Source organism: Mesorhizobium sp. M0040 (assembly GCF_040323505.1).
GTDB lineage: Bacteria > Pseudomonadota > Alphaproteobacteria > Rhizobiales > Rhizobiaceae > Mesorhizobium.
Window position 1 is genome coordinate 1 of record NZ_JAMYVA010000042.1, and the last position, 48,982, is coordinate 48,982.

The following is a 48,982-nucleotide window of genomic DNA, read 5'->3' on the forward strand; positions in this document are numbered from 1 at the left end:
TCACAGCCATCATGCGAAAGCTCATCATCCTCGCAAACGCACTACTCAGGGACAATCGGACCTGGACACCATCTCTCCCTTGACCAACACGGATACTCTAGGCGGCTGATTTTGCGGCAAACCGACGAGGCCGCGGAGCCTATGCTCCGCGGCCTCGTGAGGCTGTGATCACCGGGCGCTTACTTGCCGCAGTGGTTGTCATTCACCGTCGGCGCCATCGTGCCCGGAGCCTTGCCGGTCGCATCGGGCATAGCCCCCTGCGGGCCCGGCGGGCAATTCCGGTCGGCATTCGAATTCGTCGTTGAGAAATCGCGAATGCTGTTGGTGATGGTCGAATCCGTGCCGGTGTCAGGGCCGCCATTATCCGGCACTACGACCGTCCGCCCGCTCCCGTCGGCAGCGGCTCCGGACGGGTCGCCGACGTTCTGGGCCATCGCTGACGTGGCCAGACCGATCGTAAGCGCCGAAGCTGCGAGAATTTTCGTGAGCATGATGCTTCTCCTTTTTACGAGGGTCGTCGCGTTGCGACTACGAAAACAACCGTTCGGGCGGGCGAAGGTTCCGACAAATTCCCCATGAAATTCAGCATGTTCTCAGGTGTTCAAAGCGGCCGCCATGCCATTCTCCGCGGGCATGCTTCTGTGGACTTTTCTAACGGCACAGCCCGGCATTTTGCTCGCCGCATGAGCGTACGTCTTACCGTTCCGCCGGAACAGGAATGCTTCTTGCGAGTTCATACCTTTGTACAATGCGACGCGCTGATGCGAATGGCGGCAGCGCAAACAAGGAGAGCAGACATCATGGGCCTTGGAACCATTCTCATCATAATCTTGGTCCTTGCCTTGCTTGGCGGCTTCAGCGGCTTGGGCGGCGGACCGTTCTATGGCACCGGCTATTACGGTGGTGGCGGCCTCGGCCTGGTGTTGCTTATCGTCATTATCCTGGTCCTGCTTGGGCGCATTTAATGCATGTCGCGCAAAAGTGTGCAGCGGTTTTGTGATAGACATGCATAAAACAGGTATCTAAAGCGCATCGCATGAGGCCAGTCGAACGCGACGCGCCTTAGTGTCACGCTCGCGACAAAAACGCCTGCCGCTTGGCAACAAGCGCCGGGCGTTTTGTCGTGAAGAGACAAGATTTCCAAGATCCTTGGCCAACCAGGATCCCTGGCTAAAAAGGGCCACCCGGTGCCGAACCTTTCGGCACCGAGGACACCACCATAGCAGCAGCTTAGTGTTGGCGATCGGCGGCCAGCGCTTCTTTCAGATCGGCGCTGAGCACACCCTCGTTGAACAGTGACATGATACGGGCGGCCAACCGCTCGCGGACAGGACTGTCGTCCGCAACACCCAACTCACGGCAGCAATCGTCGAGCGCTTTTTTCAGCACGCTCAGTTCGGCTGGAGTTGCTGCACCTTGCATCGACATGCCATCCTCCCTTGAAAAAGGGCGAAAGCGCGAAGCGTCTTTCAAGCGTCCACTCGCCATGTCTGTGTGGACGACTCCAATTCAATTAGCGCCGCTCTCGTCCAAACTCAATGTACGGAAATTACCAAACAGACAGTTTGGGAACGACTGCCTTGCACCTGCATTGTTGCTGCGATCCAACCCACCCCTCATTTGGATCACTGGGCGTAGCCCACGACGCCCGAATGGAGCCCGCCGCATCCCTCGCGACGGGCTCTTTCGCGCCGGACATTCCCAATTGTTGTTTTCGTACCAAGCGGTCTTTGGTACGTTTCCATCTCTAACTTTCAGTCGGATGTTTTCGTAGGCAAGCGGCAGGAGAAACTGCCGTGCATCGATTCATTTTTTATTTAGTAGGCCCCATACTTTTCAGTGCCTATATGAGCGTTATCGTTCGCAGGTGATACCGGGCGCGGACGGCTGGGAGATCAAAAAGCTCTTGCCCTGTTTTGGGCCAAGCTATGTCTGATCCAGCAATTTCCAACAAAAGCCTATACAAAAACAAACTGTTGGGCCGGATGAGCGCCGACGATTTCGCATTTCTCGAGCCGCACCTCGAGCGCTGTTCGCTGGAGTTGCGGCAATCGCTCGAGGTGTCCGGATCGCCGATCGAGGCCGTCTATTTCTTCGAGGACGGCATTGGTTCAGTGGTTGCGAAAATGCCGAACGGCAGCGATGCGGAAGTTGGCCTTGTCGGCTTGGAAGGTATGACCGGCTCGGCCCTGATAATGGACGACGACCGTACGGTCCATGATTGCTATGTGCAACTGGCCGGAGAAGCCGCCAGGATCGACGCCGAGCCGTTCAAGGTGGCGCTGACGCAAAGCCCGACGCTGCGGCTGTTCTTGCTGCGCTACGTGCAATATCTGCATGTCCAGACCGGCTATACCGCGCTGGTCAACGCGCGATCGAAACTTGAAGACCGGCTGGCGCGCTGGCTGCTCATGTGTGACGATCGGGTGGACGGCGGCCGGCTGACGATCACTCACGAATTCCTGTCGATCATGCTTGGCGTAAGACGTCCGGGTGTCACGGTCGCGCTGCAGCTGCTCGAGGGGCGAGGGCTCATCCGGTCCCGCCGCGGCGAAATTATCATTCGCGATCGCGATGGTCTCGTCGCACTGGCGGATGGCGGCTACGGCCTGGCCGAGGCCGAATATACCCGCCTGGTCGAGCATATCGGCGAGCGCTGACGGCGCTTTCCTGGCCGATTGCTGCCGCAGGTCGAGGCCCCTTGCGACACTACACGGCGGGTCGGAAAAATTTTCAAGGCTCCCGGACCGTCAGGGAACTTGTTTCCCGTCGGAGGGTTATGGGACGCCTCTACTTTGCGAGGCGGCACCAACCATTCGGGAGAGGATCATGGCGACCACGAAAAAGGCCGCGAAGGCGGCAAGCAAGGGCCTTGAGGATCTGTTCCTCGACGGGCTCAAAGACCTCTACTACGCCGAGAAGAAGATACTGAAAACACTGCCCAAAATGGCCAAGGGCGCGGAGTCGGAAGAAGTGACCGCCGCCTTCGAGAAACACCGCGTGGAAACCGAAGGACATGTCGACCGCCTCGAGGAGGTGTTCGAGAAATTCGGCAAGCCGGCCCGCGGCAAGACCTGCCCGGCGATCGACGGCATCATCGAAGAGGGCTCGGAAGTGCTCGAGGAGTATAACGGTGCTCCCGCGCTCGACGCCGGGCTTGTCGGTGCGGCGCAAGCCGTCGAGCATTACGAGATCGCTCGCTACGGCACTTTGATCGCGTGGGCGGAAGAACTCGGCAAGAGCGACGTTGTCGAGCTGCTCAGGGCAACTCTCAAGGAAGAGGTCGCGACCGACGAAGCGCTTTCCAAGCTCGGCGAAAGCGGTGTCAACGAACGCGCAATGCAAGAAGCCGCTTGATTTCAAAACCGCAACCGAGCCTCGGAAATGGTTGCCAAGGCTCGGTTGGCCGCGGTGAACTGGTGAATTCTGCATTGGTCTGTCATGAACGGTAGAGCGGGCAGCTAGAGCCTTGAAGCGGTGCATCGCTGCGGGCTTACTCGATCTGATCGAACGTGCATTGCCGGGGCTCTTTGTCCGGCCGCCAGCGCAACAGCTTGGTTCCGTGCCGGAACCGGTCGCCTGTCACATGGTCGAAACGAACCTCGACCACCAGTTCAGGCTTTATCGGCTCCCATTGTCCGCTGCGCTCCGTGCTCCAGCGGCTTGGCCCGCCCGGCGCCTTGCCGGTGAAACCCGGTTTGGCCCGCAGTTTTTCCAGCCGCCTGGTCAGCGCCGCCCTGTCGTCCTTGCCGATGGTCGAGGTGAATCCGACATGATCCAGCCTGCCTTCGTTATTGTAGAGGCCAAGCAGCAGAGATCCGACTTCGTTGCTGCCGGCGAGATAGCGAAAGCCGCCGACCACACAATCCGCAGTGCGCAGCCGCTTGACCTTGACCATGGCGCGCTCGCCGGGCCGGTATGGCCCGGCGATCAGTTTTGCAACGACACCGTCGGTCGAGCCATGGCCGGCGCCTTGCAGCCAGCGCTCGGCGGCAGCGGCGTCGTGCGTATATTTGGACAGGTGCAGTTCGGGCCGTGCCGCCGACGCGACAAAGGCCTCAATCGCCTGCCTCCTGGTGGTGAGAGGCTCTTCGATGATGATCCCGCCGCCGGGTTCGGCCAGCATGTCGAACAGGACCAGCATGGCAGGCGTCTCGAGGCTCAACTTGCGGATCCTGCTTTCGGCGGGATGAAGGCGCATTTGCAGCGCCTCGAACGAGGACGATCCGTCGATCTCGATGACGATTTCGCCGTCGGCAACAAACCGCCGCGACCTCACATCGCGCAGCACCGCGACCAGTTCGGGAAAATAGCGGCCAAGCGGCTTGCCCGATTTTGCACGCAGATCGACGGCATCGTCGCCCTTGAACACGAGGCAGCGAAACCCGTCCCATTTCGGTTCGTACTGCCAAAGCCCGTCGCCGCCAGGAATTGCGTCGGCGGCTTTGGCTTCCATCGGACGAAGGTCGAGCGGCAACGGAAATGCGGTCATGGCTGGTCCGCGCCGCCGCTGAGGCATTCGCTACCGTCGCCGGCCATTCCCCTGCGCCCCGCTTTCCCGCCTCGGCACCTTGCGGCCGGTTTGGTCGGGTGAAGGCGACCGCGGATCGACCTCGTCGGACCCACCGATCTCCTTGGTGATGCGATAGGCCAGATAAGCGACGGCTCCGGCAAGCAGCAAGCGGACCATGACTGCAAATCCTTCGTTGGTGTGAACCCACCAACCCGCAGGCCGAAGGTTTTGTTCCGCCGCTGCCCATCGCCGGGGTGAATCGTCGGCGGCGCAACCAAAATCCAAGCGCATCGTTTGTTGCTTATCGACGAAACGAATTTGCGATGAAGACGCTCTTGCCCTTGTTCGCTTTGACCCTGGCGCTATTCTTGGCCAGCAGCGCTTGGCCTGACGGGTGACCGCGATGCTCCTCGTTGTTCCGGTCTGGCAGGACATCGCGGCACGACTGCTTCTGACCGCGCTCGCCGGCCTGTTGATAGGCCTCAACCGCGAGGCGCGCGGGCACGCGGCGGGGCTACGCACCACCGTGCTGGTCGGATTGGCCGCCGCCATCACAATGATCCAGGCCAGTATTCTGCTCGAGACCGTTGGCAAGCACCCGGATTCGTTTGCATCGATGGACGTCTTGCGCTTTCCGCTGGGCGTGTTGACCGGCGTCGGCTTTATCGGCGGTGGCGCCATTCTTCGCCGCGGCAATCTTGTCAGCGGCGTCACCACGGCGGCCACGTTGTGGGTGATGACGGCGATCGGATTGGCTTTCGGTGGTGGCCAATACGGCTTGGGCGCGGCCGGCACGGCGCTGACGCTGGCCACCTTGCTGGTCCTGAAATGGGTGGACCTTCGAATGTCGCGCGAACACCATGCCCAGTTGGCACTGACGTGGAAGGCCGCGGCTCGACAGGAGCTCGATGCGCTCATCGGGCCGCTTGGCTACCAGGCACGCCTCGTCGCAATAGAGAGGCGCCCAGATCTCAAGGACCCTGTTTTCTCGTTCGAGATCAGTTGGAGGCGCCCGGACACTGGCGCACCGCCAATGGATCTGCTGGCATCGGTGGGCGAGCATTGCGAGATCCAGAAGTTTGATCTCCTCAGCGAACCTGCCCGCTAGCTGGCGGCTTGCAACGATCGCGGCCTGAATCAGGCCATAGCTTCTCCACACCCCTTTCGATACCTATCTGTCGAGGCAGGACTCAAGGAGCAAGCAAAAGACCGTGGCACAGCGATCGGGAAGTGCTGATCTTCCACTTCACGGCGGACGCGTGCCGAAATGGCTCGGCGACCGCATGGCGCGGCTGGGCGCGGTCATGTGCGAGGCGATCATCCACCATTACGGCCGCGATGAGTTGCTGCGCCGGCTGGCGCATCCGTTCTGGTTCCAGTCCTTTGGCGCCGTAATGGGGATGGACTGGCACTCTTCCGGCATCACCACCAGCGTCGTCGGTGCCTTGAAGCGCGGTCTGTCGCCGCTTTCCGGCGAACTCGGCATCCACGTTTGCGGCGGCCGCGGCGCGCATTCGCGCAAGACCCCGCACGAGCTTGCCCTGATCGGCGAGCGTGTCGGCCTTGACGGGCAAGGCCTCGCGACTGCCAGCCGGCTTGTCGCCAAGGTGGACAGCGCCGCGGTCCAGGACGGTTTCGATCTCTATCTGCACGGCTTTATCGTCACCGACGACGGCAAGTGGGTGGTGGTGCAGCAGGGCATGAACGGCGACAGCAAGGTGGCGCGCCGCTATCACTGGCTGTCCGAAGGCCTGAAGAGCTTTGTCGACCAGCCGCATGCTGCCATCGAGGGCGCCAACCAGGGCGAGATCGTCAACCTGACCGACCGCCGCGCTGAAGCGTCGCGCCAGGGACAACTGGACCTTCTGCACGACCTTGGACCGGATCGCATCGTGAGGGAGCTTGCCGCTTTGGAGCGGGGTTCGGCGCCAGCGCCGGAGCCGGCACAAAAGCTGCTGCCGCATCTGGTGATGCCGGCGCACCACGATGTGCGCGAAAGCGATGTCGTCATGCGCCGCCTGCACGGCAACATCGCGGCGGCGGCCGAGCGCGGCCCGACAGATTTCGCCGGGCTTCTCCTGGTGCCTAATGTCGGCGCGCGCACGGTGCGGGCGCTGGCGCTGGTCGCCGAAGTCGTGCATGGCGCGCCGTGCCGTTTTTCCGATCCAGGCCGTTTCTCGCTGGCGCATGGCGGTAAGGACAGGCACCCGTTCCCCGTGCCGCTGAAGGTCTATGACGAGACCATCGGCGTACTGAAGTCGGCTGTCCAGAAGGCCAGGCTCGGCCGTGACGAAGAGATCGGCGCCTTGCGGCGGCTGGACGACCAGTCGAGGCAGGTCGAGCGCTATGTCACCGGCCCAAGCCTGAAGGAAATCGTCGCCGGGGAGTTCGAGCAATCGCATCTGCTCGGCGGCCGCAGCGTCTTCGGTTGGGAGGTCGTACCCGAAACGGCCGCAGTCAAATCAACGAAGTGATCGGCTCGGATCAAGCCTCCAAGTCGATCAGGGCGACGCCGAGTTCGGGACGGTGCCTGCGGCGCAGATGGCCAGGCGTCTCCACCAATGTGACCTCGAGCGTCGGCCGCACGATGCCGTCCAGCAGATGACCGCCCCTCGTGGTGCCGTCACTCAATCCAAGGACTGCGTGGACGTGCAAGCTGGGCCTGCCGTCGTCGCCGATGGCAACATCGCCGATCGCGCTCAGCACTTCGCACTGTTCCCGGACGGGGATTTTCCGATAGGTCTTTTCCCCGGGGTCGAACCAGCCGACAGTCGCCGTTTCGAAAGCACCGAGCGCGGTCAGCGACGCACTGCCAACGCCGTGGTCGACCGCAAACGCGGTCAGCTGCGCAAACGCCTCGTCGCCGGGATCAAGCACAACGACGAACGTTCTCTGTCCGGCGCTTTCGGCAACAAGCTGTGATTTCATGATTTCGCTCCAGCCGTCAGGAATTCAAATCCACCACACCAGCAATGCCAGCAAGACGAGGCCCACTAGGCCGGCGATGAAAATGATCCGGCGCGCCCGCGTCCGCAGGATGATCTCGCCCTGCCGCGCCTGTTCCGCTGAAAAGACAGGACCATCCTTGTCCCGGTCGTTGCTCATCCATCGTCTCCTTTCGGGCAATTATTCAGCATTGAATAGATCTGGCGCCCGATAGAACACAATCTCGTTTGGCTGATGAGGTTCCACGATGGACCATCGACGGTTGGAACCGACTGGGACTCGGCCGTCTGCCGAGGCGGGACGGAGATCGACCACGAGATGAACCAGCCGGCTTGGGATCGGCTGGGGCGCCGTTTGCATTTATTCCTTCGGCGCTGTGGCGGGAGCGGTATAGCGGCGGCGCACCGCATTCAGGACGTGGTTGCGGCTCTCCTGCGCCGAAAGTGTCCCGTCTTTCTCCGCTTCGGCGGTTTCGCGCGCCAGTTCCTTGTCCCTGATCTGGTGGCGAAACCATTCGGAATAGTCGCCGGCGCGCAAATGATGTTCCCAGGTCCTGTCGTCGATGCCCTCGGCGATCTGGGCGAAAATCATCAGATTATGGGCGCGGAGGTTCATCGCATTGTCGGGGCCGCGGAAATAGAAGCTGCCCTTCTCGTCGAGCTGGCCCTCGGCATATTTGCGGCTGTGGCGCTTGAGCGACTGTCGCGGTTCGATCGGCTCGACCATGGCAGGTTTCTTGCGCGCCTGCGGCCGCCAGAACAGCACGCGCTGGTCTTTTGGAGAGTTCAGGTCCTTGTCCTTTGGCGGTTCGGTGCCGGTCTCGTGACAGAACGTCTTGATGACCTTTTTCGCCTTGGGGCCGAGTGCGATGACGGCGGTGACCAGCCGCAATGCCTCGGTTGAGATCGCGTCCGGATGAACCGTGATCAGGATCGTGCCCGGCAATTCCATGGCCAGCACCATTGGCGTGTCGTCGCGCCGCTTCGGCAAGAGGTGATGCGCCTCGTCGATGATCAGCCAGTGTGGTCGTGCCGTGCGGAAGCGAACACCGCCAAGGCCCGGCAGCAGGTCGGCAAAGAAGTCCGGCCGCTCGTTGACGCGCAGCGCCAGGCCATTGACGACCAGATTGTTGTCCGGCTTCTCCAGGAGATCGAGCAACTGCGTCTTCGTCGGCGCGTTCGAGCCGTCGCCCAGCCGGACGGCGCCTTCGAGGCCGTCATAGTCGCCTTCCGGATCGAAGATGCAGAACTGGAACTTTCTCTCGACGAAGCGCTCCGTCAGTGCGGTTGCCAGGGTCGATTTGCCGATGCCGGAGCTGCCGGCGATCAGCACCGTATCGGTTGGCGACAGATACACCTCCTTGCCATCCTCCGAGCCAAGCAGAATGCCGTCGCGGTTCGGCACAAGCTCGCGATCGCGCTCCACCACCTTGGCGATCAGTTCCTCGACGCCTTTTCCGCGGGCGCCGCGTGTCACGAGATCCGCCGTTTCCTTGACTGCCGGCAGTGCGTTGTCGACGGCGACGCTGAAGCCGCAGGCGCGCAGGAAGGCGTGGTCGTTTTCGGCGTCGCCGACACCGACGACGTTGTGCGGCGACAATCTGAGGTCCTGAAGCGCGGCTGTCAGCCCGGTCGCCTTGTTGATGCCGCTGGGCAGGATCATCACCGCGCCCTTGTTGAAGATGATTTCCAGCTCCAGCCCCAATTTCTTGATGACCTCGAGCGCGGTAGCCTGATGCGGTTCCCAGGTTGCGACGATCGAGCGCCCGACCGAAAGCGGTTTGACACCGCGTTTCCTGAGTTTGGCGATGAACTCGGGGGCGGGCGGCGGAGATATCGTCCGCTCCTCCTCGCTGGCCGGCGTGTAGATCAGCGCCCCGTTTTCCGCGACCACCTTGTCGAAGATCGCGACTTCGGGAAAGACGCGTTTCAGGTCGGGCAGCTCGCGCCCGGTGACGAGAATGAGTTTGCGGCCGCTCTTCTTGAAGCGTTCAAGCGCCGCAAGCGTCTTCTCGGCAACGACCCCTTCATGCGCCAGCGTGCCGTCATAATCAGTGGCCAGGGCAATGAAATACATGCCGTCAATAGCCGCCCACGATCGGCAATATCTCGCCGGTGATGTAGCTCGAGCAGTGCGGCGAGGCGAGGAACACGTAGGCCGGCGCGATCTCCTCCGGCTGGGCCGGCCGTTTCATCGGCGTGTCAGCGCCAAATTTCGAAACATCGCCGGCTTCCTTGTCCGAGGGGTTGAGCGGCGTCCAAACAGGGCCTGGCGCCACGGCGTTGACCCTTATGCCCTTCTCGACAAGGTTGCCCGAGAGCGCGCGGGTAAAGGCATGAATGCCGCCCTTGGTCATGGAGTAATCGACCAGTTGCTTCGAGCCCTCGATGCCGGTCACTGAACCGGTATTGATGATCGCCGAACCGGGTTTCATGTGCGGCACGGCCTCCTGCGCCATGTGGAAATAGCCGTAGAGGTTGGTCTTCAGCGTCGTGTCGAAATGCTCCTCGGTCAGCTCGCTGAAATCGCTGGAATGGATCTGGAAAGCGGCGTTGTTGACCAGCACGTCGATCCGCCCAAACTCCTGCACGATCTCAGCCACCGCGTTGTGGCAGTGGTTGCGTTCGCTGACGTCGGCCTTGATCAGCATGCAGCGCCGGCCTTCCGCTTCGACGGCCCTTTTGGTATCTTTGGCGTCCCTATCCTCCGAGAGATAGACGATCGCCACATCGGCGCCTTCACGTGCATAGAGCACGGCCACCGCACGGCCGATGCCTGAATCGCCGCCGGTAATGACGGCCACTTTGCCGTCGAGCTTTTTCGATCCGATATAAAATGGCGCATCGTAAAGCGGCGCCGGCTCGATCGCCCATTCATGGCCCGGCTTCGGCTGGTGCTGCTCGGGGAAGGGCGGCTCGGGATATTTGCGGGCGCCGGCCTGCATGGCGCCTTTTTGCTTGCCATTGGATTTGGACTTGTCCTTCTCGTCGATACGGCGCTGGATGTGCCGCTGCTTGGCGGCCTCGCCGGCGATTTCCGATTTCATCTGCATGGTCATCTCCCTGGCTTGAAACCCAACAACGCATGTCCGGCGAAAAGGTTTATGCGACCACGTCATTCCTTGAGCCCGGCGACACGCTCCAGCAGCGGCCGTTGCAGCAGCGGCAGATAGCCGACGGCGCTGAAGGCCGCGTTCCTGACGCCTTGCATGATGCCGTTGTCCGATTGGGCCAGCGAGAGGATGCGCTCGCTGAGCGTGATCCACCGTTGCCCCACCGGGTGGCGTTCGCTTGTGTAGCCGGCAAGCGTGCCGTCGACGAAACGCCTGGCGAATGACGCGGCGTCCTCGATGCCGAGATTCATGCCGCGAGCGCCCAGCGGCGAATGGACATGCGCGGCATCGCCTCCCAGGAAGGCGCATGCGGTTTGATAACGCGGTGCCTGTCGCACCGGAATATGGAAGCGGTCGGTCCGCAACAACCGCGTGATCCGGTAATTGCCGGGGATGCGGGCCAGCGCATCCTCGGTGTTGGAGACCGCGCGATAGCGCTTCTCGCCGATCGGGATGACGAAACCGACGTCGCCGTTCCTGTGAAGAAATGCGTGGGCGGCCATCGGCTCATAGGGCCAATCGTCGATGTCGGCGTCGGCAATGCTCCATTGCCGCCGATGCGTGTAGCCATCGAAGCCGATGCCCATGGCATCACGCACCGTGCTTTGCGCACCGTCGGCTCCGAAGACAAGGTCGAAACTTGCCTCGTCACGGCCGTCTGGCGCCTCGATCCGCACCTCGGCCCGGCCTTTGTGCTCGACCATGCCGACAAATGTGCTTCGCCATTCGACGTCGATGCCAAATCCCTTGAGCGTATCGGTCATCAGCGATTCGGTGTCGCGCTGCGGCAGCGACAGCAGAAAATTATGGCGGTGGGGCAGGATCGAGAAATCGATCTCGCCGAGCGCTCGTCCTTCGAAGTAGAAACGGGCTCGGCGAATTTTCAATCCTTCGGCGAGCAATCGGGCAGCGACTTTGGACGGTTCAAGGATGTCGAGGCTGTGCGAACTGATGCCGACCGCCTTGGCGAGCGGCGTCGGGCCTTCCTTGCGGTCGATGATGCGAGGTGCAATGCCGCGCCTTGCCAGTTCGACTGCCGCCGTCAGCCCGGTCGGGCCGGCGCCGACGATCAGGATGGAAGCGTCCCGCGAAGCCGTCATCGTCAGGCGTCAGCTTTTTGGCAGTGCGTAGGCAATGATGTCGTCGCCGATCCTGGTCTCCATGAAATGGTGGCCGCCGGGTGCAAGGGTCGCCAGCCAGGTCAGGACATAAAGCCATACACCGGCGGCATTGCCGGCAAGCAGCAGGCTGCCGGCGGCCAGCAGGGCGATCCCGGCGGGCAGATAGTACCAGGATCCGCCCAGCGCGATCAGCCAGGCACCGCCCCCTCCGATCAGCAGGCCGAGGATCGTCAGCAGCGCGCCGACGAACATCGTCCACCAGAAGGCAACGCCGGACCGGCGGCGAATGGGATGGGGGTGGGGGATGATCATGATGCTTATCCGGGTGAAACAGAACGTGACCTCATCCGAACGTATGGAGGGTTCGATGGTTTCCGGTCAGCCCGACCTGATGGGCCAGGGCGAGGTAACCATTCTGTGATCTCCGCTGCCCCAGCCGGAACTTACCCACGCAGACGCAGTTAGGGGTTTTGGGGGGTGAATACGGTTTGCTGGATGCGAAATCGGCGAGGGGATGCCGCAGGTCTTTTCAAGGAGCGCCAACGGCATTTCACGCTTCGCTCTGTGGGGCGCGTGTTTCATGGCGATCTTTGCGGCTCTCGGCGGCACCGCCGTCCTGCGTTCGGACTTCGTCACCGGCGTTGGCCGGCCGTTGGCGCAACCAGTGCCGTTCAGCCACAGGCACCATGTCGGCGAGCTTGGCCTCGATTGCCGTTATTGCCACAGCGGCGTCGAGACTTCGTCATCGGCGGGTCTGCCGGCGACCGAGGTGTGCATGACCTGCCATTCGCAGCTTTTCACCAACGCGAACATGCTGGCGCCGGTACGGGCAAGCCTTGCCTCCGGGCAGCCATTGCAGTGGCAGCGGGTGAACAGTGTCCCCGACTTCGTCTATTTCAATCATTCGATCCATATCGCTAAAGGCGTCGCCTGCGAGACGTGCCACGGCGAGGTCGACGACATGCCGCTGATGCGGCGGGCGCATGCGCTGTCGATGGAATGGTGTCTTGGATGTCATCGCGACCCCGACCCTAATTTGCGTCCGCCGCAGGACGTGTTCCTGATGCACTGGAAGCCGCCGGCCGATATCGCCGAAATCCGCCGATCGCTCATCAGCCTTCTCGATATCCACCCCGAGACCATGACCGACTGTTATGTCTGCCACCGCTGACAAACCGATCGCGGCTCCAGACATGGCCGGCCTGCGCCAACGGCTTTCGCCCGGCCCGGAGCTGTGGCGAAGCCTCGACGAGCTCGCCGATACGCCGGAATTCCGCCGCTGCGTCGATGCCGAATTTCCCTCGATCGCCGAGCGCATCCCGCGGCTCGACCGGCGCACGCTGCTGAAGCTGATGGGTGCATCGCTGTCGCTGGCGGGGCTTGCGGCGTGCAGCGAGGCCGAAGACATCCTGCCTTATATCCGCCAGCCGGAAAACATCGTTCCCGGCAAGCCGCTTTATTACGCGACCACGCTTTCGAGCGATGGCTACGGCATCGGTGCGGTGGTCGAAAGCCATGAGGGCCGGCCGACCAAGGTGGAAGGCAATCCCGACCATCCGGCCTCGCGCGGTGCGACGGACGCCATCATGCAGGCGGCGGTGCTGTCGCTTTTCGATCCCGATCGCTCGCGCATGCCGCTGAAACACGGCGAACCGGCGGCCTATGGCGACTTCCTTGCCGACATGGCCGAGCTCACCTCCCGGCTGGCCGGCTCAGGCGGTGCCGGCGCGGCGCTGCTGATCGAGGCGACGACCTCGCCCACCATGAAGGCGCAGCTCGAGGCGCTGCGCGCGCGCTACCCCAGGCTGAGGCTGTTCCAGCACGATCCCCTGGCAACGCCGTCCGGCGCCCAAGCCACGCAGACCCTTTTCGGCAGGGCGCTTGCACCGGTCTACCGGTTCGATCGGGCCGACGCGATTGTCAGTCTCGACGCGGATTTCCTGGGCGAGGGCCCCGGCCGTCTCGCTTACGCCCGTGACTTTGCCGCGCGGCGTCGCGTGCGCCGGGCAGACGATACGATGAGCCGGGTCTATGCGGTGGAATCGACGCCGACGATCACCGGCGCTGCCGCCGATCACCGCCGGCCGGTGCGGCCGAGCGAGGTCGAAGCCGTCGCCGCGGCGCTGAGCGCGGTGCTTGGCGGCGAAGCGGCGCCAAGCGCCTTGGCATTGGACCCGGCCTGGGTGGCTGCCGCCGCGGACGACCTGAAGGCGGCCGGCCGCGCGGCGCTGATCGTGCCGGGCGCCCATCAAACACCGTTCGTCCATACCGCCGCCCTTGCCATGAACGCGCGGCTTGGTGCGCTTGGCAACACCGTGGAACTGATCGAGCCGCCCGACGCGATGCCCATCCAGGGCGACCTCGCGCGTCTTTGCCAGGCGATCGCCGTGCGAGACATCGACACCGTTGTCATACTTGGCGCCAATCCTATCCACACCGCACCTGCGGGGCTTGGCGTCCGCGACGTGTTTTCGCGGTTGAAGCTTCTTGTCCACTGGGGACTCTACCGCGACGAAACCGCCTTCGTCGCACACTGGCACATCCCTGCCGCGCATGACCTCGAGAGCTGGAGTGACCTGCGCGCCCATGACGGAACCGCGTCGATCGTGCAACCGCTGATCAGGCCGCTTTACCAGGGGCGGGCGGTGCATGAAATCCTGGCCGTGCTTGGCGGTGAATTAGCTGTTTCTGCGCTGCCGCTCGTCCGCCGGACATGGGCACAAACGACTTTGGCGCAAGCACTGGACGATCCCGCGTGGCGAAAGGCGCTTCGCGACGGCTTTGTATCCGGCAGTGCCAGCACTCCAGTCAATGTTGCGATGCCGGCGGATTTGCGCGGCCTGAACCCGCGCGTCGAAGCGGCCAAAGGCGTCGAAATTCGTTTCGTCGCCGATCCCTGGCTGCGCGATGGACGCAATGCCAACTCGTCCTGGCTGCAGGAATTGCCGCGGCCACTGAGCAAGATCGTCTGGGGCAATGCAGCGCTGATGTCGCCGGCGACGGCGGGGCGGCTTCAGGTGGAAAACGCCCGGGTCGTCAATATCGCCTCGAACGGCACGGACATCGATGCGCCGGTCTGGATCATGCCTGGCCATCCCGACGAGACCGTGACACTTGCTCTGGGCTTCGGCCGGAAGCTCGGTTCGGTGGCAGCACTCGCCGACGGCCACGACGCGTACAGGCTGCGAAGCCTCGAGGCTCCCTGGATCGTCTATGGCGCCACGGTCGCGCCGCGGGACGGCAGTGCGCGGGTCATCACCACGCAACACCATCAGGCGATGGAGGGCAGGGCGATCGTTCGCCATGCCTCGCTCGAGGCCTTCCGCAAAAATCCACACTTCGTGCGCGACGGCGCCCCGCCCGCGCCAACCGGATCGCTCTATCCCGACTGGCAATACAGCCAGGAAGCCTGGGGCATGTCGATCGACCAGTCGGCATGCATCGGCTGCATGGCTTGCGTTTCTGCCTGCCAGGCGGAAAACAACATCGCCACCGTCGGGCCGGACGAGTCGGCACTCGGCCATGAGATGCATTGGCTGCGGATCGACCGCTACTACTCCGGCCCGCTCGACGATCCCGACGTCTTTTTCCAGCCGGTGCCTTGCATGCATTGCGAGAAGGCGCCGTGCGAGGTCGTCTGTCCGGTCAACGCCACCACCCACACCCATGACGGGCTGAACGCGCAGGTCTACAACCGCTGCATCGGCACGCGCTACTGCTCGCAGAACTGCCCCTACAAGGTGCGGCGCTTCAACTTCCTGGACTTCCAGGAATTCGACAAGGATGCGGCCGGACCGGAACAGGCCGCGCACAATCCAGACGTCAGCGTCCGTTCGCGCGGTGTGATGGAAAAATGCACCTACTGCGTCCAGCGCATTTCCGAAAAGCGCATCAAGGCTCAGATCGAAAACCGCCACATCGCCGACGGCGAAGTGGTGACCGCCTGTCAGCAGGCCTGCCCGACACAGGCGATCGTTTTCGGGGACCTCAACAGCAAGGGCGCCGCTGTCGTGCAGGAAAAAGCAGCGCCGCAACACTACGCCTTGCTCGAGGACCTCAACACGCGACCCCGCACCACCTATCTCGGCAAGATCAGGAATATCAACGGCCGTCTCTCGCCAGGCGGGAAAGCCGATGGCTGAGGCTATTGCTGGAAAACCGGGCGCACTGCCCGTTCTGCGCGGCCGGCACGACCTTCCGGAGATAAGCGGCCGTATCAGTGCGATCGTCCTCGACGGCAGGCTGCCGCGCTATTTCTGGACCGCGTTTTTCGCCTGCTTCGTCTTCGTCCTCATCTTTCTCTATTCGATTACCTATCTGATCTCGGTCGGCGTTGGCGCCTATGGCGTCAACATTCCGGTTGTCTGGGGCACGATGATTGGCAATTTCGTCTGGTGGATTGGCATCGGCCACGCCGGCACGCTGATCTCGGCGGTGCTTCTGCTTCTGCGCCAACCATGGCGCGCCTCGATCAACCGCTTTGCCGAGGCGATGACGCTGTTTGCCGTGGCGATGGCGGGGCTTTTCCCGATCCTGCATCTCGGCCGCCCGTGGTTCTTCTACTGGCTGCTGCCGCTGCCCAACACGCATATGCATTGGCCGCAATGGCGCAGCCCACTGGTCTGGGATTTCGCGGCGATCGCCACCTATGCCAGCGTTTCGCTGATGTTCTGGTATATGGGCCTGCTGCCCGATCTCGCCGTCCTGCGCGACCGGGCGAAATCGCGCCCGGCGCAGCTGTTCTATGGGATACTGGCGCTCGGCTGGCGCGGTTCGGCCTTTCATTGGGCGCGCTACCAGACCGTCTATTTCCTGATGGCGGCACTGGCCACGCCGCTGGTCGTCTCGGTGCATTCTATCGTCTCGCTCGACTTCACCTTCGCCATCACGCCGGGCTTCCATTCGACTATCTTTCCTCCCTATTTCGTTGCCGGCGCGCTGCTGTCCGGCTTCGCCATGGTGCTTACCATCGCCATCCCGCTGCGCTGGGCGTTTTCGGTCCAGGATCTGATCACGCTGCGGCACATGGACAATGCCGCCAAGCTGATGATCGCCGCCGGCATGATCGTCATCTACGGCTATGCCTCCGAGGCTTTCTTCGCTTGGTATTCGGGCGAAACCTATGAGCGCACGATGATGTGGCAGCGCGCCTTCGGACCCTATGCGCCGCTGTTCTGGACCATGCTCGCCTGCAACGGCGCTGTTTTGCAATTGCTCTGGTTCCGGCGGGTGCGCCTCAACATGGCGGTGCTGTTCGCCATTGCCCTGATCATCAATGTCGGCATGTGGATCGAGCGCTACGTCATCGTCGTCACCGGGCCAAGCCGCGATTACCTGCCGTCGTCCTGGGGCGAACAATCACTGAGATGGCTCGACTTCGGCATCCTGTTCGGCTCGATCGGCACCTTCTTCGCATTGGTCTTCCTGTTCATCCGCGTCCTGCCGGCCATCACCATTTTCGAGGTCGAGGAGCTGGCCGGGGAGAGGGGCGGCGCAAGATGAGCCTTTACGGCGTCATTGCGGCTTTCGCCGATCCCGAAGCGCTGACCGAGGCGGTCCGCACCATGCGGGCGCGCGGCTACCGGCGCATGGACGCGTTCTCGCCGTTCCATGTGCATGGGCTGGCCGACATGCTCGGCATGCGCAAGACGCGCTTGCCATGGGCCATCCTTGGCGGTGCCGTCGCCGGCGCGGTGTTTGTCTATGGCCTGATCCTCTATTCGGTCGAGATCGATTTTCCGCTCAATGTCGGCGGCCGGCCGCTGCATTCCTGGCCGGCCTTTCTCGTCATCGCCTTCGAGGCCGCGATACTTGGCGCTGCGCTGGCCGCATTCTTCGGCATGCTGGCCGCCAATCGCCTGCCCGAATATTATCACCCGGTCTTCAACGCCACGAGCTTCACCTATGCGCGCGGCGGCAAGTTCTATCTGCTCGTCGAGGCCGCCGATCCGAAGTTCCGCAAGGGCGTGACCAAGGGCCAGCTGACACGGCTCGGCGCCGAAACCGTCGAGGAGGTGGAGGCGTGAACATGCGCACAATCCTGCTGTCGGCAGCCTTGCTGGTCGCCGGCTGCCGGCAGGACATGGAGGACCAGCCGCGCTACGATCCGCTCGAAAGCAGCAACCAGTTCGCCGACGGCATGTCGGCGCGGGCGCCGGTCGAGGACACGGTCGCACGCGATGCCGATCTTTCGCCGGTACCCGACACGTTTCCCTATCCGGTCACGATGACGCTGCTGCGGCGAGGCCAGCAGCGCTTCGACATCTTCTGTTCGCCTTGCCACGGCCGCGCCGGCGACGGCCACGGCATGATCGTCGAGCGGGGCTTTCCGGCGCCGCCCACCTATCATCAGGACGCGTTGCGCAAGGCGAGCGACAGGCATTTCTACGACGTCATCAGCAACGGCTATGGCGCCATGTATTCCTACGCGGCGCGTGTCCCGCCTGCCGACCGCTGGGCGATCGTCGCCTATATCCGCGCCCTGCAATATTCGCGCGATGCACCAATTGCCGAGCTGCCGGAAAGCCTCCGCGCCGAGCTCAATGCGGAGCCGGATCGATGATGCGGGCGATGATGCAGCTTGCCGCCGAACGTTTGATTTTGCCGGCGCTTGCCGTGGCCGCCGTAGGACTTGTGCTTTGCGCCACGGGATTGGCCTTCGACTTCAGAGCCATGTTGGCCGGCTGGCTGCCTGCGGCGCTCTTCCTGCTCGGCCTACCGCTCGGCGGGCTGACCATCCTGATGGTGCATGGGCTGACCGGCGGCCGCTGGGGCGAAGCAATCCGCCAGCCGCTGCGCGCTCTCGTCGCGACGCTGCCGCTGGCTTTGTTTCTGCTGCTGCCGGTTCTGGTCAGGCTTGACCTGGTCTTTCCCTGGGCGAGTGCCGACCCGGCTGCATTGCCCGAGATGGTGCGCCAGAAATTCTTCTATCTGAACGTTCCGTTCTTTTTGCTGCGCTTTGCCGCCTGCGGCGCGATCTGGCTGGTGCTGGCGTGGCGCGTGCTTGACTGGACAACGACCGATAGCGGCCGTGGCAGCGCCGGCCGCGGCAAGGCCTATGCCGCTGGATTGATTGCGCATGGGCTGGCTGTGACGATTTTTGCCATCGACTGGATGCTCTCGCTCGAGCCGGAGTTCTCCTCGACCATCTATGCGTTGCTGGAAGCGTCGGCCGAAGTCGTCGGCGCTTACGCTCTGGCAATGACGGTACTGTGTGTTAACCGCTCGATCGAGGTCATGGCGGGCGGCGAGGAGGATGTCGCGCTCAGCGAGGATTTGGCCAATATGTTGTTCGGCTTCGTGCTGCTGTGGACCTACCTGTCGTTCATGCAATGGCTGGTGACCTGGGGCGGCGACCTGCCGAACGAGATCCGTTGGTACCTCATCCGCAGCAGCAATGGCTGGCAGTATCTGCTCTGGCTGCTGATTGCGCTGCAATTCGCGATCCCCTTTGCCGGGCTGCTCAGCCGGGATCTGAAGCGCAGCCATGCCGGCCTGCTGTCGATCTGCGGCATCGTGCTGGCCGGCCACTACGTCGATGTCCTTTGGCGGATCAGACCGCCGTTGGCGGACGGCAATGTGATCGCATTCTGGTACGATCTTGCCGCGCTGGCAGGAGCTGGCGGCCTCTGGCTTGCGCTGCTGCTTTTCGTGCTTGGCCGGCCGGACCGGATCGCCCTCTGGTGCCGGAGGCCAGTCCATGGCTAGGGCAGCCCGCCATCCCGAAACGCGCGACGTCTGGCCGGGCGCGCTGCTTGCCTTCGCGGCCGGCCTGCTGCTGCTCCTGGCCGCGACAGTCATCGTCCTCGGGCTCGTCTTCGACACCAGGCCGTTAAGGCCGCTGCCGGGGCCATCATCGGTCGGCAACCGGGCCAGTCCAGCCTTGCAGCGCTTTCCAGAAGACGACCTCGCTGCCTTCCGCAAGGCGGAGGAGCAGGAGCTGAACAAGGTCGGCTGGGTCGACCGCACCGCCGGCATTGCCCGCATTCCGATCGAGGACGCCATGTGGGCGATCGTCAGCCATGGTTTGCCGAACTGGGGGCAGCCGGCGCCGGCCGCCGGCGCCGACTGCCGATTGGTCGAGGCCGAGATACCACGCGCGCCGCAGGCCGCTCGCTGCCGGACCGCGCCAGGCCAGGGAGGCCGGCCGTGAAGGCCTGGCTAACCGCTTTTTCCCTTCTCGCGGCACTGCCGGCCATGGCCTTCGCACGCCCGGCCTTCGATCCCGAGATCGGCGCGCAGCTCAGCCTCGACCGGGTGTTTCGCGATGCGTCCGGCGAGCAGCGCACGATCGGCCAAATGCTTGCCGGCCGGCCGGCGCTGCTGATTTTCGGCTACGACAAATGCCCGAACCTTTGTGGTGTGACCCAACAGGCGGTCGCCTCGGATTTGAAAAAGACCTCGCTCGACCCCGACACCTATCGCGCTTTGTTCGTCTCGATCGATGCCGCCGACACGCCCGAAGATGCGGGCGATGCGCAAGCCACGGTCGCCGCGGCGGCCGACGCGAGGAACCTGTCGGCGTGGCGGTTCCTGACCAGTGCCGACGGCGCCGGCGGCGCCCTTGCCGCGGAAGCCGGCATCAGTTTCGACACCCGCGCCCGGATCGACCAATTCGCCCATCCGATCGCGGTCATCGCGCTGACGCCAAAAGGCCGGATAGCGCAGGTGCTGCCGGCGCTGAGCTTCACGCCGCGCGATCTTGAGCTTGCCCTTGTCGAGGCATCTTCCGGCAGGCTCGGCTCGATCGCCGATCATGTCTTCCTGCTCTGCGCCGGCTTCGATGCGTCCAAGGGGCGATATACGCCGGCGATCTGGGCTGCGTTGAAGCTCGCCAGCATCGTGATGGTGGTGGGGTTGGCGACGGCCATACTGCTGGCGCGCGGGAGGCGGGCGTGAGCTTCGGCATCCGGTTTTTCCCGCAGGAAGCCTCGTCCATCGCGGGCAGCGTCGATGCCTTGTTCTACACATTGCTGGCTTTCGCAGTCGCGCTCGGCCTGTTCCTGACCGTTCTCGTTGTCGGCTACGCCGTCAAATATCGTATCGGCTCCGCAGCCGACCGTACCGGCGCGCGTGCCCGCAGCCTGCCGCTGGAGATGACGTGGACCATTGCCAGCCTGGTGATGGCCTTCATCTTCTTCGGCTGGGGCGCAGTCCTTTTTGTCCGGCGCGACCGTCCGCCACCGGACGCCGTCGAGATCGCCGGCCTCGGCAAGCAATGGATGTGGGAATTCCGCCATCCCGGCGGCCAGCGCGAGATCAACGAGCTGCACGTGCCGGTCGGCAAGGCGGTGGTGGTGTCGCTGGCATCACAGGACGTCATCCACTCCTTCTACGTGCCAGCCTTTCGGGTCAAGCAGGATGCCGTTCCCGGACGCACGGCCAATGTCTGGTTCATCGCCACGCAGCCGGGGCGTTATCACCTGTTCTGCGCCGAATATTGCGGCACGCAGCATTCCGAGATGGGCGGCTGGGTGACGGTGCTGGCGCCGGAGCAATATGCATCATGGCTCGGCAGTCAAGGTGAAGGCGAAAGCCTTGCCACGAGCGGCGGGAAACTGTTCCGCGCGCTCGGCTGCTCCGGCTGTCACGGCAATTCCAGCAAGGTGCGGGCGCCCGGCCTCGATGGGGTTTTCGGCCAGCCGGTGGCGTTGGCCAACCGGCAGACGGTCATCGCCGACGAACGCTATCTGCGCGATTCGATCCTTGTCCCGAACAAGGAAATCGCCGCCGGCTACCAGCCGGTGATGCCGAGCTTCGACGGTCTCGTTGACGAAGCCGAACTGCAGATGCTGATGGCCTTTCTCAAATCCCTATCGCTCCAATCTCCCTCGTTCCCGGCGGCAAAAAACGAGGCGCCGCAATGAGCAGCGATTTGGCGTCGGCAAGCTATCTCGCAGAAGGTGCCGGGCCGCGCTCCTGGCTGCTGACAACCGACCACAAACGGGTGGCGTGGCTCTATTTCGTCTCGCTGACGGCCTTCTTCTTCCTCGGCGGAACCTTTGCCGTGCTGATGCGCATCGAGCTTGCGACGCCGGCCGGCGACCTGGTCTCCGACGATGTCTACAACCGGCTGTTTTCGCTGCACGGCATCATCATGGTGTGGTTCTTCCTGGTGCCGTCGATCCCGGCAACGCTCGGCAATTTCCTGCTGCCGCTGATGATCGGCGCGCGCGACCTCGCCTTTCCCCGGCTCAACCTGGCAAGCTGGTACGTCTTCATGTTCGGCAGCCTGTTCGCGCTCGCCTCGGTGGTTTTGGGCGGCGTCGACACCGGCTGGACCTTCTACACGCCGCTGTCGACGCTCTATGCCAACGGGTTTGTCTCGACCGCGGCATTCGGCGTTTTCATCGTCGGCTTTTCGACGATCATGACCGGCATCAATTTCATCGTCACCGTCCACACCTTGCGAGCGCCTGGCCTCACCTGGTTCCGGCTGCCGATCTTCGTCTGGACCCTGTACGCCACCAGCCTGGTAATGGTGCTGGCGACGCCGGTGCTTGCAGCATCGCTGATCCTCATCGTGCTGGAGCGCGTCTTCGGCATCGGCATCTTCAATCCCGCCCTCGGCGGCGATCCGCTGCTGTTCCAGCATCTGTTCTGGTTCTACTCGCACCCCGCCGTCTACATCATGATCCTGCCAGGTATGGGAGTGGTCTCGGAAGTGCTGCCTTGCTTTAGCCGCCGGCCGCTGTTCGGCTACAAGGCCGTCGCCCTGGCTTCGATGGCGATCGCCGTCTTCGGCTTTCTCGTCTGGGGCCACCACATGTTCGTCAGCGGGCAGTCGGCCTATGCCGGCGTGGTGTTTTCGTTCCTGTCCTTCTGCGTCGCGATCCCATCGGCGATAAAGGTCTTCAACTGGAGCCTGACGCTGCGCAAGGGCGAAATCAGCTTCGAGACGCCGATGCTTTATGCGCTGTTCTTCCTGGCATTGTTCACCTTCGGCGGGCTGGCCGGCCTTTTCCTTGCCGCGCTCGCCATCGACGTCCACGTTCACGACACCTATTTCGTCGTCGCCCATTTCCACTACATCATGGTCGGCGGCATGGTGACCGCCTACATGGCAGGGCTGCATTTCTGGTGGCCGAAACTCACCGGCCGAATGTATTCGGAGGTTTGGGGGCGTATAGCCGCGGCGGTCACCTTCATCGGCTTCAACCTGACCTTTTTTCCGCAATATGTGCTCGGCTTTCTGGGCATGCCGCGGCGCTACCATACCTATCCGCCGGAATTCGCTTTCTGGCACATCCTGTCGTCGGCTGGCGCCGTGGTGCTGGCGATCGGCTATCTGATGCCGCTCCTCTATTTGGCGTGGTCGCTGTTTCGAGGCGCGCGAGCCCCGGACAATCCGTGGCGAGCCACCGGGTTGGAATGGCAAACAAGCTCGCCGCCGCCGGCGCATAATTTCGATCGCACGCCGGCCGTCACCAGACCAGCCTACGACTATCCGATGAAAGGCCTGACCGAGAAACGGTCGGACCCGGTGGAGGATCTGGTTTGAAGTCACCAACGACAAGCATCGCCTTCGACCGGCCGGCTCGCGAAACGGCAGCCGACAGCTTTGCCATGTGGGTGTTCATCGGCTCCGAGGTGATGCTGTTCGGCGCCATCCTGCTCGTCTTCATGTTTGCCCGGTTGAGTTATGGCGACGCCTTCGCCGGCGCGGCGAAGCATCTGTCGCTGCCATTGGGCACCGCCAACACCGTCGTCCTGATCACCAGCAGTTTCGCTATGGCGCTCGCCCATATGTACACGGCCGCACGGCGATGGCGCGCCGCTGGCTGGGCATTGGCTGCGACGGCGCTGCTCGGCGTCGTCTTCCTGGCGATCAAGGCGACGGAGTACGCCAGGGAATTCAGCGAAGGGCTGGCGCCGGTGCTCGGCGCACCTTTCATCTATAAGGGCCCGGATCCTGTTCATGCCGAATTCTTCTTCGGCCTCTATTTCGCGATGACGTCACTGCACGCCTTGCATCTGATTTGCGGCGTAATCGTCATCGGCGGCATCCTCGCGCTGTGGCCACGCACGATCGAGGCCAGCCGGTTCCGGCGCGTGCAGGCAATCGGCCTCTATTGGCATTTCGTCGATATCGTCTGGGTCTTCCTGTTCCCCGTCCTCTATCTGATCAACAGATGAGCGAGCTCCGCAAACTCACGCTTGCTTATATCGGGCTTTTAGCCTTGCTGGCTCTGACCGTCGGCTCGTCCTTCCTCGCGCTCGGCGGCTTCAATTCGGCACTCAATCTGGTGATCGCCGCGGCCAAGACCGCCGGCATCGCCATCCTGCTCATGCATCTGGCCAGCGACGGCGTCCTGCCGCGTCTTGCGGTCGCTGCTGCCGGGTTTTGGCTGATGATCCTGTTCGGGCTGACGCTGATCGGACAATAGACCGAAGCGGCGCACCTCGTGATGCCTTGCCTGCGCTCGGACCGGCCTCATACGGCCCGCTTTTGCCCGGCCGCCAGTGTAGAAATCTTTTGGCCGTGGCCATTGAGTTGCCGGGCCTCGTCCTCGGCTGCGTCTTCGAGCTTGGCGACGAGCAGATCCTTGAGGTCGCCAACCTCTTCCTCGATGTCTTCGATGGGTACGCCGGCGTCGGCCGCCTCTTCCTTGCATTCCCTGGCGAGGATTTCCGCCTCCCTTTCAAGCTTGATCGGAGGCGGCGGCACATGAACGTTTTCGTGGATCCAGTCCTGCAAGAATTCTATCGCACTGTCACTCATGGCGCGCACCTATAGCGGCAACCCTGTAGTGCACATTAACGTACGTGCTGCAAAATGGATGCTTGGCAACGCCGGATTTCGGGTAGCGATACTTGACGATAGCGTGATCGCTTAGGAACTGGAGCTTCTGCAGCCAAATGGAATCACTTGGCGTCGCGGAATTGCGTCTAACCAGACAGTTGGAGCGGGATCTAATTTGAAAGCATCCCGCCCTAAGACGTGTTGCGCCGACGCGCCGGTGTTGCTCGATTCGGATCGCTTGTCGGCCGACCATCGTCATCGGCAGCAGCCGGTCGTGTCGGCCGCTCAGCGGCGCGGTCGGCGCGCATTTTGCGTTTATGCGCCATCCAGAACGGCAAGAGCTCGGCAAGAAAACTGTATATCGTGGTCTTCATCGGCATGCTCCGGACAACGGTTACAACTCGTGGTCCCGCATTTCCGTTCCGACAAAGAGTTCCGTTCCGACAAATCCGTCGCTTCTACAATTGCGATTCGATCGGCAGGCAGCCAACCAGCGCTGCAACGATGCGCCGATAGAGACTGGCCTCCGGTTCACGCGAATATTGACGCATCTCGCCATCCGCCATGCCGAGCCACCGCAAGGCCCCTTTGTCCAGGACCAGTTGATAGCTCGTCTGCGGCGACTTTTCGTGCTCGAACAGCCGGCGCAACTCCATCACCAGATTGGCATCGTGGAAAAGCACGCCCATTTCCGCATTCAACGACACCGAACGCGGATCGAAATTGAAGGAACCGACAAACCCCAGCGTGTCGTCGACCGTAAAGGCTTTGGTATGGAGGCTGGCTCCCTTTGAGCCGAAAACGGAGATGTTGGCCTGGCGGTTGAAGGGTTGCAATTCGAAAAGCTGGATACCTTTTTTAAGCAGCTTGCGGCGGTATCTGGCATAGGCGCCGTGCACGGCGGCGACGTCCGTCGCGGCGAGCGAGTTGGTGAGGATTGCAACCTCGGCGCCACGATCCACCAGCTTCGACAGGATGGCCAACCCGGTGCGGCCGGGGATGAAATAGGGCGAGACGATTTCGAGGCGCTGCCTGGTCGCCGCGATAGCGGGAAGCAGCTCTTTGGTCAGCCAGTTCCTGCGCCGCTTGCCGCGCACCTTTTCCGGCGGATCGGAAATGACGCGAACGCCTTTCGTCCAGCAGACGTCGCTGTGCGCTGCAATGAACTCCGTGATCGTGCGCCAGGCACTGAGGCTGTTCAAAAGCTGGCCGTCCGCGGTCGCATCGAGATTGTCGAGGAAATCGGCGCGCGAGCCCACCGCAGCCGGGTTGAGCAGCTGGATCGGCTTTGCCGCCTCGCAATTCCAGAACGCCTCGAAGATCTGCATCGTCTGCCCTACGGCAGGACCGAGAAGCAACAGGTCGAGATCACGGAAATTTGTCTCCGCGGCGTCGAAATAGGCATCGCCGATATTTCTTCCTCCGACGATGGCCAGGCTCCCGTCGGCGATCCAGGCCTTGTTGTGCATGCGGCGGGTCATCGCAAACAGCCGGGCGACCATCTCCAGCGAGCGAAAGATGCTGCCGTTCCTCATGCCGCTGGGGTTGAACAGCCTCAGCTCGATGTTCTTGTAGCTGTTGAGCGCCAGGTAAGCGGCGTCGCTGTTGCGCGGATTGATATCGTCCAGCAGCATGCGGACGCGGACACCGCGCTCCGCCGCCTTGACGACCTCCTGCATCAGCAGCCGGCCGCTATGGTCGTCGTGCCAGAGATAGTACATCAGGTCGAGGCTGCTGGTGGCACTGCGCGCGGCAAGGATTCGTGCGGCAAACGCGTCATAATTGTCGGCGATCAGCACCAGCCCGCTATTGCCGGCAGCGATCTTGTCCCGGGCAAACCGCGAAATGGCTGTATCCATAAAGTGCACCGACAAACATCAGCGAAGCAAACCGTCTGAAATCTGACTAACAACCCTTCAGGTTCATTCTGGTTGCAGTCGCGGCTGCCTTATCGCGTCAAGGTTCAGTCGGGCCTTGATGGGCAGATGGTCGGAGGCGCGCTGCGCCAGCGGCGTCTTGTGCACCTCGATGCTGGAAATCAGGTGCGGCGGCCTGGCCAGGATGCGGTCGAGCGCAAACAGCGGAAAGCGCGACGGAAAGCTCGGCAGAACCGCATCGATCGGACCGAAATGCGGCAGCAGGGCCAGCAGCGAAGACCTGTTGCGGACGCGCCATTCGTTGAGGTCGCCAAGCAGGATTGTTGGCCGCAGAACCGGGTGCGTGGCTTCGACAAGTGCGTTGGCTTGCTGCGAGCGCGAGCGCCGCAGCAAGCCGAAATGCGCGGCTATGATCCTGAGCGAGACGCCCTTCAGCTCCAGGTCCGCAATCACCGCGCCGCGCGGCTCGAGGCCGGGCAGCCGGATCTGGTTCACGCTTTCGACCACGCCGCGGCGTGCCAGGATCAGATTTCCATGCCAGCCATGGCTGCGGCGGTTTTCCGGGATGTGTGTGGGGACGAGATCGCTGTCGCGCTCGAGTGCTGCGAGATCCAGCAATCCCTGCCTGCTTCCGGTTCTTTCGTCGGCCTCCTGCAAAGCGATGATGTCGGCGTCGAGTTCCTTGACCACGGCCGCGACCCGCTCCGGATCGAACCTGCCGTCGGTGCCGACGCATTTATGCACATTGTAGGATGCGACCGTAGTGCATGAAATTTCATTGCCGGGTGCCGCAAACCGCGGCACTTCCCTTCGCAGCGCAGCGCCAAGCGACCTTGGGAGGGTAGGCGATCGATCCAGCATGTGGTCCATTTGCTGTTGAGTCGGCGAGTGGCGGCCATTGCGATTATGGCGCGTGCGGAGGTCTGAAACAACGACGACCTTGGAAAACCGTTCCCGTCGGTCTTCTTCCACCGCGAGCAGCGGTGAGGTTTCATTGGAAGTCCGCCTCTGTCATGGAACAATCGCAGCCGCGCGCGGTTCAGCAAACTTGCGCCGAAAACGATCTGACGCCATGCGGCGTGATCGAAACGGGATGGCCGGATCATGGAAACACCCACCTTCTGCACCACGCCGTTGCTGCGCATCGCGTACATCGCCGGTGGCCCTGGAGCCGGCGCGCCCGTTCTGCTTCTCCACGGCTGGCCGGACGACGCAACCACCTTCACGCGCATTGCGCCTGTCCTGCATCGTGCCGGCTTCCGCACCTTTGCGCCGTGGCTGCGTGGGTTCGGCAAAACCACCTTCCTGTCGGACGAGACCATGCGATCCGGTGAAATTGCCGCCATGGCTCAGGACGTGATCGATTTCGCCGACGCATTTGGCCTCGGCCGTTTTGCGGTCGTAGGCCACGATTGGGGCGCGCGGATCGCTTACCTGCTCGCCTCGGTATTTCCCGAACGGATACGGTGCTGCTCGGCATTGTCGCTTGGCTGGCAGCCGGGCGAATTCGCAACGCCGCCGTTGGACCAGGTCAGGGCATTCTGGTACCAATGGTTCATGGCAACGGATCGCGGCGCCGAGATCGTTCGCCAGCAAGGCAAGGCGTTCGCGCATTTTCAATGGGAAAGCTGGAGCCCGCCCGGCTGGTTCGAGGAAGAGCTTTTTGACAGCGTTGCCGCTTCCTTCGAAAATCCCGATTGGGCCGACGTGACGTTGCACTCCTACAGGGTTCGCTGGGGCGAAGCCGATCCCGATCCGCGCTACGCCGATCTTGCCCGGCGCCAGATTTCCGCCAAGTCCATTCCCGCGCCTACTCTGACGATCCACGGCGATGCCGACCGCGTTGTGCTGCCACAATCGTCCGAAGGCAAGGAACTATACTTCACGGCCCATTACGAGCGCCAGCTTCTGGCTGGCATCGGCCACTTTCCGACGCGCGAAGCACCCGAGCGCGTTGCCGATCACCTTGTCGGGTTCCTCGACAGTTTCGGAAGAGGAGAAGCGTAGAACTGGAACCCTGACCGGCGATAGTACGTTTCGGGAAGGCAGCGCAGTCAACGGAGAAGTCGAATGCAGCCCTTAGCCGCAGATTCCGCCCCCCGCCCAGGCCCGCTCAGGATTGTCCCGTTTGATGGAACCGTGACCGTCCGGTTCTCCGATGCCATTATTGCGTCGAGCGAGCGGGCAAAGGTGCTCTATGAAGACGGCCATGATCCTGTTTTCTACATACCCTTCGAGGACATCTATTTCGACCTCTTGGAGAAGACGAACACGACGAGCCACGGCCCGCTGAAGGGCACGGCAAGCTATTGGCGTGTTCATGCGGTCGGTTCGTCGGCAGAAGACTTCATGTGGGCCTACGAGACGCCCGACACCCCGGCATTGGCGATCGCCCGCCATGGTGCGTTCGATCCCGGCAGGGCGCGGATCGACGCCGATCCCGCGGAAGACAAGCGGCACACGCCGCACGTCACCGAGTAGACCCACATCGGCGACAGCCGCCAGCTGTCCGTCAGCTCGCGAACTCTTCCCTGAGAATGCGCAGGCCGTCTTCGTATTTCGCTGTCGAGGCACCGATCTGCCGTGCCTGCCATAGATTGTCGGCGAGATCCGCGCGCTTGACCGGCAATGCCAGCGGGTTGGCCGCAGCCCTGCGAACGAACGCGGCATCGCCCTCATTCGGCCGCCGCGTCATGGCATCGACGGCCGATACGATGGACGGTCCAAACCCGGCCGCCTCAAGCCGGTCGCGGTTCCAGCCGTCGCCTTTTTCGACGACGTCGTGAAGATAGGCGATGGCTTTCTGGTCGAGCGTTTCGACGGCATCGACAACCCGACGGCAATGTTCGATATAGGGCCGCCCTGTCTTGTCAGACTGTCCGGCATGGGCCTGTTCGGCGATTTTCGCTGCGCGATAAAGCACGCTCATTGGGTCGACCCCGTAACGAACAGCGCATGTCCTGGCTAACGCGCCATCGTCAGCGCGAGTTCCGATGCACCGCGGGAACCCTGCTGCCTCACTTGCGAGCTGAATGCCGCGGCGGCGGGCCCGACACGTCAGGAGACGCGTTCAAAACTGTCGAGGCTGGTTCCAAAGGCGCGCCAGGCGGGCAGTTTCCTGGCTCGGGCCGGGGCACCTTCCTTTTCCGCCGACAAAGCGGCTTCCGCAACGGTGTGCCACAGCATCTCCAGCTTCCCATCCCTGAGAATGCCGGTATAGCTCACCGCTGCGGCTCCGACCCGCCCTTCGGCCGCGCAAGTGAAGCCGATGACGTCTCCACGGCAGGCTCCGAACAGCGGCACCGTCATCCCGAAAAAGGCGCTGTCCTCCAGCGCCGTCCGGAAGGTTCCGCTGATCCGTCCGCCCTCTTCGCTGGTCAGTTCGACCACCGACCCGTACTGATTCCGCCAGGTGCCCAGCCAACTCATCGCTGCTCCTCCTGATTGCTACCACAGGGATTGCGCTAACACACGGCCGCCAAGCCGCGGCCGAGGCAGCGGCCTTCAATCAGCCGCGATGCCAGCCATCGACATCTGAACGAAGCGCAGCGGCGATTCCAGCGTCCAGCTGATGCCGTGCCTGGCGAATTCCAGGCGGCCGGTGCCGCTGAGCGCCTGCGGCGTGACGCGTTTGAGCACAACCGTTCCGAAACCGCGTCGCGTGTTTTCATCGACCAATGGTCCGTCCAGCTCCCGCCAGACAAGGCGGAAGCCATCGCTGCCATCGGCGGCTGGGGTCACGGTCCATTCGACCTCGACCCGTCCGTCATGGTGCGACAGCGCTCCGTGCTTTACCGAATTGGTGGCCAACTCGTGAAAGGCAATGCCGAGATATTGCACGGCGTTCGGCTGCAGCATGATCATCGGCCCGCTCATCGACAGCCGGGCCTGTGTCGCGAAGGCCTTGGTCTGGGCATGGATCAATTCGCCGATGGTCGCGCCACGCCATTCCGCATCGACCAGGAGGTCGTGCGATTCCGAAAGCGCCATGATGCGTTCCCGGACCCGTGAAAGGAAGGCCTCTGGCGTACCGGCCAGCTTGCTGGTCTCGCGGATCATCGAGACGATCACCGAATACTGGTTTTTAACGCGATGGTTGACTTCGCGCATGAGTGTGCGGATGCGCCGTTCGCTTTCCTTGTGGGGGCTGATGTCGCGCGCGATCTTGGAGGCGCCGATGATACGCCCGATGCCGTCGCGTATCGGCGAGATGGTGAGCGAAACCGGAACCAGGGTGCCGTCCTTGCGCTGCCGGATAGTCTCGTATGAAGGAATCCGTTCGCCGGCGCGAATGCGGCTGATGATCATGGCTTCCTCATCCAGGTGGTCGGGCGGGATGAGGATCGTCACCGGGCGCCCGATCGCCTCGGCGGGCGTATAGCCGAACAGGCGTTGTGCCGCGTCGTTCCAGCTGGTGATAATGCCGTTCAGGTCTTTGGACACGATGGCGTCCATCGAGGATTCGACGATGGCGGCGAGCCTTATGCCGGCGTCGTCGGCCAGCGTCTGCATGCGCAGGTCGAGCAGGGTGTTGATGGCACCGACAACCTCGCCGGCTTCATTGCGAAGCAGGACCGGATGCGCACTGAACGGGATGAGTTGGCCGTCCGGCCGCTCGGCGATGGCTCGGCCCCCACGAACGTCCCGCTCCTCGAGCAAGGCAACGGCCATTGGACACTCGTCATGCGCCATCGGTCGCCCGTCGAGGTGGCGAAGCTTCCATGACCCGCACCAGCGATCCTGGCCGATAACCGGACGATATCCCCAGAGATCGGCAGCGGCTTCGTTGAAGAAGGTAATGTAGCCTTGTTTGTCGGTGGTGTAGACGGCCACAGGCAACGCCTGCATCAGATCGGCGGAGGAAACTTGCGGGATCCCGCCAGTCCTTAGTTCAACGACGTCCACCAGTCCCCCGCTCCGCTTGGCTTGCCGACGGATTGCTACGTCATCTAAATGCGCGCGAGCGTTTTCGGTTCCGTTCGATCCGCTTTCGGACATTCAGGCTGATTTGCGTTTCGGGGCCGTTCTCGGCTTTTTGCTGGGAGCCTTGCCGCCTTCCTGCGCCAGGCTTTTGCGCAGAACATCGGCGAGATTGATGACGTTCGTCTTGGGCTCAGGTGCCGGCTTGGGCGGTTTCTTGCCCTTGCGCTTGGCCTCGATCATTGCAACCAGCGCCTGTTCATAAGTATCGTCGAACTTCGACGGGTCGAATTTGGCGGGCTTCTTGTCGATCAGCAATTGCGCGATTTCCAGCATCTCGGGATCGACCTTGCGAGCCTTCAGCCCTTCGAACACCGCGTCCGCCGCGACCACTTCATTGTGGTTGCGTAATTCCGTCATCAGCATGCCCTTGCCCAGCGGCTGGATCAGCACCTCTCGGCCTCGCTGGTACAGCACGACGCAGGAGCGGGCTGCTACCTTTTTCCTGGCCATGGCGTCCCGGATCACCGCGAAAGCCTCCGTGGAGGGCGCATCGGCCGGAACGAGATAGTAGGGTTTTTCGAGGTAGCGTGCGTCGATTTCGGCGGCAGGCACGAACTCGCCGATCTCGAGCGTATGCTGCGATACCATCTTCAGTTTCTTGATTTCGTCCGGCTCTATATGGATGAACTCACCCTTTTCGACCTCATAGCCTTTTACCTGCTCCGCCGCCGCGACCGTGTCGCCGGTCTCCTCGTCTAGATAGGCGCTCTTGACCGGGAGACCGTCCTTGCGGTTCAGGATCCTGAAATGCACTTTCTCGGCCTCGCTGACGGCACCGATGATCTTGACGCCACAGGAAACCGATCCGACTTTCATAAAGCCCTTCCCGGCAGCTCGCGGCGTCGCCATGTCGATCACTCATTTGTCGAACGGACGGAACGGCTGCGCGCGGAAATCGTTCCGCCATGGCAGGCTGTTCCACATGCCGGCCCGGACGTTCGTTTCATTTTCGTCAGGGGAAATAGCGGAATGGCCCAACGCAGCGCAGGATTGCTCATCTTTCGCCGAAGGGAAGGACATCTCCAGATCTTGCTGGTGCATCCGGGCGGCCCATTCTGGGCGACGAAGGACGACGGCGCATGGTCGATCCCGAAGGGCTTGGTCGACGAGAACGAGGACGAGCTGGCGGCGGCAAAACGCGAGGCCGAAGAGGAGCTAGGCGTCGCCATCGATGGCGTTTTCGAACACCTTGGCAGCTACAGGCAGCCGGGCGGCAAGCTCGTCATCGCATGGTGCGTCGAGGCGGATTTCGACAGCGACGCCATCAGCAGCAACACCTTCGTCATGGAATGGCCGCCAAGGTCCGGCTCGATGAAGGAATTTGCCGAAGTCGACAAAGCGGGCTGGTTCTCCCTGCCTGAAGCCAACCTCAAGATCCTGAAAGGCCAGCGCGCCATGTTGGCGGACTTTGCCGGCCGGCATGGCGACGGATGAATTTGTTTCAGCCCAGTTCTTAGGGCAGTGCTCGGGCTTCCTCACCGCTCTGCTTTAAGCGCGTTGCGGCCGCAGCGTGCGCAACGTGATCGAATAGCGGTGCTCCGCAACCGGCGGAATGCTGTGCTCCCATTCGTTGCGCGCAGCACCCGTCATCAGATAGGCCGATCTTGGCTCGACGGTGACCGTCTTGCGGTCCCATCGGGTGACGTTTTTCCGGCGCAGGCGAAAGCTGCAGGCGGCCAGCAGGGAAACACCGGCGACGGCCTCGAAATGAGGCTTGTCGCGGTGCCAGCCGATACCGGCGCCCGGCCGGTACTCGTTGATCAGCACCTGCACGAAGGTCTCGGCGGGCAGGCGGGCGAAGGCTGCAACCTTTTCCCTGAGCGGCAGCAGAAAGCCGGGTATCGGCGGTGCCTCGACGACTTCGCGCCGGTCGTAATCATAACGCAGCCCGAAGCCGACCACCCGCCGGTTTGCCAGATGGCCGTGAAAGTCGAAGGCCTGAAAAGGCAGGCTTGCGAGCTGGCTCGCCAACGCTGCTTCTTCGTCCGGCGTGATCAGTTCGGGCCGGTAGCGGAATCCTTCCGGCAGATCGTCGGTGGCGGCAAAGAGATCGCCCTGGCGGGCTGCAGCCGATGTCTTGGGCGATGGCATCAACCGTATTTGGTGAAGCCGGCCCGTAGCGGCAAGGCTGGCTTCGGCAGCAAGGAACCTCGCTCTCAGTGCAGGGTTATTCACACGACGGCGTGGATTGGACCTGTTGAGAATGCCTTCAACTGCGATCAGAAGCATCGATTACCAGCCGGCGACGAGGGTACTCTCCGTATGGTTCGTCCCGAGCGGAAACCGCTATGATTACGAAGACGTGCCGCCGCAGGTCCACGCGGCATTCCGCAAAGCCTCGTCAAAGGGCCGGTTCTTCAACGAGCGTATTCGCGACCGGTACAAATACCATCTGGTCGAGCAGAGCCATTCGAGCTGAGCCTTCAGCCGCTTCTCAACCACGATCTCGGCTCTCCGCCATGCCTGGCCGCGTGGTGGCAATGAGCGGACTTCGCAGTTGGCGAGCGACCTGATATTGATCATGGTCCCACCCAAAACATCGAAAGCTTGGAATGTCCGCCGAAGCCGAAAAAACCGAGCGAAGGCGAGACCTGGCCGAAACCCGGCAAGCTCGGAGCACTGGTCGCTCAATCGCTGACCGAAAATGCCAAAGCCCGGTTCGAGGTGGATTCTGCCCCCGGCAAAGGAACGCGGGTGACCATCGTGTTCAGCAGATCGGCCGCCCTCGCGACGTAGCCGGTCGAGCAAGCGCCGCCATTCGAGGCCATCCGCCTCAGCCGGCCCCCTCCATCACCTTGCGCGTTTGGCGGGCGATGACCCCTTCTTCGTCGGTCGCGACGATGCGGACTTCCACCTTGCTGTCCGCCTGGCTCATCAGCGCGGCATGAGAGCTGTTGGCGGCCTCGTCGATCGCCACGCCGAGCCAGTCAAGCCTGTCGCAAATCGCTTTACGGGCCGTGGCCGAGTGCTCGCCGATGCCGGCGGTGAACACCAGGCATTCGAGGCCACCCAGCGTGTTGGCGAGGGCGGCAACTTCCCTGGCGGCGCGGAAGGCGAAAAGCTCCACCGCTTCGCGAGCCCGGCGGTCGTCGCTGGCCTCCAGCGTGCGCATGTCGCCAGAAATACCAGACACGCCGAGCAGCCCGGATTCCTCGTAGAGCATGTCTTGCAGCGTCTCTCCCGAAACGCCTCTTTCCAGCAGCAGGTACAAAAGCACGCCCGGATCGATGGCGCCGCAGCGTGTGCCCATGACCAGGCCATCAAGCGCCGAAAAGCCCATCGTCGTATCGACGCTGCGCCCGTCGCGCATGGCGCACAGGCTCGCCCCGTTGCCGAGATGGGCGACGATGGTTCTTTTCGCCGCCAGATCGGGCGATATCTGCTTGAGCCGGCCGGCAACATATTCGTAGGAAAGCCCGTGAAAGCCGTAGCGGTGGATGCCGTCTGCCTCATAGCGGCGCGGCAGCGCAAAACGGCTGACCAGAGGCTCGATGGTCCGATGGAAGGCCGTGTCGAAGCATCCGACCTGCGGCAGGTCGGGCCGCAGCGCGGCAAGCGCCCGGATTGGTGCGAGGCTGCGTGGCTGGTGCAATGGCGCAAGCGGGGTCAGCCTGTCGAGAGCCTCGATAACTGTCGGCGTCAGGCGGACAGGTTCGACGAACTCGCGTCCGCCATGGACGATGCGATGGCCGGCGGCGATCAACTTCCTTCCGCCAAGTTCGTTCTCGATCCACTGCAGCATCTGGCCGATGCCCATGTCGCGTGATGCGTCCGCGGCAAGTGGCCGATCGCACTGAAGCTCCCCATCGGCGGCTTTCGCGATCAGCCTTGGCGCATCGCCCAGATCCAGCGAACCGCGCGAGGCAAGATCCGGCTCGGCGGACGCTGCAAGGTCGTAAAGTCCGAACTTGATGCTGGACGAGCCGGCATTCAACGCAAGGATCGATCGTCGCATCAATCGCCGGCCCTCGTCGCGCCGTCCTGCGGCCAAGACCATTTCTGGATCTCGGGCATGTCCTCGCCATGCTCGCGGACATAGGCCGTGTGCTCAGCCAATTTCCCATGCAACGCCGCGGCAAGATCCTTCGCCCGCTCGGCCAGCCCCGGCACACGCGCGATCGCGGCGAGCGCCAGATGATAGCGGTCGAGCTGGTTGAGCACCACCATATCGAACGGCGTCGTCGTCGTGCCTTCCTCGCGAAAGCCGTGCACATGCATGTTGTCGTGGTTGGCGCGCCGGTAGGTCAGACGGTGAATGAGATAGGGATAGCCGTGATAGGCGAAGATTACCGGCTTGGCCTTGGTGAACAGCGCGTCGAATCTGTCGTCGGCAAAGCCATGCGGATGCTCGGAATTCGACTGCAAAATCATCAGGTCGACGACATTGACGACGCGGATATTCAGGTCCGGAATGCCCGAGCGCAGGATATCGGCTGCAGCCAGCGTCTCCAGCGTCGGCACGTCGCCGGCGCAGGCCAGGACCACATCCGGATCTTCGCCCTTGGCAACCGTCCCGGCCCATTCCCAGATGCCGGCGCCGGCCTTGCAGTGCGCTTCCGCGTCCTCGGCGGACAGCCATTGCGGCGCCGGCTGCTTGCCGGCGACGATGACGTTGATGCGGTTGTAGGTTTTCAGGCAATGGTCGGTGATCCACAGCAGCGTGTTGGCGTCGGGCGGGAAATAGAGCCTTACCGTGTCGGCTTTCTTGTTGGCGACGAAATCGGCAAAGCCCGGGTCCTGATGGCTGAAGCCGTTGTGATCCTGTCGCCAGACATGCGAGGTCAGCAGGTAGTTGAGCGAGGCGATCGGCTTGCGCCAGGCAAGTTCGCCGGAGGTCTTCAGCCATTTGGCGTGCTGGTTGACCATGGAATCGACGATGTGGACGAACGCCTCGTAGCACGAGAACAGGCCGTGGCGGCCGGTCAACAGATAGCCCTCCAGCCAGCCTTGGCAAAGGTGCTCGCTGAGCACTTCCATGACGCGGCCGTCGCGGGAAAGATGGACGTCGTAAGGCTCGATCCGCTCCATCCAGATCCGATCCGTGACCTCGAACACATCGTCGAGGCGGTTGGAGGACGTCTCGTCCGGCCCCATCAGTCGGAAATTCCTGGCATCGGCGTTCAAGCGGATCACATCGCGAAGATAGCTTCCGACGGTCCGCGTCGCCTCTCCGACAGCACCGCCCGGACGCTGTACGTCGAGCGCCAGGCCTTTCCAATCGGGAAGCACCAGGTCTTGTTTCAGCAGGCCGCCATTGGCGTAGGGTATTGCGCCCATGCGTCTTGACCCTGTGGGCGCCAGCGCCGCGAGCTCCGGCAGGAGATGGCCGCCTTTATCGAACAGTTTTTCCGGCTCGTAACTGCGCATCCAGTCTTCCAGGATCTGGCGGTGCGCCGCATCGCCGCGTGCATTCGACACCGGCACTTGATGCGAACGCCAGAAATCCTCCACCTTCTTGCCGTCGACCTCTTTCGGCCCGGTCCAACCCTTTGGGCTGCGCAGCACGATCATCGGCCACAGCGGCCGCTCTCCCTTCCAGCCCGCGGCTCGTGCGGGCTCCTGGATGGAGTGGATCCGGTCGAGCACGGTATCGAGCGTGCGGGCCATCTCGCGGTGCATCGTGGCAGGTTCATGACCTTCGACAAAGAAGGTCTCGTAGCCATAGCCGAGGAACAGGCTGCGCAACGCCTCGTCTTCCATGCGGCCGAGGATCGTCGGGTTGGCGATCTTGTAGCCGTTGAGATGCAGGATCGGCAGGACGGCACCGTCGGATGCCGGGTTCAGGAACTTGTTGGAATGCCAGGCCGCGGCGAGCGGGCCGGTCTCGGCTTCGCCGTCGCCGACGACGCAGGCAACCACAATGTTCGGATTGTCGAAGGCGGCGCCGAAGGCATGGACCAGCGCATAGCCGAGCTCTCCGCCTTCGTGGATCGAGCCGGGCGTCTCCGGAGCCGCGTGGCTCGGCACTCCGCCGGGAAACGAGAACTGCCGGAACAGCTTGCGCAGGCCGTCTTCGTCCCCGCCGACCTCGGGATAGATTTCGCTGTAGGTGCCCTCGAGCCAGGTGTTCGCGACCATTGCCGGGCCGCCGTGACCCGGCCCGCAGATGAACAGGACATCGAGACCACGTTCACGGATAATCCGGTTTAAATGCACATAGATGAAATTGAGGCCGGGCGTCGTGCCCCAATGGCCGAGCAGCCGTGGCTTGATGTGCTCGGGCCGCAAGGGCTCGCGCAAGAGCGGATTGTCGAGCAGGTAGATCTGGCCAACCGAGATGTAGTTCGCGGCGCGCCAGTAGCGGTCCATCAGATCGATCTGATCAAGGCCGGTCGTGTGCGCAGCGGTGCGGACCTCGTCGTTCATGGAAATGCCTCCGGAATACCCTCGTCCGTCGTTATCTGGAGTGGCGTCGCCTCGGAGAAAGGATTTGCCTCGAAATAAGTTTGGGCGGCGTGGCCAGCGCCCGCTTGCCGATCCTGCAACCCGCCTCGCCAGACAAAAGCGGGTCGGTCTTTTGGGGAACCTCGGGGCTTGCTAACGGTTAGGGAGATGCACCGCATTGCTTGAATCCAAAGGGACTGCCGAGGCCCTGAGATACGAGCCGGCCGAGGTGGCGTTGAGCAGCTTGGGCGATTGTAGCGGAGGCCCATAGGGGAGCAAAAAGATGCTCGATCTCTCCCATGCCCGCAACCAAATGGTCGACATCCACTTGAGCCGCCGTGGCATTCGCGACCGCAATGTCCTTCAGGCGATGCGCGAGGTCCCGCGCGAGGCTTTCGTCGATCCTGGCTTTGAAGAATTCGCCTATGAGGACGGGCCGCTGCCGATCGCCGAAGGTCAGACGATATCGCAGCCCTACATCGTTGCGCTCATGATCGAAATGGCCGAGGTCGGAGCCGGCGACCACGTCCTCGAGGTTGGCACCGGCTCGGGCTATGCGGCTGCCGTGATGAGCCGGATCGTCGAACGCGTCTACACGATCGAGCGCCACGCCGCGTTGGCTGAAACGGCAAGGCAACGGTTCAAAAAGCTTGGCTACGACAATATCGAAGTCCGCACCGGCGACGGCACCAAAGGCTGGCCCGAGGCGGCACCCTTCGATTCGATCCTGGTTGCGGCCGCCGGACCCGGCGCACCGCTCGCTCTGCAAGAACAGCTCGACGTCGCCGGCCGGCTTGTCATCCCGGTCGGCGATGAATTCGACTCGCAGCGCCTGCTCAAGGTCACCCGTACCGGCGCCGCAACCTACACCGAGGAGGATTTCGGCGGCGTGCGGTTTGTTCCGCTGATCGGCGAGCAAGGCTGGGGCGAGCCAGGCAGCGACAGCCAAATAGCGGCCGATCTTCCGCACCGGCATCAGCGCAGAAGCAGCCTGCCGCAGATGATAGCGGCCGCCGCCGAACCGCTTCCGGATTTCGACGATCCGGCCTTCGGTGCGCTGTTCGACCGGTTTGCCGACCGCCGCGTCGTCTTGCTCGGCGAAGCCAGCCACGGCACATCTGAGTTCTATCGCGCGCGCGCGGCGATCACTCGCACGCTGATCGAGAAGCATGGCTTCACCATCGTCGCGGTCGAGGCCGACTGGCCCGATGCCGCGGCGATCGACCGCTACGTCCGCCATCGGCCGCCGCGGCCCGGCGCCGATCCGCCGTTCCAGCGCTTTCCCACCTGGATGTGGCGCAACACCGATGTCGCCGTGTTCGTCGACTGGATGCGACAGCATAATGAGCGGATCAGGCTATCCTCCCGGCGGGCCGGGTTCTATGGCCTCGACATCTACAATATGGGTGGATCGATAGCGGCGGTCCTGCAATATCTCGATCGGGTCGACCCACAGGCCGCAAGGATCGCGCGCGAACGCTATGGCTGCCTGACGCCGTGGCAGAACGACCCGGCCACCTATGGCCGTGTCGCACTCACCTCCGGTTACCAGAAATGCGAGAAGGCCGTGCTCGAGCAATGCCGGGAACTGCTTTCCAGAGAGCTCGACTACGCGCAGCAGGACGGCATCGATTTCCTCGACGCGAGCCAGAATGCCCGCCTGGTCGCCTCCGCCGAGCGTTATTACCGCACTATGTATTATGGCGGCGCGCAATCCTGGAACCTGCGCGACACCCATATGTTCGAAACGCTGGAGCACCTGCTGCAGGCCCGCGGCCCGAACGCCAAGGCGGTGGTGTGGGCACATAATTCCCATATCGGCGATGCCCGCTACACCGAGATGGGGATCGTCAGGGACGAACTGAACATCGGCCAGCTCTGCCGCCAGCGTTTTGGCGACGAGGTTGCCTTGATCGGGCTCAGTACGCATTCCGGGACGGTGGCCGCCGCCACCGACTGGGACGGCGACATGGAAGTGAAACCGGTTCGGCCTTCCCACAACGACAGCTATGAGCGGCTTTGCCACGACAGCGGCGTCTCGCCTTTCCTGCTCGATTTCGAGCGCGACGACACGCTGCGCGAACGGCTTCTGGAGCGCCGGCTGGAACGCTTTATCGGCGTCATCTACCGGCCCGAAACCGAGCTCCACAGCCATTATGCGGACGCCTCGCTCGCCCGCCAGTTCGATACTTTCGTCTGGTTCGATGAAACCAGTGCCGTGACGCCGCTTGGGCCGGAACATGTTGGGACAGGCCTTCCCGAGACCTATCCTTTCGGGCTGTAGCGAATTTGGACCCTGGGAAAGCGGAAAATCAAAAGAAGGAGGTCACCGATGGCCGGAAAAAAGACTCATGAGCAGCAATTGCGCATTATCGAAGAGCGCGAGAACACGAAAAACGCCGGCAAGGATTTCGACGCGGAAGCGGATTTGAAAAAGACCAGGCAAGAGCGCGAGGCGTTCCGGCGCGGTGCCGAGCTCAGATCGGACCCGAAGGACATGGCCGATCCCGACGACCGCAACATCATCCGCGGCGAGCACCAGGAAAGCGCCCACAACAAGCATCGCGCCGACCGCTGAAATGGCAGGATCGCTTGACGTTAAGACAATACGGCCGCCGGGTCCGTTCTCTGATCTGACGGATGCAGCGTTCGTAGCCGCAAATTGGCGGACGAGGGCGCCGTCTTGATCTCCTCGGCGCTATTCGGCAAAAAATGTCGCGGCGATAGCAATTGAGACGAGGCTCAGCATCGCCAGGCCTGCCCTGGCGACATGCGAAGCCTCCCAGACGTTGCGCAAGTCTCTCCAGTCGCCGGTCTGCTTTCGAGAGAACATTGAAAAAAACGTCGCGGCTGATTGCGGCATGGCAACGTCTTGCACCCAGAAATTATTGACGGGATGCGTGATCAACCAATAGGTCGCATGTTCCGCCAGCAGGAAGGCAAGCGCCGCCAGGGTCCACCAGAATCGAGCGCTTGGATAAGGCGTCAGGTAGAGCAGGATGGCGAGGGCAATGATGCCGCCGATTTCGGCGAAGCCGCCGATCGTGAAGCCGGGATAATAGATCGCCTGCACTGATTTGTAGGTGGCCTCCTTGAGGCGCAACTTGCCGGGCAATTCCAGTGCGTGCGCGAGCGAGAGCGCCATCGAGACGGCGACCAGAAGAAGGGTGGCGATCATCAATGCGCGCATGCTCCTGCTCCCGACCATGTCAAGGTGCGCGCGTAGATAGGGTCGTTGGTGATCCGGAAAAGGCAACGACACCCGACTTCGCCGGCAAGTCCGGTTCGGTCATTCCCCGATCTGGCTGGTCGACCGTTCGTGGACTGTGGCGCCGGTCTGCGCGTCGACCGCGGCCATGCTGACCTCGTAGCCCCAGAGCTTGCGGATATGGCGCAGCGTGGCGTCGCGGCTGCCGCCTTCCAGCACTATGCCGTCCTTGACCTTATGCTGCAGGCGCAGATGCCGATCGCCGAGCAGGTCCACGTCCACCACCTGGATGTCCGGCCGGCTGGCGCCGATGTCGTAGCTGTGGGCGAGTGCGGCGCGGATGCTCTCGTAGCCGCGCTCATTGTGTATCGAGGCGACTTCGTAGTGCGGATCGTTGGCCGCATCGGCAAGCACAAAGAACCGCCATTTCCGGATCAGGGTAGGGCTCAGATACTGGCGGATGAAGGACTCGTCGCGATGGTTGGCCCAGGCGTCCAGCAAGTTCTGGCGCCAGTCGCCATTGCCGGCGATATCGGGAAACCAGTCGCGGTCCTCGGCGGTCGGCGCGGTCGAGATGCGCTGGATGTCCTGCATCATGTCGAGGCCCAGCGCGTAAGGGTTGATGCCGGAAAAGCGCGGATCGTCGAAGCCCGGCTGGAAGATCACGTTCGAATGGTTGCGCAGCACTTCCAGCATGGCGCCTTCGCCGATCAGGCCGCGGTCGAACAAAAGGTTCATCAGCGTGTAATGCACGAAGGTGGCGCAGCCCTCGTTCATCACCTGCGTTTGGCGCTGCGGATAGAAATACTGCGCGATGACGCGGATAATCCGGATGACCTCACGCTGCCAGGGTTCCAGGATCAGGCTGTTCTTCTCCAGGAAATAAAGCAGGTTTTCCTCGGGCAGCTTGAGCGATTTCTTGCGCTCCGCCATTGTATCCGTCTCGCGGGGCTTGGTGCCGTCCTTCGAAGGCGGCAGCGTGCGCCATAGGTCATTGTAGGAACGCTCCTCGTATTCCAGGCGCTCGCGAACGCCCTCGCGCTGCTTTTCCGACGACAGTTTCGGCGGCCGGTGATATCTGAACACGCCCTGTTCCATCAGCGCATGTGCGGCATCGAGGATCTCTTCCACCGCATCGACGCCATGCCGCTCCTCGCAGCGGGCAATGTAGCCCTTGGCGAAGTCGAGATAGCTGAGGATGGCGCTGGCATCCGTCCACTGCTGGAACAGATAATTGTTCTTGAAGAAATGATTATGGCCGAGTGCCGCGTGCGCCGTCACCAGGGCCTGCAGCGCCATGGTGTTTTCCTCCATCAGATAGACGATGCAGGGATTGGAATTGATGACGAGTTCATAGGCGAGCCCCCGTCCGCCTTTGCGATAGAGCAATTCCTGGTAGAGGTAGTGCTTGCCGAACGACCAGTGCCGGTACATCAGCGGCATGCCGACCGAGGAATAGGCGTCGAGCATCTGTTCTGAGGAGATGATCTCCATCTGCACCGGATAGACGTCGAGGTGGAGCTCTTCCGTGGCGGCCGCCTCGATGATCTCGTAGGAGCGCGACAGCTTCCTGAAATCCCAGTCGGAACCGGAAAACAGCAATCCGGATTTGCTCGCCATCAGCCCCCTCTTTCACCGCTCTTTTGGTAACCCGGCTGTCTGGCGAAGAGCTGGCGGAAAACCGGGTAGATGTCGGCCGCCGTGGCGATGCGGCTCATCTGGAAGTTCGACCATCTCAGCTTGACCGCACTGTAGGCACGCCACAGCGACGTGCCGTTGTCGGTGGCGCCGAAGATGTGGCTCTCACGCTCGTCGAGGATCTCGACATAGGCGAAATACTGGCAAAGCCGCATGATCTGTTCGTCGAGCAAGGCGATGCAGCGCTCGGAATCGGTGACGAAATTGTCGCCGTCCGAGGCCTGGGCGACATAGATGTTCCATTCGCGGCTGGGATAGCGTTGCTCGACGATGCGGTGCATCTCCTCGAGCGCCGTGGAAACCACCGTGCCGCCGCTCTGGGTGTTGTAGAAGAAGGTCTCCTCGTCCACCTCCTGCGCCTCGTGCGTGTGGCGAATGAAGACGACCTCGGTGCGGTCATAGCGCCGTTTCAGGAACAGGTGCAGCAGCACGAAGAAGCGCTTGGCCAGATCCTTCTCGCGTTCGCCCATCGAACCGGACACGTCCATCAGGCAGAACATCACCGCATTGGCGTTCGGCACCGGCTGGGCGTCGAAGCGGTTGAAGCGGATATCGACCGGATCGACAAAGGCGATCCGCTTGCGGCGGCGCTCCAGCCGCTCAAGCTCTTCCTGCAGCGCCACGATGCGCTGCCGCATCTCGGCGTTTTGCGGCTTCGCCTCCAGCGTCGCGATCTCCTGCGCGACAGCGTCGACCGCCTCCTGCTTGGGACGCCTGAGCGCTATGCGGCGGCCATGGCTGTTGCGCATCGTGCGCCCGACATTGATGTTGGTCGGCGAGCCGGTCGCGGCGAAGCCGGCCCGGCGCGGCTTGAAGGCGAGGATCTCCTTGAGGTTGAGCTTGACCATATCAGGCAGTTCGAGGTCTTCGAAAAAGAGGTCGAGCACCTCCTCGCGCGACAGCACGAAACGGAAATCGTCCTCCGATTCGGTTCTCCCCGGGGCGGATCCCATGCCGCCGCCCTGGCCGGGTTTAGGCAGCCGGTCGCCTGGGGCAAAATGCTTGTTGCCGGGCAGGACGTGCTGGCGGCTGCCGCTGTTCCGGGCATCCTTGAAGCTCGGCTCGCCGGTGCCTCGCGCCGGCATCGAAACGGCATGCTCGGCGTCCACGTCGGCGATCTTGCCGGTGCGGATCTGATCGCGGATGGTGCGCTTCAACTCTTCGCGCGCCCGCCGCAGGAAACGCTGCCGGTTGCCGAGGCTTTTGTCCTTCGGGTTCAGTCGGCGATCGATGAAGATCGGCATATGTTACCCCGGGCTGGCTTCAACCCGCCTTGTTCACCCGCATGTACCAGTCCACCAGCCGGCGGACCTGGCGCTCGGTGTAGCCGCGCTGGATCATCCGCTGCACGAATTCGGTATGCCGCTTCTCCGTCACGCTGTCCTGCTTGGAGCCGAAGCTGATCACCGGCAGCAGATCTTCGACCTGCCCGAACATCCGCTTCTCGATGACTTCGCGCAGCTTTTCGTAGCTTGTCCATGATGGGTTGCGGCCATGGTTTCTGGCCCGCGCGCGCAGCGTGAACTTCACCACTTCGTTGCGGAAGTCCTTGGGATTGGCGATGCCGGCCGGCTTTTCGACCTGCGACAGTTCGTTGTCCAGAACCTCGCGATTGAGGATCTGGCCGGTATCGGTATCCTTGTAGTCCTGATCCTCGATCCAGGCATCGGCATAGGCGATGTAGCGGTCGAACAGGTTCTGGCCGTATTCGCTGTAGGATTCCAGATAAGCCTTCTGGATCTCGTGGCCGATGAACTCGGCATAACGGGTCGCCAGCTCCGACTTTATGAAATCGAGATAGTCCGCCTCTGTTTCCTTCGGGAACTGCTCGCGCTTGATCGCCTCTTCCAGGATGTACATCAGATGCACCGGATCGGCGGCCACCTCTTCGGTGTCGTAGTTGAAGGTCTGCGACAGGATCTTGAAGGCGAAGCGGGTGCTGACGCCGGTCATGCCTTCATCGACACCGGCCGCGTTTCGGTACTCCTGGACCGACTTCGCCTTGGGATCGGTTTCCTTGAGGTTCTCGCCGTCATAGACGCGCATCTTGGTGTAGAGCGGCGAATTGTCGTGTTCGGCCAGGCGGGTCGAAACGGTGAACCGGCTGAGGATATCGAGCACTTCCGGAGCGCAGGGGCTGGAGGCCAATTCGCTTTCGCGCAACAGCTTCTCGTAGATCTGCCGCTCTTCGGTGACCCGCAGGCAATACGGCACCTTGACCACCAGGATACGGTCGAGGAACGCCTCGTTGTTCTTGTTGTTCTTGAACTGCAGCCATTCCGATTCGTTGGAATGGGCAACGATGATGCCCTGATAGGGGAAAGCGCCGAAATTCTCGGTGCCGTTGTAGCTGCCTTCCTGGGTCGCGGTCAGCAGCGGATGCAGCACCTTGATCGGCGCCTTGAACATCTCGACGAATTCGAGCAGTCCTTGCGTGGTCCGGTTCAGGCCGCCGCTATAGGAATAGGCATCCGGATCGGACTGGCTGAAGTTTTCCAGCTGCCTGATGTCGACCTTGCCGACCAGGGCCGAAACGTCCTGGTTGTTCTCATCGCCCGGCTCGGTCTTGGCGATGCCGATCTGGCGAAGCCTGGACGGCATAAGCTTGACGACGCTGAATTTGGAGATGTCGCCGGACAATTCGTCGAGGCGCTTGGCCGCCCAGGGCGAGATCAGGCCGTTCAGTCGCCGCCGGGCGATGCCGTATTTGTCCTCCAAAAGGTCGCCCATGCGGTCGGGGTCGAACAGCCCGAGCGGCGATTCGAACACCGGGCTGACCTGGCCGCCGACCTTCAGCGTATAGATCGGACGCTGCTCCATCAGCCTTTTCAGCTGCTCCGCAAGCGAGGACTTGCCGCCGCCGACCGGGCCAAGCAGATAGAGTATCTGCTTGCGTTCCTCGAGCCCTTGCGAGGCATAGCGGAAATAACCGGCGATACGCTCGATCGTATCCTCCATGCCGTAAAAGTCGGCGAAGGTCGGATAGATCTTGATCGTCCGGTTCGAAAAAATACGGCCAAGCCGCTCGTCCTTGCTGGTATCGACAAAGGTCGGCTCGCCAATCGCCTCGACCATCCGCTCGGGCGCCGAGGCGTACATCGACTTGTCCTCGCGGCAGGCAAGCAGATATTGCTGGAGGCTTATCTCCTCCTGCGCCGCATTCTTGTAAACCTCGGAAAACAGATCGAAGACGTCGGATTGATTCTCACGCATGGTATTCCTAGCCCCGGAGCCGGTGTGGCTGCACGTTTGTCTCTTGAACAACCAAATGTCGGAAAGCCCTTGTGGTTCCCTTCACTTTGCAGAGAGTGCCTGTGACCGAATGATAAGACTCTAGATAAGGGCATCCTGAGTGCAGACAAGGCGTGGAACGCCCCGCTCGAAGCATTAAATCCTGAATCGCGCCACGCCGTGCGGGCGACCTCCGATAAGACGGAGGAACGGTTCTGGTCCTTCCCGGTTGTGAAGGAAAGGAGACGGTTCGATGTTTGAGACTAGTTTGTGGTTGCTCGTTGTTGCAGGCGGTCCACTGCTGCTGGCAATCCTGATCGCCTACGCCCTGCTCACGCAGCGCCGTCGCGGCCCGGCGGAGCGCAGGGAAAGCGACCGCGCCACCGAGCGCCTGTACCAGGAAAAGAAGGACTGACCGACAGGATCGCAGCTCAGCTGCCGGCAACCGCCAGCCCGGCCACTTTTTCGGCGCGCAGCAGCATGCCGAACAGGTCACGCGGTTCATCGGGATCGGCCAGAAGGTCTAGTTCCTCGTAAAGGCCGGTCCGCTGAAGCTGATCGCGGACGTAGCGCAGCGCGGAAAAATCCTCGATCGCAAAGCCGACGGAATCAAACAGCGTGATCTGTCCGGCGTCCGTCCGGCCTGCTGCCTTTCCTGTCATCACCTGCCACAATTCGGTGATCGGATGGTCCGCATCGAGCTGCTGGCTCTCGCCTTCGATGCGCGTCTGCGGCGGATACTCGACGAAAATATTCGAGCGCAGCAGAATGTCGCGATGCAGCTCGGTCTTGCCCGGGCAGTCGCCGCCGACCGCGTTGATGTGCACGCCGGACCCGACCATGTTGTCGGTCAGGATTGTTGCCGACCGCTTGTCGGCGGTCACCGTGGTGATGATCTCTGCACCTTCGACGGCCTCCTGCGCCGACGCGCAGAGCTTGATGTCGAAACCCATGCCGGCAAGGTTCTTCATGCATTTGGTCGAGGCCGCTGGGTCGATATCGTAGAGGCGCAGCCTGTCGACGCCAAGCAGCGCCTTGAACGCAATGGCCTGAAATTCCGATTGCGCGCCATTGCCGATGATCGCCATGCACCGGGCGGCCTCGGGAGCGAGGTATTTCGCGGCAACCGCCGAGCTGGCCGCCGTTCGCAGGGCGGTCAGGATGGTCATTTCCGAAAGCAGCATCGGATAGCCGTTGCCGACATCGGCAAGCACGCCGAAAGCGGTCACGGTCTGACGGCCGTCACGCGTGTTCTTCGGATGCCCGTTGACATATTTGAAGCCGTAAAGCTGCCCGTCGCTGGTCGGCATCAGCTCGATGACGCCGTCAATGCTGTGCGAGGCGACGCGCGGCGTCTTGTCGAACAGCTCCCAACGCCTGAAATCCTCTTCGATATAGGCGGCGAGTTCGACCAGAAAACGCTCGATGCCGATGGCAAGCACCAGCTTCATCATGCGGTCGACGCTGACGAACGGAACGATGTTCAAATTGACGGTCATGGCTCAGAACCCCCTCGTCGGGCGATCCATGATCCGCCGGCCCATCAGGCTTGCGGTCAGGTCGACCAAAAGCGTGGCGGTGCGGCCGCGCTCGTCAAGAAAAGGGTTGAGCTCGACCAGGTCGAGACTGCTGACGAGGCCGCTGTCATGCAGCATTTCCATCGCCAGATGCGCCTCGCGGAAGGTGGCGCCGCCGGGAACGGTGGTGCCCACCGCCGGGGCGATCGACGGGTCGAGAAAATCGACGTCGAGGCTGACATGGAGCATGCCGTTGGCGGCGCTCACCCGTTCGAGAAAGGCGCGAAGCAGTTGCGCGATGCCGTGCTCGTCGATCGAACGCATGTCGTGGACCGTCACGCCGGCTCTGCGCAATGCATCCCTTTCCGCCAGGTCCACGCTGCGGATCCCCAGCGCGCATATGCGAGCCGGCTCCACCTGCGCTGCAAGGCGGGGGAAATAGCCCTCGAAGCCGGGCTGCCCGCTGGCATAGGCAAGCGGCACGCCATGCAGATTGCCGCTGGTCGTCGTGTCGAGCGTATGAAAATCAGGGTGGGCGTCGAGCCACAGCACGAAGAGCGGCCGGCCGATGTCAGACGCCCGGCGGGCAATGCCGGCGAGCGTGCCGGCCGAAATGCTGTGGTCGCCGCCGAGAAAGATCGGCATCGCATCGGCGCTCGCGGCATAGGCCGTTTCGCTGATTGCCGCCGTCCAGGCCGCAATTTCCGGCAGCGCCTTTACCGCCGCGTTGCCGTGTACGACAGGACGCATGTCGGCAGGGACGATCGTTCCGAGGTCGGTCAACGTATGGCCGAGCTCGGTCAGTGCGCCGGCCAGGCCGGCCGTGCGCAGCGCACTCGGCCCCATCTCGCAGCCCATGCGGCCTGAGCCGGCCTGGATCGGCGCCCCAACGATCGTGCAATGCATTTGTCATACCCCGCCAATTACGATGCCTTTATTGAAGCCGGCATCGCTGGCAGAATGAACATGTCAAATTGGCAAATTTGTCGAAGTGCCTTACCATAGCGGCAGCATCTACTTCCGTTGTGAGCAATCATGGACCGCCTCGACGAGCAGATCATCACCTCTTTGCGGCACGACGCCCGGCGCAGCATTTCCGACCTTGCCGTTAGCCTGGGTGTCTCCCGGGCAACGGTAAGGTCCCGGATCGAGCGGCTTGAAAGAGACGGCGTCATCGTCGGCTACACCGTCATTCTGCGCGCCGACGCGGTCGATCAGCGCGTGCGTGGCATCATGATGATCGAGATCGAAGGCCACGCCGCCGATCGCGTCATTCGGGCGCTGGGCGGCTTCTCCGAGGTCTCGACCATCCACACCACCAATGGCCGGTGGGACCTGGTGATAGAACTCGGAACCCAGACCCTGAGCGAGTTCGACGCGGTGCTGAGACGTATCCGCCTGATCCCCGGAATTACCGGCAGCGAAACAAGCCTGCTCCTGGCAACGCCGCGCACCACCAAGGCGCGGCTGTGACCTTCGAGGAACCGCCTTGGACCTGTAGCGATAACGAAATCCGAAGCCACGGAACCTTCAATTGCCGCCGCGGTTAGAGTATCCGTGTTGGTCAAGGGAGAGATGGTGTCCAGGTCCGATTGTCCCTGAGTAGTGCGTTTGCGAGGATGATGAGCTTTCGCATGATGGCTGTGATGG

Annotated in this window: 51 protein-coding genes and 1 pseudogene; 26 read left to right on the forward strand and 26 right to left on the reverse strand. The window is 62.5% G+C overall.

Features of this window, described 5'->3' with window-relative positions; translation table 11 throughout:
- Nucleotides 1–179 precede the first annotated feature (179 nt).
- Nucleotides 180–491 (reverse strand): hypothetical protein, encoded by a 312-nt coding sequence (locus NKJ91_RS25915; protein WP_352457800.1) that lies wholly within the window; start codon nucleotides 489–491, stop codon nucleotides 180–182.
- Nucleotides 492–800: 309 nt separating this feature from the next.
- On the opposite strand from NKJ91_RS25915, the gene NKJ91_RS25920 reads away from it, so the two are divergent.
- The gene (locus NKJ91_RS25920) at nucleotides 801–965 is read left to right on the forward strand and encodes a DUF3309 family protein (RefSeq protein WP_023677107.1); all 165 of its coding nucleotides are present in this window, start codon (nucleotides 801–803) and stop codon (nucleotides 963–965) included.
- A gap of 265 nt (nucleotides 966–1,230) precedes the next feature.
- Here NKJ91_RS25920 and NKJ91_RS25925 read toward each other — a convergent pair whose 3' ends face one another.
- Nucleotides 1,231–1,428: a hypothetical protein gene (locus NKJ91_RS25925; RefSeq protein ID WP_292655400.1), complete on the reverse strand. Its 198-nt coding sequence runs from the start codon at nucleotides 1,426–1,428 to the stop codon at nucleotides 1,231–1,233.
- Nucleotides 1,429–1,985: 557 nt separating this feature from the next.
- Between NKJ91_RS25925 and NKJ91_RS25930 the strand changes: the two genes are divergently transcribed.
- Both NKJ91_RS25930 and NKJ91_RS25935 read left to right on the forward strand, forming a co-directional pair.
- The gene (locus tag NKJ91_RS25930; protein WP_502903634.1) at nucleotides 1,986–2,660 is read left to right on the forward strand and encodes a Crp/Fnr family transcriptional regulator; all 675 of its coding nucleotides are present in this window, start codon (nucleotides 1,986–1,988) and stop codon (nucleotides 2,658–2,660) included.
- 169 nt (nucleotides 2,661–2,829) lie between these two features.
- Nucleotides 2,830–3,357: a YciE/YciF ferroxidase family protein gene (locus NKJ91_RS25935; protein ID WP_352457802.1), complete on the forward strand. Its 528-nt coding sequence runs from the start codon at nucleotides 2,830–2,832 to the stop codon at nucleotides 3,355–3,357.
- A gap of 136 nt (nucleotides 3,358–3,493) precedes the next feature.
- Here the strand turns inward: NKJ91_RS25935 and NKJ91_RS25940 are convergent, their stop codons facing one another.
- Together NKJ91_RS25940 and NKJ91_RS25945 are read right to left on the reverse strand one after the other, a co-directional pair.
- Nucleotides 3,494–4,492 carry an ATP-dependent DNA ligase gene (locus tag NKJ91_RS25940; protein ID WP_352457803.1) on the reverse strand — a complete coding sequence of 333 codons (999 nt, stop codon included), beginning with the start codon at nucleotides 4,490–4,492 and terminating at the stop codon, nucleotides 3,494–3,496.
- A 30-nt stretch (nucleotides 4,493–4,522) separates the two neighbouring features.
- Complete coding sequence (locus tag NKJ91_RS25945) at nucleotides 4,523–4,690, reverse strand: hypothetical protein (protein ID WP_023677102.1); 168 nt, start codon at nucleotides 4,688–4,690, stop codon at nucleotides 4,523–4,525.
- Nucleotides 4,691–4,916: 226 nt separating this feature from the next.
- Here NKJ91_RS25945 and NKJ91_RS25950 point away from each other — a divergent pair, with 226 nt between their 5' ends.
- Both NKJ91_RS25950 and NKJ91_RS25955 read left to right on the forward strand, forming a co-directional pair.
- A complete protein-coding gene (locus NKJ91_RS25950; RefSeq protein WP_031194456.1) occupies nucleotides 4,917–5,621 on the forward strand; it encodes an MgtC/SapB family protein in 705 nt (234 codons plus the stop codon).
- A 103-nt stretch (nucleotides 5,622–5,724) separates the two neighbouring features.
- Nucleotides 5,725–6,987: a DUF763 domain-containing protein gene (locus tag NKJ91_RS25955; RefSeq protein WP_352457804.1), complete on the forward strand. Its 1,263-nt coding sequence runs from the start codon at nucleotides 5,725–5,727 to the stop codon at nucleotides 6,985–6,987.
- 10 nt (nucleotides 6,988–6,997) lie between these two features.
- Here the strand turns inward: NKJ91_RS25955 and NKJ91_RS25960 are convergent, their stop codons facing one another.
- The 6 genes from NKJ91_RS25960 to NKJ91_RS25985 all read right to left on the reverse strand — a co-directional run bounded on the left by NKJ91_RS25960 (nucleotide 6,998) and on the right by NKJ91_RS25985 (nucleotide 12,004).
- Complete coding sequence (locus NKJ91_RS25960) at nucleotides 6,998–7,441, reverse strand: PPC domain-containing DNA-binding protein (RefSeq protein WP_352449580.1); 444 nt, start codon at nucleotides 7,439–7,441, stop codon at nucleotides 6,998–7,000.
- 24 nt (nucleotides 7,442–7,465) lie between these two features.
- Nucleotides 7,466–7,618, reverse strand: coding sequence for a peptide ABC transporter permease (locus tag NKJ91_RS25965; protein ID WP_352457805.1), 153 nt, complete (start codon nucleotides 7,616–7,618; stop codon nucleotides 7,466–7,468).
- Between the two features lie 201 nt (nucleotides 7,619–7,819).
- A complete protein-coding gene (locus NKJ91_RS25970; protein ID WP_352457806.1) occupies nucleotides 7,820–9,535 on the reverse strand; it encodes an HAD family hydrolase in 1,716 nt (571 codons plus the stop codon).
- Between the two features lie 4 nt (nucleotides 9,536–9,539).
- Nucleotides 9,540–10,511, reverse strand: coding sequence for an SDR family oxidoreductase (locus NKJ91_RS25975; RefSeq protein WP_352457807.1), 972 nt, complete (start codon nucleotides 10,509–10,511; stop codon nucleotides 9,540–9,542).
- Between the two features lie 62 nt (nucleotides 10,512–10,573).
- Complete coding sequence (locus NKJ91_RS25980; RefSeq protein ID WP_352457808.1) at nucleotides 10,574–11,671, reverse strand: FAD-dependent oxidoreductase; 1,098 nt, start codon at nucleotides 11,669–11,671, stop codon at nucleotides 10,574–10,576.
- A 9-nt stretch (nucleotides 11,672–11,680) separates the two neighbouring features.
- A complete protein-coding gene (locus NKJ91_RS25985; protein WP_352457809.1) occupies nucleotides 11,681–12,004 on the reverse strand; it encodes a hypothetical protein in 324 nt (107 codons plus the stop codon).
- A 202-nt stretch (nucleotides 12,005–12,206) separates the two neighbouring features.
- Between NKJ91_RS25985 and NKJ91_RS25990 the strand changes: the two genes are divergently transcribed.
- Genes NKJ91_RS25990 through NKJ91_RS26045 form a run of 12 tightly spaced genes read left to right on the forward strand, consistent with a single transcriptional unit; the run spans nucleotide 12,207 to nucleotide 24,078 of the window.
- The gene (locus NKJ91_RS25990) at nucleotides 12,207–12,863 is read left to right on the forward strand and encodes a cytochrome c3 family protein (protein ID WP_502903635.1); all 657 of its coding nucleotides are present in this window, start codon (nucleotides 12,207–12,209) and stop codon (nucleotides 12,861–12,863) included.
- Nucleotides 12,847–15,834 carry a TAT-variant-translocated molybdopterin oxidoreductase gene (locus NKJ91_RS25995; protein WP_352457811.1) on the forward strand — a complete coding sequence of 996 codons (2,988 nt, stop codon included), beginning with the start codon at nucleotides 12,847–12,849 and terminating at the stop codon, nucleotides 15,832–15,834. Before NKJ91_RS25990 ends, NKJ91_RS25995 begins: the two co-directional genes overlap by 17 nt.
- The gene (gene nrfD, locus NKJ91_RS26000) at nucleotides 15,827–17,194 is read left to right on the forward strand and encodes an NrfD/PsrC family molybdoenzyme membrane anchor subunit (RefSeq protein WP_352457812.1); all 1,368 of its coding nucleotides are present in this window, start codon (nucleotides 15,827–15,829) and stop codon (nucleotides 17,192–17,194) included. Before NKJ91_RS25995 ends, nrfD begins: the two co-directional genes overlap by 8 nt.
- A complete protein-coding gene (locus tag NKJ91_RS26005; RefSeq protein ID WP_352457813.1) occupies nucleotides 17,191–17,718 on the forward strand; it encodes a DUF3341 domain-containing protein in 528 nt (175 codons plus the stop codon). The genes nrfD and NKJ91_RS26005 overlap by 4 nt, the downstream gene beginning before the upstream one ends.
- Before the next feature lie 2 nt (nucleotides 17,719–17,720).
- The gene (locus tag NKJ91_RS26010; RefSeq protein WP_352457837.1) at nucleotides 17,721–18,254 is read left to right on the forward strand and encodes a c-type cytochrome; all 534 of its coding nucleotides are present in this window, start codon (nucleotides 17,721–17,723) and stop codon (nucleotides 18,252–18,254) included.
- Entirely contained in the window at nucleotides 18,251–19,399 is a 1,149-nt protein-coding gene (locus tag NKJ91_RS26015) for a hypothetical protein (protein WP_352457814.1), read from the forward strand. Before NKJ91_RS26010 ends, NKJ91_RS26015 begins: the two co-directional genes overlap by 4 nt.
- Nucleotides 19,392–19,844, forward strand: coding sequence for a hypothetical protein (locus NKJ91_RS26020; protein WP_352457815.1), 453 nt, complete (start codon nucleotides 19,392–19,394; stop codon nucleotides 19,842–19,844). Before NKJ91_RS26015 ends, NKJ91_RS26020 begins: the two co-directional genes overlap by 8 nt.
- On the forward strand, nucleotides 19,841–20,590 hold the full coding sequence (locus NKJ91_RS26025; RefSeq protein WP_352457816.1) for an SCO family protein: 750 nt from the start codon (nucleotides 19,841–19,843) through the stop codon (nucleotides 20,588–20,590). Before NKJ91_RS26020 ends, NKJ91_RS26025 begins: the two co-directional genes overlap by 4 nt.
- Complete coding sequence (coxB, locus tag NKJ91_RS26030) at nucleotides 20,587–21,558, forward strand: cytochrome c oxidase subunit II (protein ID WP_352457817.1); 972 nt, start codon at nucleotides 20,587–20,589, stop codon at nucleotides 21,556–21,558. Before NKJ91_RS26025 ends, coxB begins: the two co-directional genes overlap by 4 nt.
- A complete protein-coding gene (gene ctaD, locus NKJ91_RS26035) occupies nucleotides 21,555–23,192 on the forward strand; it encodes a cytochrome c oxidase subunit I (protein ID WP_352457818.1) in 1,638 nt (545 codons plus the stop codon). Before coxB ends, ctaD begins: the two co-directional genes overlap by 4 nt.
- On the forward strand, nucleotides 23,189–23,827 hold the full coding sequence (locus NKJ91_RS26040) for a cytochrome c oxidase subunit 3 (RefSeq protein ID WP_352457819.1): 639 nt from the start codon (nucleotides 23,189–23,191) through the stop codon (nucleotides 23,825–23,827). The genes ctaD and NKJ91_RS26040 overlap by 4 nt, the downstream gene beginning before the upstream one ends.
- The gene (locus NKJ91_RS26045) at nucleotides 23,824–24,078 is read left to right on the forward strand and encodes a cytochrome C oxidase subunit IV family protein (RefSeq protein ID WP_352457820.1); all 255 of its coding nucleotides are present in this window, start codon (nucleotides 23,824–23,826) and stop codon (nucleotides 24,076–24,078) included. Before NKJ91_RS26040 ends, NKJ91_RS26045 begins: the two co-directional genes overlap by 4 nt.
- A 47-nt stretch (nucleotides 24,079–24,125) precedes the next feature.
- Here the strand turns inward: NKJ91_RS26045 and NKJ91_RS26050 are convergent, their stop codons facing one another.
- From NKJ91_RS26050 to NKJ91_RS26060, 3 genes are all read right to left on the reverse strand, one after another.
- Nucleotides 24,126–24,413 (reverse strand): hypothetical protein, encoded by a 288-nt coding sequence (locus NKJ91_RS26050; RefSeq protein WP_352449563.1) that lies wholly within the window; start codon nucleotides 24,411–24,413, stop codon nucleotides 24,126–24,128.
- A gap of 479 nt (nucleotides 24,414–24,892) precedes the next feature.
- Nucleotides 24,893–26,293, reverse strand: coding sequence for a phospholipase D family protein (locus tag NKJ91_RS26055; RefSeq protein WP_352449561.1), 1,401 nt, complete (start codon nucleotides 26,291–26,293; stop codon nucleotides 24,893–24,895).
- 63 nt (nucleotides 26,294–26,356) lie between these two features.
- Nucleotides 26,357–27,172 (reverse strand): endonuclease/exonuclease/phosphatase family protein, encoded by an 816-nt coding sequence (locus NKJ91_RS26060; protein WP_023677076.1) that lies wholly within the window; start codon nucleotides 27,170–27,172, stop codon nucleotides 26,357–26,359.
- 243 nt (nucleotides 27,173–27,415) lie between these two features.
- Between NKJ91_RS26060 and NKJ91_RS26065 the strand changes: the two genes are divergently transcribed.
- Nucleotides 27,416–28,318: an alpha/beta fold hydrolase gene (locus NKJ91_RS26065; RefSeq protein ID WP_352457822.1), complete on the forward strand. Its 903-nt coding sequence runs from the start codon at nucleotides 27,416–27,418 to the stop codon at nucleotides 28,316–28,318.
- 63 nt (nucleotides 28,319–28,381) lie between these two features.
- Complete coding sequence (locus NKJ91_RS26070; protein WP_502903636.1) at nucleotides 28,382–28,792, forward strand: DUF427 domain-containing protein; 411 nt, start codon at nucleotides 28,382–28,384, stop codon at nucleotides 28,790–28,792.
- A gap of 31 nt (nucleotides 28,793–28,823) precedes the next feature.
- Here NKJ91_RS26070 and NKJ91_RS26075 read toward each other — a convergent pair whose 3' ends face one another.
- The 4 genes from NKJ91_RS26075 to ku form a co-directional block, all read right to left on the reverse strand.
- Nucleotides 28,824–29,240: an HD domain-containing protein gene (locus tag NKJ91_RS26075; RefSeq protein WP_352457823.1), complete on the reverse strand. Its 417-nt coding sequence runs from the start codon at nucleotides 29,238–29,240 to the stop codon at nucleotides 28,824–28,826.
- A gap of 128 nt (nucleotides 29,241–29,368) precedes the next feature.
- A complete protein-coding gene (locus NKJ91_RS26080) occupies nucleotides 29,369–29,740 on the reverse strand; it encodes an avidin/streptavidin family protein (protein WP_352457824.1) in 372 nt (123 codons plus the stop codon).
- A gap of 75 nt (nucleotides 29,741–29,815) precedes the next feature.
- A complete protein-coding gene (locus NKJ91_RS26085) occupies nucleotides 29,816–31,216 on the reverse strand; it encodes a PAS domain-containing HWE histidine kinase family protein (protein WP_352457825.1) in 1,401 nt (466 codons plus the stop codon).
- Nucleotides 31,217–31,309: 93 nt separating this feature from the next.
- Nucleotides 31,310–32,143, reverse strand: coding sequence for a non-homologous end joining protein Ku (gene ku, locus NKJ91_RS26090; RefSeq protein WP_352457826.1), 834 nt, complete (start codon nucleotides 32,141–32,143; stop codon nucleotides 31,310–31,312).
- Between the two features lie 120 nt (nucleotides 32,144–32,263).
- On the opposite strand from ku, the gene NKJ91_RS26095 reads away from it, so the two are divergent.
- Complete coding sequence (locus tag NKJ91_RS26095; protein ID WP_352449554.1) at nucleotides 32,264–32,728, forward strand: NUDIX hydrolase; 465 nt, start codon at nucleotides 32,264–32,266, stop codon at nucleotides 32,726–32,728.
- 54 nt (nucleotides 32,729–32,782) lie between these two features.
- Here NKJ91_RS26095 and NKJ91_RS26100 read toward each other — a convergent pair whose 3' ends face one another.
- Nucleotides 32,783–33,385, reverse strand: coding sequence for an alpha-ketoglutarate-dependent dioxygenase AlkB (locus NKJ91_RS26100; protein WP_352457827.1), 603 nt, complete (start codon nucleotides 33,383–33,385; stop codon nucleotides 32,783–32,785).
- 112 nt (nucleotides 33,386–33,497) lie between these two features.
- Between NKJ91_RS26100 and NKJ91_RS26105 the strand changes: the two genes are divergently transcribed.
- A complete protein-coding gene (locus NKJ91_RS26105; RefSeq protein WP_352457828.1) occupies nucleotides 33,498–33,713 on the forward strand; it encodes a KTSC domain-containing protein in 216 nt (71 codons plus the stop codon).
- A gap of 161 nt (nucleotides 33,714–33,874) precedes the next feature.
- Nucleotides 33,875–34,030 (forward strand): annotated as a pseudogene (locus tag NKJ91_RS26110) (histidine kinase); the annotation flags it as partial.
- A 37-nt stretch (nucleotides 34,031–34,067) separates the two neighbouring features.
- Here the strand turns inward: NKJ91_RS26110 and NKJ91_RS26115 are convergent.
- Nucleotides 34,068–35,249: an acetate/propionate family kinase gene (locus NKJ91_RS26115; RefSeq protein ID WP_352457829.1), complete on the reverse strand. Its 1,182-nt coding sequence runs from the start codon at nucleotides 35,247–35,249 to the stop codon at nucleotides 34,068–34,070.
- On the reverse strand, nucleotides 35,249–37,660 hold the full coding sequence (locus NKJ91_RS26120; RefSeq protein ID WP_352457830.1) for a phosphoketolase family protein: 2,412 nt from the start codon (nucleotides 37,658–37,660) through the stop codon (nucleotides 35,249–35,251). Before NKJ91_RS26120 ends, NKJ91_RS26115 begins: the two co-directional genes overlap by 1 nt.
- 301 nt (nucleotides 37,661–37,961) lie before the next feature.
- Here NKJ91_RS26120 and NKJ91_RS26125 point away from each other — a divergent pair, with 301 nt between their 5' ends.
- Nucleotides 37,962–39,962: a protein-L-isoaspartate(D-aspartate) O-methyltransferase gene (locus tag NKJ91_RS26125; protein ID WP_352457831.1), complete on the forward strand. Its 2,001-nt coding sequence runs from the start codon at nucleotides 37,962–37,964 to the stop codon at nucleotides 39,960–39,962.
- 48 nt (nucleotides 39,963–40,010) lie between these two features.
- The gene (locus tag NKJ91_RS26130; protein ID WP_352457832.1) at nucleotides 40,011–40,256 is read left to right on the forward strand and encodes a hypothetical protein; all 246 of its coding nucleotides are present in this window, start codon (nucleotides 40,011–40,013) and stop codon (nucleotides 40,254–40,256) included.
- Between the two features lie 120 nt (nucleotides 40,257–40,376).
- On the opposite strand, the gene NKJ91_RS26135 is transcribed toward NKJ91_RS26130, so the two are convergent.
- From NKJ91_RS26135 to NKJ91_RS26150, 4 genes are all read right to left on the reverse strand, one after another.
- Nucleotides 40,377–40,868, reverse strand: a complete 492-nt coding sequence (locus tag NKJ91_RS26135) for a DUF1772 domain-containing protein (protein WP_352449548.1) — start codon at nucleotides 40,866–40,868, stop codon at nucleotides 40,377–40,379.
- Nucleotides 40,869–40,967: 99 nt separating this feature from the next.
- Nucleotides 40,968–42,506 (reverse strand): SpoVR family protein, encoded by a 1,539-nt coding sequence (locus tag NKJ91_RS26140; protein ID WP_352457833.1) that lies wholly within the window; start codon nucleotides 42,504–42,506, stop codon nucleotides 40,968–40,970.
- Nucleotides 42,506–43,828, reverse strand: a complete 1,323-nt coding sequence (locus tag NKJ91_RS26145; RefSeq protein ID WP_352457834.1) for a YeaH/YhbH family protein — start codon at nucleotides 43,826–43,828, stop codon at nucleotides 42,506–42,508. The genes NKJ91_RS26140 and NKJ91_RS26145 overlap by 1 nt, the downstream gene beginning before the upstream one ends.
- A gap of 19 nt (nucleotides 43,829–43,847) precedes the next feature.
- Nucleotides 43,848–45,797, reverse strand: coding sequence for a PrkA family serine protein kinase (locus NKJ91_RS26150; RefSeq protein ID WP_023677059.1), 1,950 nt, complete (start codon nucleotides 45,795–45,797; stop codon nucleotides 43,848–43,850).
- Nucleotides 45,798–46,068: 271 nt separating this feature from the next.
- Between NKJ91_RS26150 and NKJ91_RS26155 the strand changes: the two genes are divergently transcribed.
- On the forward strand, nucleotides 46,069–46,230 hold the full coding sequence (locus tag NKJ91_RS26155) for a hypothetical protein (protein WP_023677058.1): 162 nt from the start codon (nucleotides 46,069–46,071) through the stop codon (nucleotides 46,228–46,230).
- A 16-nt stretch (nucleotides 46,231–46,246) separates the two neighbouring features.
- On the opposite strand, the gene ocd is transcribed toward NKJ91_RS26155, so the two are convergent.
- The gene (ocd, locus tag NKJ91_RS26160) at nucleotides 46,247–47,314 is read right to left on the reverse strand and encodes an ornithine cyclodeaminase (RefSeq protein ID WP_352457835.1); all 1,068 of its coding nucleotides are present in this window, start codon (nucleotides 47,312–47,314) and stop codon (nucleotides 46,247–46,249) included.
- A 3-nt stretch (nucleotides 47,315–47,317) separates the two neighbouring features.
- Entirely contained in the window at nucleotides 47,318–48,238 is a 921-nt protein-coding gene (gene rocF / locus NKJ91_RS26165) for an arginase (RefSeq protein ID WP_352457836.1), read from the reverse strand.
- A 129-nt stretch (nucleotides 48,239–48,367) separates the two neighbouring features.
- On the opposite strand from rocF, the gene NKJ91_RS26170 reads away from it, so the two are divergent.
- The gene (locus NKJ91_RS26170) at nucleotides 48,368–48,805 is read left to right on the forward strand and encodes an Lrp/AsnC family transcriptional regulator (protein ID WP_352449541.1); all 438 of its coding nucleotides are present in this window, start codon (nucleotides 48,368–48,370) and stop codon (nucleotides 48,803–48,805) included.
- Nucleotides 48,806–48,982 lie beyond the last annotated feature (177 nt).

Excerpts from the sequence above, each read along its gene's own strand:
- NKJ91_RS25915 (WP_352457800.1), bottom strand. The coding sequence starts at position 491 with ATGCTCACGAAAATTCTCGCAGCTTCGGCGCTTACGATCGGTCTGGCC.
- NKJ91_RS25920 (WP_023677107.1), top strand. The coding sequence starts at position 801 with ATGGGCCTTGGAACCATTCTCATCATAATCTTGGTCCTTGCCTTGCTT.
- NKJ91_RS25925 (WP_292655400.1), bottom strand. The coding sequence starts at position 1,428 with ATGTCGATGCAAGGTGCAGCAACTCCAGCCGAACTGAGCGTGCTGAAA.
- NKJ91_RS25930 (WP_502903634.1), top strand. The coding sequence starts at position 1,986 with ATGAGCGCCGACGATTTCGCATTTCTCGAGCCGCACCTCGAGCGCTGT.
- NKJ91_RS25935 (WP_352457802.1), top strand. The coding sequence starts at position 2,830 with ATGGCGACCACGAAAAAGGCCGCGAAGGCGGCAAGCAAGGGCCTTGAG.
- NKJ91_RS25940 (WP_352457803.1), bottom strand. The coding sequence starts at position 4,492 with ATGACCGCATTTCCGTTGCCGCTCGACCTTCGTCCGATGGAAGCCAAA.
- NKJ91_RS25945 (WP_023677102.1), bottom strand. The coding sequence starts at position 4,690 with ATGGTCCGCTTGCTGCTTGCCGGAGCCGTCGCTTATCTGGCCTATCGC.
- NKJ91_RS25950 (WP_031194456.1), top strand. The coding sequence starts at position 4,917 with ATGCTCCTCGTTGTTCCGGTCTGGCAGGACATCGCGGCACGACTGCTT.
- NKJ91_RS25960 (WP_352449580.1), bottom strand. The coding sequence starts at position 7,441 with ATGAAATCACAGCTTGTTGCCGAAAGCGCCGGACAGAGAACGTTCGTC.
- NKJ91_RS25965 (WP_352457805.1), bottom strand. The coding sequence starts at position 7,618 with ATGAGCAACGACCGGGACAAGGATGGTCCTGTCTTTTCAGCGGAACAG.
- NKJ91_RS25970 (WP_352457806.1), bottom strand. The coding sequence starts at position 9,535 with ATGTATTTCATTGCCCTGGCCACTGATTATGACGGCACGCTGGCGCAT.
- NKJ91_RS25975 (WP_352457807.1), bottom strand. The coding sequence starts at position 10,511 with ATGCAGATGAAATCGGAAATCGCCGGCGAGGCCGCCAAGCAGCGGCAC.
- NKJ91_RS25980 (WP_352457808.1), bottom strand. The coding sequence starts at position 11,671 with ATGACGGCTTCGCGGGACGCTTCCATCCTGATCGTCGGCGCCGGCCCG.
- NKJ91_RS25985 (WP_352457809.1), bottom strand. The coding sequence starts at position 12,004 with ATGATCATCCCCCACCCCCATCCCATTCGCCGCCGGTCCGGCGTTGCC.
- NKJ91_RS25990 (WP_502903635.1), top strand. The coding sequence starts at position 12,207 with ATGCCGCAGGTCTTTTCAAGGAGCGCCAACGGCATTTCACGCTTCGCT.
- NKJ91_RS25995 (WP_352457811.1), top strand. The coding sequence starts at position 12,847 with ATGTCTGCCACCGCTGACAAACCGATCGCGGCTCCAGACATGGCCGGC.
- nrfD (WP_352457812.1), top strand. The coding sequence starts at position 15,827 with ATGGCTGAGGCTATTGCTGGAAAACCGGGCGCACTGCCCGTTCTGCGC.
- NKJ91_RS26005 (WP_352457813.1), top strand. The coding sequence starts at position 17,191 with ATGAGCCTTTACGGCGTCATTGCGGCTTTCGCCGATCCCGAAGCGCTG.
- NKJ91_RS26010 (WP_352457837.1), top strand. The coding sequence starts at position 17,721 with ATGCGCACAATCCTGCTGTCGGCAGCCTTGCTGGTCGCCGGCTGCCGG.
- NKJ91_RS26015 (WP_352457814.1), top strand. The coding sequence starts at position 18,251 with ATGATGCGGGCGATGATGCAGCTTGCCGCCGAACGTTTGATTTTGCCG.
- NKJ91_RS26020 (WP_352457815.1), top strand. The coding sequence starts at position 19,392 with ATGGCTAGGGCAGCCCGCCATCCCGAAACGCGCGACGTCTGGCCGGGC.
- ctaD (WP_352457818.1), top strand. The coding sequence starts at position 21,555 with ATGAGCAGCGATTTGGCGTCGGCAAGCTATCTCGCAGAAGGTGCCGGG.
- NKJ91_RS26045 (WP_352457820.1), top strand. The coding sequence starts at position 23,824 with ATGAGCGAGCTCCGCAAACTCACGCTTGCTTATATCGGGCTTTTAGCC.
- NKJ91_RS26050 (WP_352449563.1), bottom strand. The coding sequence starts at position 24,413 with ATGAGTGACAGTGCGATAGAATTCTTGCAGGACTGGATCCACGAAAAC.
- NKJ91_RS26055 (WP_352449561.1), bottom strand. The coding sequence starts at position 26,293 with ATGGATACAGCCATTTCGCGGTTTGCCCGGGACAAGATCGCTGCCGGC.
- NKJ91_RS26060 (WP_023677076.1), bottom strand. The coding sequence starts at position 27,172 with ATGCTGGATCGATCGCCTACCCTCCCAAGGTCGCTTGGCGCTGCGCTG.
- NKJ91_RS26065 (WP_352457822.1), top strand. The coding sequence starts at position 27,416 with ATGGAAACACCCACCTTCTGCACCACGCCGTTGCTGCGCATCGCGTAC.
- NKJ91_RS26070 (WP_502903636.1), top strand. The coding sequence starts at position 28,382 with ATGCAGCCCTTAGCCGCAGATTCCGCCCCCCGCCCAGGCCCGCTCAGG.
- NKJ91_RS26075 (WP_352457823.1), bottom strand. The coding sequence starts at position 29,240 with ATGAGCGTGCTTTATCGCGCAGCGAAAATCGCCGAACAGGCCCATGCC.
- NKJ91_RS26080 (WP_352457824.1), bottom strand. The coding sequence starts at position 29,740 with ATGAGTTGGCTGGGCACCTGGCGGAATCAGTACGGGTCGGTGGTCGAA.
- ku (WP_352457826.1), bottom strand. The coding sequence starts at position 32,143 with ATGGCGACGCCGCGAGCTGCCGGGAAGGGCTTTATGAAAGTCGGATCG.
- NKJ91_RS26095 (WP_352449554.1), top strand. The coding sequence starts at position 32,264 with ATGGCCCAACGCAGCGCAGGATTGCTCATCTTTCGCCGAAGGGAAGGA.
- NKJ91_RS26100 (WP_352457827.1), bottom strand. The coding sequence starts at position 33,385 with ATGCCATCGCCCAAGACATCGGCTGCAGCCCGCCAGGGCGATCTCTTT.
- NKJ91_RS26105 (WP_352457828.1), top strand. The coding sequence starts at position 33,498 with ATGCCTTCAACTGCGATCAGAAGCATCGATTACCAGCCGGCGACGAGG.
- NKJ91_RS26115 (WP_352457829.1), bottom strand. The coding sequence starts at position 35,249 with ATGCGACGATCGATCCTTGCGTTGAATGCCGGCTCGTCCAGCATCAAG.
- NKJ91_RS26120 (WP_352457830.1), bottom strand. The coding sequence starts at position 37,660 with ATGAACGACGAGGTCCGCACCGCTGCGCACACGACCGGCCTTGATCAG.
- NKJ91_RS26125 (WP_352457831.1), top strand. The coding sequence starts at position 37,962 with ATGCTCGATCTCTCCCATGCCCGCAACCAAATGGTCGACATCCACTTG.
- NKJ91_RS26130 (WP_352457832.1), top strand. The coding sequence starts at position 40,011 with ATGGCCGGAAAAAAGACTCATGAGCAGCAATTGCGCATTATCGAAGAG.
- NKJ91_RS26135 (WP_352449548.1), bottom strand. The coding sequence starts at position 40,868 with ATGCGCGCATTGATGATCGCCACCCTTCTTCTGGTCGCCGTCTCGATG.
- NKJ91_RS26140 (WP_352457833.1), bottom strand. The coding sequence starts at position 42,506 with ATGGCGAGCAAATCCGGATTGCTGTTTTCCGGTTCCGACTGGGATTTC.
- NKJ91_RS26145 (WP_352457834.1), bottom strand. The coding sequence starts at position 43,828 with ATGCCGATCTTCATCGATCGCCGACTGAACCCGAAGGACAAAAGCCTC.
- NKJ91_RS26150 (WP_023677059.1), bottom strand. The coding sequence starts at position 45,797 with ATGCGTGAGAATCAATCCGACGTCTTCGATCTGTTTTCCGAGGTTTAC.
- NKJ91_RS26155 (WP_023677058.1), top strand. The coding sequence starts at position 46,069 with ATGTTTGAGACTAGTTTGTGGTTGCTCGTTGTTGCAGGCGGTCCACTG.
- ocd (WP_352457835.1), bottom strand. The coding sequence starts at position 47,314 with ATGACCGTCAATTTGAACATCGTTCCGTTCGTCAGCGTCGACCGCATG.
- rocF (WP_352457836.1), bottom strand. The coding sequence starts at position 48,238 with ATGCATTGCACGATCGTTGGGGCGCCGATCCAGGCCGGCTCAGGCCGC.
- NKJ91_RS26170 (WP_352449541.1), top strand. The coding sequence starts at position 48,368 with ATGGACCGCCTCGACGAGCAGATCATCACCTCTTTGCGGCACGACGCC.